Source organism: Pontibacterium granulatum (assembly GCF_029961155.1).
In the GTDB taxonomy this organism is placed as follows: Bacteria; Pseudomonadota; Gammaproteobacteria; order Pseudomonadales; family Balneatricaceae; genus Pontibacterium; species Pontibacterium granulatum.
The window spans coordinates 1-57,671 of sequence record NZ_JASBRH010000015.1 but is presented as its reverse complement, the minus strand read 5'-3'; the positions used below and the strand labels follow the sequence as shown (position 1 = coordinate 57,671).

The window sequence follows — 57,671 nt, the reverse complement described above, 5'->3', positions numbered from 1 at the left end:
ACCCGGGTGAGTTTTTCAATGTTGCGGGAGGTGGTAAAGATACAAACCGCATTGGAAGAGAAATACGCGGATGTCAGTGCAATGCAGGTTTCGTTGCACAGTTTACCGCTTGAAGAACAGAAGCTTTTTCGTGGGCTTTTGCTGATCCCGGTCGGCGTTGTGGTGGTGATGATTATGCGTGTGCTGGTGGGCCTGCGAACTTCGGGTACGTTCATGCCTGTGTTGATGGCGTTGGCATTGATGCAAACAACCCTTGGCGCAGGTCTGGCGGGGTTTGTGTTGGTTGTGATGACCGGTTTGGTGGTACGAGGATACCTGTCACGGCTTAATCTGCTATTGGTCGGCCGTATCAGTGCGGTGATTATCGTTGTCATCCTGCTTACGGCGACCTTCTCGGTGATCGCCTACAACCTAAGGATTGTCGAAGGCCTCAATATTATCTTTTTCCCGATGATCATTATCGCCTGGACCATCGAACGACTGTCGTTACTGTGGGAAGAGGAAGGCCCTAAAGAGGTACTCAAGCAAGGTGGGGGCTCACTGATCGTAGCGCTGCTTGCGTATACCTTGATGTCCAATCACTACATACAGCACCTGACCTTCAACTTCCCCGGATTACAGTTTGTGCTCCTGGCGATAGTGCTGATTCTGGGTAGCTATACGGGCTATCGCTGTATTGAGCTGATCCGGTTCAGTCCATTTAACAGCGCTGACCAGGAGAAGGGTAAATGAAATGGCTGATCTCACCACGGCGACTACGCGAGCTCGGTGTGCTGGGAATGAATAGGCGTAATATTGAGTATATCGGCGGTCACAATGAACGCAGGCTTTTCCCTTTAGTGGATGACAAACTCAAAACTAAAGAGTTGGCGATTAACGCTGGTTTAAACGTACCTAGGCTGGTGGGGGTTATTAGATACCAGCACGAGATTCATGACATTGAGACGCTTTTGCATAATCAGGCCGCGTTTTGCATCAAACCGTCCAAAGGCAGCGGTGGCAAAGGGATCTTGGTGATCCATGATCACGATGATCAGCAGTATTATAAACCGAACAATCAGGCGCTCTCCCTGGCTGATATCCAGCGCCATACCTCTAATATCCTCGCGGGACTGTTCTCCTTGGGTGGGCAGCCGGACAAGGCTATCATCGAAGATCTGATCCACTTCGATGACCGGTTTATCCGTTACAGTTATGAAGGCGTGCCGGACATTCGAATAATCGTATTTCGTGGTTTTCCGGTCATGGCAATGACGCGTTTATCCACGGCGGCTTCCGACGGCAAGGCAAACTTGCATCAGGGAGCCGTAGGCGTGGGGATTGATATCGCCACAGGGTGCGCATCGCATGCAGTTCAGTTTGACCGACCTGTAACCCACCATCCCGACACCGGTACAGCCTTGGAAGAGGTTGCAATTCCGGATTGGCATCACCTGCTGTATATGGCCGCTCGTTGTTTCGAAATGACAGGGCTAGGCTATCTTGGCGTCGATGTGGTCCTGGACGCTTACAAAGGGCCGATGCTGCTGGAGTTGAATGCTCGTCCGGGGCTGGCGATTCAGATTGCGAATCATCAGGGATTGAGGCTCAGACTAAAGACCATTTCTAAGATGGAGTCGCTCGCTCTGACACCGGATGATCGAGTGGCGTTTGTGCAGAGCCGGTTTGGTGTGCCTGTTAACTAGTTGGCTTTAATGTACAAGATTGCGGGGGCGTGCACTCTAGTCAGTGCAGTGCACCGTTAGTAGCCCCCTCCCGAATTGTATCGCACAGTCTGAGAGTGGCTTCATTTGCGTGATCCGCAACGAAGAGCGTGGTGTTGGTTTTGGGGAGGGCTGGTAAGCCTGACTCAATGATCGAGATGCCCTGTTCGACGGTTGAACGAGGGAGGACCCCCACACCAATACCCGCCCGGACAGCGGTCAAAATACCCGCCCGGCTCTGGGTGCTAAATGCGATGCGATAGTTTATTTTCGCTTGCTTGAGTGTGCTCTGCGCGCATTCCCTGTGGTAGCAGCCTTCAGGGAATACGGCCAGAGGCAGTGGCTCACGCTGCTCCACTTGATGAGTCTGTGACCGTACCCAAACCAGCTCGTCCAGCGTCAATCGTTCTCCACCTTCTGAGAGCAGTGGCATCTCTACCAGCGCGATATCCAGTTTGCCGTCGTCCAGCATTTTTTTGAGTTGCTGAGGGCGATGGTCGCTAAAGACTTCCAGGTTGGCTTCCGGGTAGGAGTGGACAAAAGCTTCAAGTATTGGTGTCAGCACACGCGTTGCGTACTGATCGTGGGTGCCAAGGCGCACCGTGCCGTTGATAGTGCCATGCTGGTAGTTGCCAACGATCTGGTCATGTAGGTTGATCAACTGGCGGGCGTCGCTTTCAAGTTGCCGGCCGGCTGCCGTCAGTTTTACACCGTACTGCCCGCGTTCCATTAAGGTTGCGTCCAACAGTTGCTCCAGCCGGTTCAACTGCATGCTGACAGTTGAAGGGGCTTTGTGGAGTAGCTGAGCGGCATTTGTCAGATTAAGCGTGCGCGCCACGGTGACAAATGTTCTGAGCAGTGTGATTGGCAGGTCTTTCATTAGGATTCAATTTTGTTGAAGGTAGGGGTCAATATAATTAGATATATTGAATGCGGTCAAGCATTCTAGAATGCGCTTCCTACTTGCCGCAATTGTGTCGCGGTATTTTCTTTGTGGAGGCAGCTGTGATGAAGATGACAGTTATATTGGGTTCGAACCAGGTGCTCAGTCATGGGTTTGGTGTGTTTCTGTTTGCGGCCCTGTTCCCGTTTATGCGCGATACACTCGGTCTGACCCATTGGCACTTGGCTGCAGTTGGAATAGCAACCCAGGCTGCGTACCTGTCGGGCGCCTTGTCTGTTGGCTTTCTGGGGCGCTATTTTACACCTGAAAAGCTTATCCTGATGGCGGGGGGCGGTAGTTCGCTTCTGCTGCTGTCTCTCTCCTTCACATCGAGTCCACTGCTGCTTATCCCAGTTCTGTCACTGCTGGCCTTCAGTGCTGCAGTGTGTTGGAGCGGTATCGTGGGATTGATCAGTCAACATGTAGCAGAGGATAGGGCCGCTTTGTCTTTGGCAGCAGCGGGAAGCGGTACAGCTTGGGGGTATGGTATCAATGGATTGATTCTTATCTGGTGGGTGCCGATCTGGGGATGGCAAAGTGCATGGGTGATGGTGGCCGGTGTGGGTGCTGCGGTGGTGTTGGTGACAATTCAGATGATGCGTTCGCTACCGGCTCATGCATCGCCTTGCCAAAATTACAAACTCGCCGAATCTGAAACTGCGGTGCTTTCGACCCGACAGCTATTCAGAGCATTTCTGACGGAAAGGCGGGCCTTTTTGAGTTGTCTGATCTATTTTCTGATTGGCCTGTGCTGCATCACCTTCAGCAGTTGGCTTAACGCCTATCTGGATGAGCTGGGGCAATCTGAAACGCTGGCGGGGCCGACATGGACCATGTTGGGCGTGAGTGGAATGGTTGCGGGCATCACCGCAGGATGGCTGGCTGATCGTAAGGGCCATGTGACCGCGTTGCTCATAATGTCTTTGGGTTTTGCGTTTGGGTTGGCGGCTTTCAGTTACGATCCGGTTGAGTATGCGCTTGTCGTGGGCGCCGGTTATGGGCTGATGTATTTTCCAGTCTGGGGCATCGTCTCTTCCTGGGTTGCACAGCGTTACTCTCCGATCGCCACGATGCAACTTAGTGGATTGGGGATGGTGGCGTCTGCCTTGGGGGGAAGCGCTGGTAATCTGGCAGCAGGTTATATTCAGAACCTCACCGGCTCTTTGTCTTTTCTCTATCTTGTTCTGGCGGTGGCCGGGGCTGCAATGGTCTGCGTGACTGGGTTTATGGCCTGGCAGCAACAGAGGGGCGCTGATGCCCTGGGGTTATGCCGGAGTTAATTGGCAGGTAAACGAGGCGGTTTAGCGGTTTGTAACAGCTACACTTGAGGTTATGGAATTTTCGCTAACCTTTATGCAGCTGTTCTTTTGGGGCGTCTATCTTGCGTCACCGCTGCTTCTTATGCTCGGCACATTGATCGTGTTGGTGGGGCAGGTCGTCGGCCGCATAGAGGGCTGGGGGCGGTTTGATGCACTCTATTGGTCGTTTATCACCGCGCTAACTGTAGGGTACGGCGACATTCGGCCTATGCGGCGGGTATCGCGTGTTCTGGCCGTGATCATCGCTTTTCTTGGGATTATGCTAACGGGAATATTCGTCGCGATCACCGTCGCGACGGCTCAGTCAGCGTTCAACACAAGTATCGATCCGGAGGTTTTGCGGATGATTCAGGAGCGATTTAATTCACACTAAACGCGCTGTTCATCTTAAACAGTGTCGACCGGAATGGCGGTCTCATACTTCACCTCACGCAGTGCAAAGTTGGATTTCACCTGATTAACGCCCGGTAGGGTAAAGATGTTTTCATTCAGAAACGTATCGTAGGCGGCCATGTTAGGGATGATCACACGCAGTACGTAATCGGCATCCCCTGTCACTGCATAGCACTGCAATACCTCCGGGCACGCTTTCACTGCTGCTTCAAACTCTTTGGTGTGGTCCTGCTGGTGGCGAATGAGTGTCACCATGATCAACACACACAGGTCATAGCCCATCGCTTCCGGGCTGATAAGTGTGGTGTGCTTTTTCAATATCCCACGTTCATCCAGTGCCTTTACGCGACGCCAGCACGCGGCGGTGGAGAGACCTACCTGATCGGCCAGTTGTTGGTTGGAGATGCGACCATCCTCTTGAAGGGTTTTCAGAATAAGGCGGTCATAACGATCGAGTGTTTCAGACATATATTCACTGATTGTTGTTATTGTGAAAGATTGTTTCGTTTAGGCGCCTTTAAAGTTTAGATCTTTTCTTATTTAAAGGGAATTGATATCCATTTCGAAAGCACCTTTCTCCTAAAACCTCATAGACTATTTCTCAAATTGATGGCGATTGATCCAGATCAATAACTCGGACCCCGCCAGATAAGAATAAAAAACACATTGTTGAGGTATATGGCATGGGCCATGACAAGAGCCAGGTGCAGAGCCCGGAGCAAGGCTCTCTGGACAACTACTCCCTTAAAGACCGTTACACCCGTGAAACCGGTCGTGTCTTCCTGACCGGTACGCAAGCGCTGGTGCGATTGCCGATGATGCAGCGCCAGCTGGACCGCAAGAACAATCTCAATACCGCAGGCTTTATCAGTGGCTACCGTGGTTCTCCGCTGGGTGGGTATGACCAGGCTCTGTGGCAGGCAAAAGACCTTCTTAAAGATCACGATATCGACTTCGTACCTGCGATCAACGAAGAGTTGGGCGCGACCATGGTGTTGGGTACCCAGCAGGTGGAAACCGATCAGGACAAAAATGTCGATGGTGTGTTTGGTATCTGGTACGGCAAAGGACCGGGTGTGGACCGTGCCGCAGACGCGCTAAAACACGGCAACACCTACGGCAGCTCGCCAAACGGTGGTGTGCTGGTGGTAGCCGGTGATGACCACGGTTGTGTGTCCTCCAGTATGCCGCACCAGTCCGACGTGGCCTTCATGGCGTGGTTTATGCCAACCATCAACCCCGCGAGCATCTCTGAGTATTTCGAGTTTGGCCTCTGGGGATTTGCCATGTCCCGTTTCAGCGGCATGTGGACTGGTTTCAAGGCGATCTCCGAAACCGTTGAGAGCGCTGCATCCGTGCAGATTGACGAGCTGCCAACGTTCAACATTCCTGAAGACTTCGAGGTGCCGGACGGAGGCTTGCACTACCGCTGGCCGGACCTGCCAGGGCCTCAGCTGGAAACCCGTATCGAGCACAAACTGGCGGCAGTCGCTGCCTTTGCCCGCGCCAACCCGATCGATAAGCGTATTTACGACAACGACAATGCCCGCTTTGGTATCGTCACCACTGGTAAAGCGCACCTGGACCTGATGGCAGCGCTTGAGCTGCTGGGCCTGGACGAAGAAAAATGTCGCGCGCTGGGCTTGGATATTTACAAAGTCGGTATGGTGTGGCCGCTGGAGCGCAGTGGTGTGATGGACTTTGTCCGCGGCAAGCAGGAAGTGCTGGTTGTCGAGGAAAAGCGTGGCATCATCGAAAGCCAGATCAAGGAGTACATGTCAGCGCCGGATGAGACCATCAATGTCACAGTGGTCGGTAAGCGCGACGAAAACGGCGAACCACTGATCCCATACGTGGGAGAGCTGGGGCCGAACATGTTGGCGCGCTATGTGGCTGATCGCATCACCAAACTCTTGGGCGATGATTTCCGAGAGCAACTGGCTGAGATCGGCGTGCGCGGCAGTTCCGTGTGTGATCCGGGTGGTGTGCGCCGTCTGCCGTACTTCTGTTCCGGCTGTCCGCACAACTCCTCCACCAAGGTACCTGAAGGCAGTCGCGCTCAGGCGGGCATCGGCTGTCACTTTATGGCCTCCTGGATGAACCGCAAGACTGAATCCCTGATTCAGATGGGCGGAGAGGGTGTGAACTGGATCTCCAAGTCCCGTTATCTCGAAAACAAACACGTATTCCAGAACCTGGGTGAAGGTACTTATTTCCACTCGGGTTCCCTGGCGATCCGTCAGTCACTGGCGGCGGGCACCAACATCACCTACAAGATCCTGTTTAACGACGCGGTGGCGATGACCGGTGGCCAGCCGGTTGACGGTGTGATCACTGTACCCGCGATTGCCAACCAGGTATTCGCAGAAGGAGTTAAACGGATCGCGATTTTGAGCGACGAACCGGAGAAGTTCAGCGATAAGAGTATCTTCCCGTCCGTTGCGACCTTTCATCACCGTGATGAGCTGGACACAATCCAGCGAGAGCTGCGGGAGATCCCGGGTGTGACCGTACTGATCTACGACCAGACCTGTGCCGCAGAAAAACGTCGCCGCCGTAAGCGCGGCCAGTTCCCGGACCCTCAGCGCCGTGCCTTCATCAACCACAATGTGTGTGAAGGTTGTGGTGACTGCTCGCAGCAATCCAACTGTCTGTCGGTGATCCCGCGTGAGACAGAGCAGGGGCGTAAGCGTCGTATCGACCAGTCCTCCTGTAATAAGGATTTCTCCTGCGTGACCGGGTTCTGCCCAAGCTTCGTCACCATCGAAGGTGGTCAGCTGCGCAAGGGCGGCGGTGTCTCTATCGGTGAAGCGTTCCATCAGAAACTGACGGCACTGCCTAAGCCTCAAGTCGGTGAACTGAACAAGGTCTACAACCTGCTGGTGGGTGGTGTTGGTGGTACCGGTGTCGTAACCGTCGGTGCGCTGATCACCATGGCGGCGCATCTGGAATCCAAAGGTGCGACTGTGCTGGACTTCATGGGGTTTGCACAGAAGGGCGGTACCGTACTGAGTTATGTGCGCTTGGCGCCACAGCCGGACGCTATCCATCAGGTGCGGATTGAAACCGGTCAGGCCGATGCGATGATCGCCTGTGACATGGTTGTTGCCACTTCTGATAAGGCGTTGAGTGTGCTGCGCAAGGATCATAGCCGTGCGGTGTTGAATCTGGCCGAGATCGCCACTGCGGACAACGTGCTTTATCGCGATGCCGATATGCAGTCCACCCGCCGTGTGCGTATTCTGGGCGAAGCAGTGGGCGACGACCGTCTGTCTCAGATCGATGCCAACCGTCTGGCGGAGGCGCTGTTGGGCGACACCGTGTTCTCCAACGTGATGATGCTGGGCTTCGCATGGCAGTCTGGTCTGGTACCGGTATCGCTGGAGGCACTGCTGAAGGCGATCGAACTGAACGGCGTTGCGATCGATAAGAACAAGACCGCGTTCAACTGGGGCCGTATCGCGGCGGTTGAGCCGGCGTTTGTCAAGCAGTCAGCCGGTTGCCACAAGCCTGCACCGGAACTGACGCTGGATGAGCAGATCAGCCGGAATACCGCATTCCTGACCAAATACCAGGATGAAGCATACGCGGCACGTTACCGTGAACTGGTGAACAACGTTGCAGGTGCAGAAAGCGCGCTGGGTGTAGATTCCCAAGCGCTGACCGAGGCTGTAAGCAAACAGCTGTTCCGTCTGATGGCGTACAAAGATGAATACGAAGTAGCGCGTCTGTACACCGACTCCGACTTCCTGAACGAAGTGAGCGATACCTTTGAAGGCGATTACCGAATCACCTTCCACATGGCGCCGCCGTTGCTGGCACGCAAGCAGGATGCACAGGGGCGTCCGAAGAAGATGACCTTTGGCCCGTGGATGCTTAAAGCGCTGGGTACCGTCGCGAAGATGCGTAAGTTGCGTGGTACCAAGCTGGATATCTTTGGTTATCACCCGGATCGTAAGCTGGAGCGTCAGTTGCGTGACGAGTACATCTCACAGGTCGAAACGCTGGTTACCCGTCTGAACACGCAGAACTACCAGACCTCCATCAAGCTGGCTCAGGTCCCGGATGAGATTCGTGGCTTTGGTCCGGTTAAAGAGCAGGCAGCGAAGCAGGCGCGTCAGCAATCCGAGGAACTGCTGGCTGCATTGAACGGACTGGGCGTATAAGCGGATAGGAATAAAGTTATGTTTGAAGCACTGAAAGCGATTCCACAAGACCCGATTCTGGCGATGATGCTCAGCTACCGGGAAGACACCAATCCCAACAAGATCGATTTGGGAATTGGTGTATACAAAAATAATCAGGGACACACGCCGATCATGCAGGCTGTTCAGTGGGCGGAGTCCCGCCTGCTGGAGCGTGAAACTACTAAAAGCTACACCGCACCAGCAGGATCTCCACTGTTTAATGAACTGGTGAGCAAGTTGGTGTTTGGTGCCGATCATCCTGCGCTGAGCGACGGTCGTATTGTCTCTGCCCAGACCCCGGGTGGTTGTGGTGCGTTGCGTATGGGGGCTGAGTTCCTGCGTGGCTGCAACAGTGAAAGTCGGGTGTGGGTGAGTACACCAACCTGGGCCAACCATGTGCCATTGTTGGGTGGCGCGGGCCTCGAAATTGTTGAGTACCCGTACTACGACTATGAAAACAAATCGATCCAGTTTGATGCCATGCTGGATTCACTGGAAGGTGCCAAGGCTGGTGATTTCGTGTTGATTCACGGATGTTGCCATAACCCAAGTGGTGCCGACCTGAGCCGTGAGCAGTGGGATGCTGTGGCTGACGTGCTAGAGCGCAAAGGGCTGATCCCGTTTGTGGATATGGCTTACCAGGGGCTGGGCTCCGGTATCGATGAGGATGCGTACGGCGTACGGATGCTGGCTGCGCGAATGCCGGAGATGCTGGTGGCTACCTCATGCTCCAAAAACTTCGGTCTTTACCGCGAGCGAACAGGAACACTGTTTATCGTAGGGGCGAATGCAGAACAGACCCGTAATGCAGGCAGTCAGTTGTTCAGTAAAATCCGTAGCCACTATTCGATGCCGCCGTCACACGGTGCAGCAATCGTGGAAACCATTCTGGCGGATGAAAAGCTGGAAACGCTGTGGCTGGATGAACTGGAAGGGATGCGCAATCGCATTCAGGAATTGCGTCAGGGGTTGGTAGCAAAGATTGCCGCTTCTGATATCGAGGGGGACTTCAGTTTTATCCAGCAGCAGTTTGGTATGTTTTCCTTCTTGGGTATCACGCCAGAGCAGGTTGAAGCGCTGCGGACCCAGCACAGTATCTACATGATCGACTCCAGTCGCATGAACGTTGCCGGGCTTAACGATCAGTGTATGGATTACTTCGTGGATGCACTGAACAAGGTGTTGAAGGGCCGCTGAGCGCGTTCGTTTTTTGAAGGACCCTGGAATCCCGTCACATAAAGCATAGGGGCTGTGACGGGATCTCCTCCTCAGGCGTCATCCGTTTCTCTTGGCTGATGACGTCCTCACTCCGTGGTTAATCCTGTCGGAACCGCGTTTTAGCGGAGGTTCGGGCCTCCGCTTTTTTTGACTTTAAAGTGCCGTCTCTATTTCCGTCTGTTCGTCACAGCGGCGAACACAATTCCTGCCTTCTCGCTTGGCAATGTACAGCGCTTCGTCTGCTTTACGCAGTTGTTCCGTAAAGTCATCTTTGCCTACGCGAATATCAGACACTCCGATGCTGCATGTAATCGACAGTGTGTTGTCGTGGCAGGCGAAAGGGGTCGATGCGATTGCTGTGCGAATACGGTTCGCTAATGTAATTGCGCCATCTGAATACGTTCGTTTTGAAACAACGAGGAATTCCTCGCCTCCGAGCCGGAATAGTTTGTCGTGAAAGCGCAGTGTGCTTTTAATCCGCACGACAAAACTTTGTAGAAGTTTGTCTCCTACTGCATGGCCGTAGGTGTCGTTTACGCGTTTGAAGTAGTCAATATCGACCACCAGGAGGGACATCAGCTGTCCGGACCGCTCTTGCTGAAGGCTGTCGATGTATGCGTCCAGTCCGTGTCGGTTGGCTATATCAGTTAAGTAATCTTTTTCTGCTTGGGTCTTGAAGCGCGTTAGTTGATCTGAAATACCGGTCGCATCCATTATGACGGCGCCAAACATCATTTCACCGTCGATCAACTGTTTGTTAATGCTCACCAGAATCGGTATTTCTTTTCCTGACTTGTGATAGCCCACCATGTTTAACAAGTTATCGTTGACCTGCTTTTGTTTTTCCCCCTGCCTGAAAGACTTGACGTGACCGGCATGAGCATCACGTAATCGGGGAGGGATAAAGTGCTGAAGGTTCATGTCCTTCATTTCGTTTATTTCCCAGCCGAAAATACGACTGGCGCCACTATTTGCAGCGACGACATCACCTCGAGAGGAGAAGAGCAATACAGCGCCCATTGATGTTTCCAGGGCAAACGCAAGTTCTGTTTGAGCCAGCAACTTAGCTTTCTGCTCAGCGGCAAACTGACCCTGCCACTTGGATTCTTTGAATGAGTTCCATAGCAAGCCGATGACGGCCACAATGCTGCATATTGCGGCCATTGATGCGATCCCCAGTTCAGGTGCTACGTTTTGTTCACGAATGAAGTATAGGGCGATCCAACCCACTGCAATTGGGAAAATGATCACAGGGAAAGATAGCCTGCGAAGTTCACGAAACGTCAGGGAGCTATTGTTGAAGTAACTGTGAAGTAGGCTTTCCCGCTGAGTGAGTGAAAAACCGATAAAAAAAACCGACAGGCTCAAGGCGGTGGGCAAAGACATTGATTCAATAAAAGTAAAGGTCGCTATGCTTTCATAACCATATATGTAGCTCGACACGCCTAAAAGCGGAATAAATAGACCGACTAAAATAGGAAGGTCACAGTGCAGAGCTTTGGTACAAATACGGAAAGAGTATAGGGTGATGCAAAGACCCGCAAACAGCAGAGTGACTGCTGTTGCTTCGGATGGCCTCCCTGGCAGCTTAGTTGAAAAGCTATCTTCGATGAATATGTTGTCAATATGGAGATCCAAATTTAAATAGTATTGGCACAAGGTCAGTGTGGAAATGGCGATAAGGGAGAGAGCTGGAAAAAGCTCTGCTCTAATGCCGAAGACTCTTGTGTTAAACACTAAAAGCGCTGAGCCACACAATGCAACGCCAAGTGCTGTATTCATCTTCATAGTGGGCGCGTGTGGCAGAAAGAGTGAGGGTGGCGTATCCGTAAGCCATCCGAAAACGGCATACAGCGACACGCAGATGAGGAGTGTTCCAATCAATCTAAATAAAAATGACGGCGAATAGAAATTAGAAAGTGATTTCCTTGTCATTTGGAATCCATTCAGCATTGAGCTTTAGATGAACAGTAAGTATAGCCTATAAACATTACATGCTAGGCGAGGAAGTAACTAAAAATTATAACCACAATTTGTATGGTTTTATGAGACGTTGGCGTTTTTTAAGGGGGGATCGCGGACATTGGAGTGGCCAAGAAACAAATAAACTGCCTGGTTTTAATGGGATTGCTATTTAGGTGGAGGCCGTTCTAAATTTGTTGAATTTCGCCTAACCTGACTATCAAATCTTTACAGATCGCTTTCATGCCGGTTGTGGGGAAGGCGATACAATATTGGTGTTGATTTGCGGTTGTTTCCATAATCCCAGCACGGGCTATCTGGAGCAGTGAGTGGCTGGGGCGTTATTAAATCGAGAGAGATCCCGAGCGTTTATCATGGGTGGGGCTACTAACCTCCCCAGGCGTTTTCAGTTTATCTTGGCTGAAGGTGCCTTCAGTTAATGGTGTCCCGTTCCGAGCCGTGCGTATACATAGGTTCGGGGTTCTGCCCTTTTTCTGCGCTTCCCGACGTTGTCGTTTCCTTCCGCTATGCTCATTGTAGGGGGGTATTTGGTTACCCATCTTTCCTAAGCCAACTTGAGGGGGAAGCATCATGCTGAGCTCCACCATCCGTCCCGCTGTTAAGTCTGATTGTGCGGCCATTGCCCGTTTATACAGTATTTCATCTGACGGCGTTGCCGATTATATTTGGACCCAACTTGCAGAACCTGGCGAAGATATCCTGGCTGTAGGGCAGCACCGTTATGAGCGGGAAGACACAAACTTCAGTTACCGCAATTGCTCGGTTGTTGTCAGCGATAGTGAGGTTGTTGGGATGTTGGTGGCATTTCCGATGCAGGTTGATCCCGCCTATGTGGAAGAGGATCCAGTGCTCGCCCCGTACTCGAAGCTTGAGGTCGATAACAGTTATTACATCTGCGGTATGGCGTTGCTTCCAGAGTACCGTGGGCTAGGAATAGGAACACGGCTGCTGGCGTTAGCGGAAAGGCATGCGCGAGAGAAAGGGTTCTCTGTGCTTAGCCTGATCGTTTTTGAAGAGAATAGCGGTGCAAAGGCGCTGTATGAGCGCTACGGATACAAGGAAGTGGATCGGGCACCAGTACATCCCCATCCGCTGATTCATTACGCTGGGGATGCAGTCTTGATGGTTAAGCAGATCTAGTTGCAGAGGGCGCTAGCAACTGGAATGTTGCGTGTACCGCTGAGCTTATTTCCCTTGCTGTTCTTTTGCCGCGGCTTCGCGCAGTTTGTCTTTCTTACTCTTACGTTTACCTTTAACCGGTCCTTTGGGTTTATCCAGCAGCTCAACCGGTGCGTATGGCGAGCGCTCGAAGCCTTTGACTTCCTCACGTGGAAGTTGTTGACGGGTGCGTTTTTCGATCAGTTTAAAGTGGGCATCGTTTTCGTGATCGATAAACGACAGCGCGACACCGGATTCACCGGCACGACCGGTACGCCCGATGCGATGCACATAGTCCGCAGGTGAGCGTGGCAGGTCATAGTTCACCACGCAAGGCAGGTTCGCGATATCGATACCCCTGGCAGCCAGGTCCGTCGCAACCAGTACCTTAAATTTTTTGGCTTTAAAGTTGGCCAGCGCTTCTTTACGTGCGGTTTGAGTCAGGTCACCGTGCAGTGCTTCCGCTTTGATGCCCGCACGAGAAAGCTTCATGGTAACGTTGTTTACCCCGCGTTTGCTGGCAACAAAAACGATTACGCGTGACCAGCCCTCTTCCTTGATCAGGTGCTTCAGCAGGGAGGTGCGTTTATCTCGATCCACTTCGATCGCTCGCTGTTGAACCTGCTCCGGAATGCTGGATTCAACCTTTACTTCGATCTCGGTTGGATTGTGCAGCAAGTTTCGGGTTAGCTCTTTTACCCCTTCGGGGAAGGTTGCCGAGAAAAGAAGGTTTTGACGTTTGTTTGGCAGCAGCTTTAATACTGCCTCAAGCTCATCGGCGAAACCCAGGTCCAGCATGCGGTCGGCTTCGTCCAGTACCAGTGTTTCTAACGATGTCAGGCTTACCGCGTTCTTATCCGCCAGGTCCAGTAACCGCCCGGGTGTTGCCACGAGGATATCCGCACTGCCCCGTAGCGACAGCATTTGTGGATTAATCGATACACCACCAAATACAGTCACGACTTTTACTGCTTCTGGCAGATTCTGCGCATAGGCACGGATTGCATCACCCACCTGCATCGCCAGCTCGCGGGTTGGTACCAGGACCAGAGCGCGAACCGCACGCCTAGACGATGTCGGATTCGTGCTGATTGTCTGCAGTAGCGGCAGAGAGAACGCCGCCGTCTTGCCAGAGCCGGTCTGTGCCGCTGCTACGACGTCACCGCCTCTGAGTACCACAGGAATCGCTTGTGTTTGCACGGGGGTTGGTTGCTCGTATCCCAGTTCAGTGAGGGTAGATAGTAAAAACTCGGACAGACCCAAAGATGTGAACGAAGCAGGTGATGCGGCAGACATAGATAAACTCAAAAGAATGGGAACGATACACGCGGCGTAAGCTGCGGGTTTAAGAGCAGGTTAGTGTACCAGAGCGCGGCGCGTAAATATCGTGGATTGTCAGTTTGCGCTGAAGGTGGGGATACTTTCAGCGCACAGGGGAGGGCTTATCAATCGCCTTTGTATCGAGCTGCACTGATAATGCTGATCAAGTGGAATACCGCAGCGATAACCGCAGGGAAAATCAGGAAATAGGTTGCATAGCCTACAGCTGTTACGGCGAAGAACAGAAGTGCCAGCAGGATGCGGCCCTGCACAAGATGGCCCAATCCGGGGATAAATACGTTACATAGCGCTGCGATGACGTTGCCTGCGCTTCCTTTTTCGCTCATTGAGAGTCCTCCATCGATGTTGGTTCCATCATCCAATATTTCTAGTGCTTACAGCAAGTTTATATTCGAAGCAGGAATGCGCCGGTAGCAATATAAAAAATAACCAGCAGTATAATGCTGAGTTTCATTCCGCGAAGCAGTAGCAAACCCGCCAACACCAGGGCAAAGTCGGTACCGTTGTTTATGGCGCTACTGAACACAGGTTGATAAAGGGCGGCTAGCAACAGGCCGACAACGGCTGCGTTAATGCCCTGTATACCCGCTGCGATACGCGGACGGTTGCTAAGGCTCTGCCAGCTATCATGAAACGCGATAAGCAGCAGAAAGCCGGGTAGGAAGACGGCAAGTGTGGCCAGTAGAGCTCCTATCAGCGGCATATCGGCATATAGTTCGGCACCCAGAAAACTGGCTAGGGTAAACATCGGGCCAGGAACTGCCTGTGCCGCGGCATATCCGAGCAGGAAACGGTCAGTGCTCATGCTGTCGCCCACCAGGTCCTGCAGAAGTGGAAGGACTACATGGCCACCACCAAACACCAGACTGCCCGCTGCGAAGAAATCATGGAACAGCGCGATCAGTGGTTGATCAATCAATAGGAGTGGCAGCAGTGCCAGGGCCGCGAACAGGCCTCCCGATATAAGACCCGGCTTCTTCAGCGTCAGCGATGCCTGGGTGTTGGTCTTGCCGAGCAAGGAACCGATCGCGGCAGCGCTCAGCAGAACGATCAACTGGGTGCCAATGCCCGGGAAAATCAGCAGTGACATGGCGGTGGCGATTGCCACACAGAGGCTCCAGCGCTGTTTACAGAAGTTGCTGAACATCCCGTAAGTCGCATCGGCGACCACCACAACCGCCAGCAATTTAAGGCCGTGGATAACGCCCTGCATGATGTTGTTGTCCGCGAACTGGGCCGTACTGGTTGCAATTAGGTAGAGCAGCAAAAACGAGGGAAGAGTAAAGCCCAAAAACGCGGCGACACCACCAGGGATGCCTGCCCGATTCATACCAATGGCGAATCCTACCTGGCTGGAACCCGGCCCTGGCAGGAACTGGCTCAGTGCGACCAGACCGGTATAGTGCTGTTCGTCCAGCCAACGATGTTTTTCCACAAAGTAGTTGCGGAAGTATCCTATATGCGCGGCGGGACCGCCGAAGCAGATACAACCCAGCCCTAAAAAGCGCAGAAATATTTCCAATAGCACCGACGGTTTCATCCGTTCTTCCTGATCAATTGGTGTTGTCACGGTAGATAGCAGACAAATGTTGCAGCAGATAGTTCGTGGCTGGGGGCAAGTAGTTGGTAGAACTGGTTTTTTCAGGGTAGAGCGACTAGGTTCAAAGTACCGAAAGGCATACAGGTATAGATCGATGAATGATCGTATCGAGCAACTGGTGCAGCAAATTGAGAGCCTGCGCCAGGAATTGCAGGCCGTGCTGAAAGAGCAGGAGCAGGAATTTCTCTATAAGGTGGAAGGCACTCGGGTTGAATTTGAAGAGCGGTTACGGCGCACGCATAAAGAGTTAAGGCAAAACGTGTTTGCCTGGCTCAGGGCCAGCCAGTTACGCAATGTGCTGTCCGCGCCCTTTATCTATGGCATGATCGTGCCGATTGCACTGTTTGATCTGGGCCTTACGGTATACCAGCAGATCTGTTTTCGTTTGTACCGCATCCCCCGTGTGGATCGCTCCGAGTACTTTGTCTTTGATCGTCATCATCTGGGGTATCTCAATTCTATCCAAAAGCTGAACTGTATTTACTGTGCTTATGCCAATGGGGTGATCAGTTATGCGCGGGAGATCTCTTCACGCACGGAGCAGTATTGGTGCCCGATCAAACATGCCCGCAAGCTTGCTGATCCCCATGAACGTTACTTGTATTTCGTGCCTTATGGTGCGGCTCAGGAGTTTCAGCAGAAGCAGCATCGCTTTCGTACAGCATTAAGACGTGGCGGTGCTCCACGCGCCTGTGAAACAGATGATTCGGCTGACATCTCAAGCGTTGTACCGCCTAATGATAAGGCTGACTAACGTATTATTGAGCGCTGTCAGACAGGCTGTGGAACTGAATCCAAAAAACGGTTTCTGATGATTACCCTTTATCTTTGAGGGTGATATAAATGGGGAAGGGGAGCGAGGGAGCGACGGTATTCACATTTTGTTTCGGCTTCATTTTCTATTCAGCGCCTGACTTTACGATGTTGTCAGGTTAAATTGTGCCCCCTCTTTTTGAATGATTTTAAGCGTGCAGCGGTGTCGTCTTGGCCTCACAAGGAGGCCATATCGCTGCCAGTGGTTTACTGGTATCTGTTTTGAGTTTGATAAACACAGCCTTCGAGGGTCTGAAGAGACTGTATGGGCACCTTTCGCGTGTCCAGCGTACTGTAATTGTTGTCACCCTGGCGATGATGCTGATGGCTCTGGTGTTGCCGTCCGGTAACCAAGCCCCGCCTGGCATGACCCGTGTCTCCCTTCCTTTGTCGTTAGATGATCCGGAGTTTCCCGGCTTTTCGGCAGAGAAAAGCGATGATGACGAACCGAAAGGACATCTTTACTACGTCGTGGAAAAAGGCGATACCCTCAGCAAGATCTTTGAGAATCTGGGGGTCCCTCAGACTACGCTCTACCAGCTGTTGGAAGCGGATGTGAACGTATTGGCGCTTGATACGATTCAGCCGGGCCATAAACTCGAATTTCAGTTTGATGAGAAAGAACGCCTGACGCGTTTTACTTTTCGTTCGGGCCTGACCTACATGGTGGATTTTACGCGCGGTAAGAAGGATGACTTCGAATTCGTCGAGCATATCGAGAAAGGGCAACATCGCAGTGAAGTGTTCGTGGGTACGGTGCAGGGGAATCTGCACCTCTCGATGCAGACTGCGGGGACCAGCCTGGCCGAGGCGTATACCGTGTCAAATGTGCTGAAAACCCGGATGAACTTTCGCAAGGATCTTCGTGCCGGAGACCAATTTCAGCTAATCATCTCGCGTCAGTACGTGAAGGGGCAGTACACCGGCGAAAGTAAAATTGAGGGTTTCCGTTATCTGGGTAAACGCCGTACGTTGGAGATCTACAACTTCGACGGTAACTTCTTCGATGAAAAGGGGCGCAGCCTCGAAAAAGCGTTCCAGCGTATACCACTCCAAAAACGTTATCGTATAAGTTCAAACTACAATCCACGTCGTCGACACCCGGTGACTAAAGCGATTCGCCCACACAACGGGACCGACTTTGCAACGCCAATGGGTACGCCGGTATTGGCTGCGGGAGACGGCGTGGTGACCCGTGTGATCCAACACCGTTACGCAGGGCTCTATATTCAGATTCAACATGGAGCAAAATACCGAACTCGCTATCTGCATCTTAAAAAAGCCTATGTTCGTAAAGGACAGAAGGTGTCTCGTGGTCAGAAAATTGCGCTGAGTGGCAACAGTGGACGTTCTACCGGACCGCATCTGCACTATGAATTCCATATCAATAACCGCCCGGTGAATGCCATGAAGGCAAAAATTCCGGAGGTGAAAACCATTGCCTCGAAACATCGCAAGAAGTTTAAGTCCATGGTGAAATCTTTATCCGCAAGGATGGAATCCTATGCAAAGGCGCAACAGGGCGAGCGGCAGCAGGCGCAGCGTGACGCCGGTTGACCAGTAATAAGCGTGAGCAGGGATTTTGTAGAGTAAAAGGTGAGGGTGGCGCAGCAGGAGGCGGAGCCATCCTGCTGCGAGATATGTAGGGTCAGTCTTTTTTCTGCGTTTCTAGCTTTTCGAGTTGTTGCTCGAGTTCGCAAATCTCCGTTTCATGCAGCCATTTGTTGATCCAAGCTTCGACTTCAGATCGCTTGTGGCTGGTATTGTTCCAGGCTTTATACGCCTTCAAGTGCTCTTTTGAGACAGAGTTCTTATTATTTTTATCACCGTCAACGCAGCTAATCGGGAACGTTGGATTCTTCTTGAACTGTCGCTCAATCCAGCCGATCACGAATTCCTTATCCTGCTTTTTGAACTTCATCATTAACCTCAGATGATCTTATATTGGGTGATACTTTGTTATGCGGCGGTATTCTATCGAAGCGCGAACAGGATTCTGTTACAGAATTATTGTATCTGTGGCTAATCCCGCAATTAATTGACACTGTGCCAAAGCCGTGCGTGATCTGAGTCATGGTAGCGCTAGAAATATCCATAATCTCTATATAAATCAATGATGTTTATGGGGTTAATGTAGCTGATGCGAATGGTGGTCAGGATGACCAAATTGAATCGAGAGGGAGCTTGAAGATGCGTATATTTGCACTGTTATTGTGTTGTTTATGGCACTCCACGTTGCATGCGGAAATCAACGAAAGGGTTGTGCTTCGCGGAGCAGTGAAAATCCACATGCCAGATGATCTGCGGCCCATGTCTGAATGGCAGATGGATCAAAAGTATCCGGGATGGCAGCGTGGCATTGAGGCTTTCAGTTTAACGAACGGAACCGTCAGCATCGCTTTTCACCATACCCAGAATGCAATCCAGGAAAAACAGATCGATGACGCTCACGCGGTTGTATCACGCCTGCTTAGGCGTCGCTATGGGGATGCGCATTGGTTACAAAGCCGTGTTGCTCCCAAGTTTGGCACCCGGGTGATGGTATTGGAGTTTGTGACTAAGGCGGAAGATACGTCGATCCATAACCTGATGTACGGCATCCCACTCAACGGGCGTTTGCTATTAGTGACCTTTAACACAACGTCACAACAGGTGCCCGATTGGCTGGATAGAGGGCGTTTGATGATTAACTCAATCGAGTTGGTTGCAGATCTCAATTGATCGCTGAATTCCACGTTACCCAAGGGGCTTGCTGATTTTGGATGAACATATACGGCTGAAGGAGTACCTGTCATAGCGTCAGCGTCAAGATCTACACAGCATTCATCCTCAGCGTCTTCGCTAATGTTGAAGACCTTAGCGTTGAGGATTCCAGTGCAGATCTTCTGGTACAATATGGGCCTCTCTCCAAGGCCAGAACAGGAAGCAGTTTCTTGACTCAGTTTCGTCCGTGTATCGACCTGCACCAGGGGCAGGTAAAGCAGATTGTTGGTGGTAGCCTGAATGATCAGGGGGCCGATACGAACTACGTGAGTCCGTACGACGCCACCCACTACGCGACCCTTTACCGTCAGCACAACCTGACCGGTGGCCATGTGATCGCGTTGGGACCAGGCAACAAGGAGCAGGCGTTGAAGGCACTGGCTGCCTGGCCTCAAGGTTTGCAGTTTGGCGGTGGTGTGAATGCCGACAATGCCGAGGAGTTTCTGGAAGCGGGCGCATCCCACGTGATCGTAACCTCTTACTTGTTCGAGGGTGGGCAGTTTAGTTGGGAACGTCTGGAGAAAATCAAAGCCGCCGCTGGTGCTGATCGTCTGGTGCTGGATCTGAGCTGCCGCCGCACCGAAAATGGCTGGCATATCGCGACCGACCGTTGGCAGACTGTGACCGAGACTGCGGTGGACGCTAACACCCTGGCCGCATTGAGTGAGCACTGTGCGGAATTCCTGATCCATGCGGCGGATGTTGAAGGCCTGCAGGCAGGGATCGATCAGGACCTGGTGCGTGCACTGGGTGAAGCATGTCCGATCCCGGTGACCTATGCGGGCGGTGCGCGTTCGCTGGAAGATCTGAAGCTGGTAGACCAGTTGTCTGGTGGCAAAGTTGATCTGACTATTGGGAGTGCACTGGATATCTTTGGTGGTTCTGGCGTCACGCTGGAGGAGTGCATTCACTGGAACAACCGCTAAGGTTCGTTACTTCCACCTGCATTTCAATCTGCAGGTCGATCCAGACCGGTCGACCTGCACTCTGCTCGCAATAGCTCATCTTTTCTTTCCAGACCAAGGCGCAAGCCCGCGTCCGTTAACGCTGCACTGCTATACTTGATCACTGTATAAAGGTACAAGAGCGTGTACTGATGTTTGGCTCGCTTACCATTTTTATCGTGATCTGCCTGTATATGGTGCTGCTGTTTGCGCTGGCACTGCGGGTGGAACGCAGTCAGGAGCGCCTGAGCCGATCCTACGTTTGGGTATACGGCCTCTCCTTGGGCGTATTCCATACCTTCTGGGCTTTTTATGGCAACGTAGGGGACGCCGCGTCCCACGGGATTCGTTTCTTCATCATGGATCTTGGCAGTTACCTCTGTCTGGCTTTGTGGGGAATCCTGGTATACCGCATGGTGCAGGCCAAGGAGGTGTTCAGGGTTACCAGCATTGCCGACTTCATTGCTGCCCGCTACAACCGTTCCCAGACCATTGCTGCATTGGTGGCTCTTACCGCGCTCTTCGGCAGCGTGCCTTATGTGGGCCTGCAGATCAAAGCGATCATCACCTCCATCGGCGTAATTACCGCAGACGACACTTCCCGCGTGATGGACGCAGACAGTGCCGACACCTTAACCGGATTAGCTGCCTGTATGGTTCTGGTTCTGTTTACCATCCTGTTTGGTATCCGCCGTCTTGATCCAACTGAGCATCACTACGGCATGGTTGTCGTGTTGGCGCTGGAGAGTGCAATCAAGGTGATTGCATTATTGGCCGTGGGGGCGTTTATCACCTTTGGGGTGTACGACGGGTTCGGCGATCTTTGGCAGCGGATGGAACAGCGGGACTTAATCCACCTGACAAGCGCAGGGATCGATGAGATCGGTATAGGTGGATTAGCCACCCATATGATCATCGGTTTTTTCAGTATCATGCTGCTGCCCCGGCAGTTTCACCTCGCTGTCATCGAGAACAACAGCAAGCGGCACATCAAGCCCGCCGCGTTGATCCTGGCGCTGTACCTGTTGTTGATGTCGGTTTTTATCATTCCTTTGGCTGCTGCGGGCTTGATGCAAGGGCTGCCTCCTGAGCGTTCGGATATGTTTGTGCTGTTGCTACCACTTCAGCAGGAGAACGGGCTGTTGTCGCTGGTAACCTTTCTCGGCGGTTTTGCGGCGGCATCGGGTATGGTTATCATCACAACCACTACCATTGCTACTATGGTGGCAAACCATCTTATTCTGCCGCTGGCTGAATCCTGGCAGCCGTTGCGTGCGCTGCGTGGGTATCTTTTATTGGTGCGTTGGGCGGTTGCCGTACTGCTGATCTTTTCCGCTTATATTTTTATTGCTGCCTTCAGTGGTGCATACTTTTTGGTGGGGATCGGGACACTCGCGATCACGGCGTTACTGCAAATTACCCCCGCGCTACTCGGCGGTATGTTCTGGCGCAAAGCGACCACCAATGCGGCCATATTGGGTATTTGTGCCGGGCTGCTGGTGTGGTTCTATACCCTATTGCTGCCTGTTATAGGTCAGGATGTGCAGTGGGTTCAGCACTGGTTGCAGGAGGGGCCCGCCGGCATTGACATGCTCAGGCCGCAAGCGTTGTTTGGCATGGAATGGAAGGATGAAACCGCACACGGCGTGATCATATCCCTCGGGCTTAACGCTCTTCTCTTTGTTGCGTACTCACTCCTGTTTGAGCCCAATAAAGAGGAGCGGAATCTCACCGAAGAATATATGGCAATCTTTGCCGCACCGACTGTGGCTGGCGCTGCACAGGCCCGCCCGACTGGCCTGGATGATTACATCAGCTTTGGTGAAAAGCGTCAGGAAGTTTATCGTCTGCTGACTCAATATCTGCGCTCCGATAAAGCCGAGCGTTTACTGGAGCAGGTTGTTCATGATCTTCATGTCGCCAATCGTGAGTACGTCAATATTATCGAACTGGTTGAGTTTCACCGCATGATCGAGCATGAGCTGGCGGGCTCGATCGGTGCGGCCAGCTCCCACAGTGCGGTCCGCAGTCATATCAGGTACAGCGAGCGCGAGTCCAACGAGCTCAAGGCGATTTACCACCATATCGCCACCGGTATTAAGGGTGGTGACGAGCAGGCAATGATGCATCAGGATCGTGATCAGGCGCTTGATCTCTTGCAAAGCCGAATTACGGTGCTGGAGCAGGACGTATCCGAGCGTGATGCAGCGATTGAGGTGCTGCGTGATAAGCTGGATGAGCGCTATGAGGAGGTCTTTCAGTACCGAATGGAGGCGCAGAGGCTACAGAATACACTGAACCAACTCGCGGATGTGAACAGTGAGATTGATACGGAGCAGAACCTGGAAGAGGAGAACCGCCAGTTGAAGCAGATGTACGCTGATCTGAGCCTAAAACTTAAGACGTTGCATAGTCAGGACGATGATAAAAATGACTGACAAAATACCCGCATAAGCCAGGCGCTTTTGTGGGCAAATTTATGCATCCGATGTATATCGCTCAAACTGATCCGTTTCATCGACGTGCTCTTTTCGCAGTAGGTGACGTAGCTCTGCTGGCAGACCGATCTCCATCGTCACGGGGCGGTGGTCAGAGATCGTGCAGTCCAGCACTTCCGCGTGGCGTACTTGCAGGTCAGGTGTTACCAAAATGTGGTCCAGGGTTTGCTGCGGTTGCCAGCTCGGGTAGGTGTGTTGGCTGGTAGCGGTTTGCAGCTTTAGATCGCGCAAAGGGCTGCGGGTATGCAGGTGCTCCAGTGGATTGTTCATATCGCCCATCAATACCACATGTTTATGGTTACCGATTACCTTCCGAATATATCGCAGTTGCCGATCCTGTGTGCGGCTTCCCAGTGCGAGATGCAGCACTACAATCAGAAGACTGCGATCCCCATGCCCAAAGCGTGCAATGACGGCACCCCGGCCGGGTAGGCGACCAGGCAGGCTGTGATCTTCGACATAGCTTGGCGGAATCCGACTCAGAATACCGTTGCTGTGCTGGGCGAGCTTGCCCAGATTACGGTTGAGCTGCTGATAGTAAAAGGGGAACCGCCCCGTCTCGGCCAGAAACCTGACCTGATTCACAAAGCCACTTCGTAAGCTGCCACCGTCCGCCTCCTGCAATGCTGCGATGTCGTAGTCACGCAGCAGATAGCCGATCTCTTCAAGTGTGTGGTTGCGTTTATGGTGGGGCAGAACATGCTGCCAGCCACGGGTGAAATAGTGGTGGAAGGCATGGGTGCGAATACCAACCTGGATATTAAAACTGATCAGTCGCAGGCTGTCCTTTTGCGGTGTGTTGTAGGGGATATGCGAGGTTTCCTGATAGGGAGCTTGTAACACGGACTGTCTGAACATGGTCGGCACAATTTTCGGCAGCTCTTTATGCTTTAGCATAGAGGAAAAATGTTACCGGGACGTTGGTTAAGTGCTTGAAGTCCAAAACGCCACGACCCAAGTCCAATATCGTTGCCCCTCTAATTCCGATAATATAAGTAGGATATTACACAGAGGTTTGAATAGATGAGTACGACGACGCAACGGCCGCAGCCGCCCGGTGATAATGAATGTTGTGAGGGTGGATGTTCCCCCTGCGTTTGGGACCGCTACTACGATGAACTGCGCGACTGGCAGGCCCAACAGGCGGTTATAAAGGCAAAGGAAGCTGCAGAGAAGGATGAGGATGAAACAGCTAAATGAACTGCTGGATATAGAATTTCCGCTCATTCAGGCCCCCATGGCTGGCGTGCAGGGCAGTGACCTTGCGATCGCAGTATCAAATGCAGGTGGCCTTGGTTCGCTGCCTTGCGGCATGTTGGGACCGGATGCGATTCGCACTGAGCTTGAGAAGATTACTGCGGCGACCGATCGTCCCTACAATGTTAACTTCTTCTGCCATACGCATCCCGAAGATGATCCTATCGCCGAGCAGCGTTGGCGCTCGTTGTTGTTGCCCTATTATCAGGAATTAGGGCTCGATCCCCACAATGTGCCTGCTGGCGCCGCGAGGGTGCCGTTTAGCGCACAGGCCGCCGAGATTCTCGCTGACTTTAAACCGGCTGTGGTGAGTTTTCACTTTGGCTTGCCCGTGCCTGAGTTGCTGGAGCGTGTCAAATCCTGGGGCTCGCTGGTGATCTCCAGTGCCACAACGGTGGATGAAGCTCGCTGGTTGGAGCGCAACGGCGCTGATTGTGTGATTGCTCAAGGGCTGGAAGCCGGTGGGCATCGTGGCATGTTCCTGACCGATGATCTGACCACCCAGGTGGGCACATTCAGTCTGTTGCCCCAGATCGTTGAGGTCGTCGATCTACCGGTTATTGCGGCCGGTGGTATTGCCGATGCACGTTGTGTGTCGGCTGCAATGGCATTGGGCGCGTCCGCTGTTCAGGTAGGTACGGCGTTCATGTTGTGCCCGGAAACGTCAACAAGTCAGGTGCATCGAAAAATTTTAACCAGTGGTGCGGCGCAGCATACGGCTGTGACCAATGTGTTCTCCGGCAGACCTGCACGGGGCATTATGAACCGGGCGATATTTGAGCTCGGTCCACTGAGTGATCAGGTTCCGGCGTTTCCCAATGCCAGTACTGCCATAGGGCCGCTGCGTAAGGTCTGTGAGGAAAATGGTCGAGGTGATTTTACGCCGCTTTGGGCCGGGCAAAATGTGAGTGGCTGTTGTGAAATGAGTGCTGCAGAAATTGTGCGTAGACTGGCTGCTGAATGCTGACAAGGGTAGTGGCCGCAACTGCAGCAAAAAATGATAGAAATCAGTTTTTATTTCAGTGGGTTAGAAAAAGCTATTGTAAAGCGCCCACACAGTGGTATTAGTAATAAGTGTCAACCGTGACTCTCTTGTAGTAAGGATTCGTTATGAACGTGAATATCACTAATCGCAAAGACCACAAAGTATCCGACGCCGTACGTGACCGTGTTAACGACTGGCTGGCTAACAGCGCAGAGCGTTATGAAACTATCACCAGTGCGCAGGTTACTATTGAAAAGTCTGATGAGCGTTCTGCAGTAGTTGAAGCAAGTATCCATGTTGCTGGCAACGATGTTTTTGCCAAAGCTGAAGCTGACAACCTATATGCGGCGCTGGATGCGCTGGAAGACAAGATTGATCGTCAGTTGGATAAGATCCATCAGAAGCATGTTAACAAGAAAGGTGTCCAGAAGCCGGAAGAGATGGATACCGATGGTGATATCGACGGAGATGCAGTACCGGCTTAATAGGCCTGTTCCGGAAATCGCTACGCGCCACAGTATCGTTGTACAACACCTGGCGTAGTGAAGTGAAAACCCCAGTGAGCTTAGCAGGTCACTGGGGTTTTTCGTTATAGGGTATGAATCTCTAGGATTTGGAAGGCTGAAGGGCCGGTATATTGCGATACAGCTCCAGTGCTTCCGGATTGGCCAGCGCATCTGTATTGGGAACTGGTTCCCCCATCACCATATTGCGTACCGCCAATTCAGTGATTTTTCCGCTCAGGGTGCGTGGGATGTCCGCAACCTGCAGAATGATATCCGGAACATGACGTGGTGTGGTGCCTTGGCGGATTACCCATTTGATTCTGTCTACCAGCTCCTCACTTAAGCTCATCCCCGCCTGCAGTCGAACGAACAATACAATGCGTTCATCTTCATGCCAGGGTTGGCCAATACAGATACTTTCTATCACTTCATCCAATTGCTCGACCTGACGATAAATCTCTGCCGTACCGATGCGAATCCCCCCTGGATTGAGTACTGCGTCTGAGCGCCCGTAGATGATCATGCCGTCATTTTCGGTAATCTCGGCATAATCGCCGTGGGACCAGACGTTGGTAAACCGATCGAAATAGGCTTGGTGGTAGCGCTGGTCTTCCGGGTCGTTCCAGAATCCGATCGGCATGGAAGGGAAGGGTGAGAGGCATACCAGTTCGCCTTTGCGGTCATACACGGTCTGACCATGTTCATCGAATACCGACACGTCCATGCCCAGTCCGCGGCACTGTATCTCACCGGCGTACACGGGTCGTATCGGGCAGCCCAGTGCAAAGCAGGAGATGATATCGGTGCCGCCGGAGATTGAGGCCAGCATCAGGTTGGACTTGATGCTTCGGTACACAAAATGGAAGCCTTCGTGCGGCAAGGGAGAGCCGGTGGATAAAACAGCACGGAGTGCGGGCAGTGAGAAATGCTTGATGGGTTCAATCCCGGTTTTCTCTAGCGCTGAAAGGTATTTTGCGCTGACGCCCATCACGCTGATCGACTCTTCTGCGGCAATACGCCAAAAGATATCCACTTCCGGCGCAAAAGGTGCGCCGTCATACAGCACCAGCTTCGCGCCTGAGGCCAGCCCGCTGACCAGCCAGTTCCACATCATCCAGCCGCAGGTGGTGAAGTAAAACAAGCAGTCGTTGCGGCTCAGATCCACATGCAGGCGGTGCTCTTTGAGGTGCTGTAGCAAGGTGCCCCCCACACCATGAATGATGCACTTCGGCGTGCCTGTGGTGCCGGAGGAGTAGAGGATATAGAGTGGTGCATTAAAGTTCAGTTGTTCAAATTCGATCTCCTGTGCCGATTCTTCCGCTATAAAGTCCTGCAGCAACAATGCGTTATCCATAGACTGCAGATCCGGTGTCTTGCTGAGATAAGGTACGATCACCAGATGTTCGACCGAATCAATCCGTCGGCTGACCTCGAAAATGGTATTCAGACTGCTTAATTCCTTTCCGTTGTAGTGATATCCATCGGCGGCAAAGATCATTCGGGGTTGAATCTGCCCAAAGCGATCCAGTGTTCCCGCAACGCCGAAGTCCGGCGAGCAGGAAGTCCAGACTGCACCCAGTGAGGTGGTTGCCAGCATTGCGATAACCGCTTCGGGAATGTTGGGAAGGTATCCGGCGATACGGTCACCCGGTTGTATCCCGTGTGCTTTCATTGCGTTGGCGAGTTGTGCCACCTGTCTGTACAGTTCGGCGTAAGTGAGACTTTTCTGTTTGCCGGTTTCGTTCCAGCTGACAAGAGCGGTTTGGTTGTCACGGTAACGCAGCAGGTTTTCGGCAAAGTTGAGCTTGGCACCGGGGAACCAGCGGCTTTTGTAAAATGGTCTCTCCTGCTCCAGTACATGCTCACTCTCGGCGGACGCGACAACCCCGGTAAAGGCCCACAACAGTTTCCAGAACACCTGAGGGTGCTTGATCGACCAGCGATGAAGCTCCCCATAGGTGGTCAGATGCTGGTGATGTTGTGAGTTGATTGACCGCATGAACTGCCCCATCTGGCAGCTACGTATCTGCTCAGCGGTAGGTTGCCAAAGTGGATCGCTCATTGAGCACCTCAGTGCCGATACGGCTTGTTCTGGATTGATCATTCCTTACCTTAAAGCTCGTTTAAGATCTGCCATTCGTCAAGCTGTGCTTTGGCGTATACTATGTCGCAATAATTCGCCATCTTGCGATCAGGTAAGTAGATGACCACACAGAAAAATAACCCGCTTCACGGCATTACGCTTGAGCGTATCGTGACGGAACTTGAAGCCCACTACGGCTGGCAGCGATTGGGCGAGCTGATCAACATTCGCTGCTTTAAAAGTGATCCGAGTGTGAAGTCGAGCCTGAAGTTTCTGCGCAAGACGCCTTGGGCGCGTGCCAAGGTGGAAGAGCTGTATATCAAGACCCAGGTGTCGCCCTGGGGGCAGAACTGAGAGAAAAGAAATGGAAATTACTAAAGATACTGTTGTGACATTCCACTACGTGCTAACCGAAGTTGACGGTGATCAGGTAGAGTCTTCCTACGATGTGGATCCAATGGCCTTCCTGGTGGGACACCAGAATATCTTCCCGAAGCTGGAAGAAGCACTCATGGGCAAGTCGGTCGGTGATAAAGTCAGCGCTACCCTAACACCGGTTGATAGTTACGGTGAACGTCAGGAAGGCAACACACAGCGTGTGCCGATCAAGCACCTGCTGACCAAGGGCCGTCTGAAGCCGGGTCAGTCTGTTAAGGTAAATACCGAACATGGCGCTCGTGATGCGACGGTGGTTAAAGTGGGTCTGAAGAACGTGGATCTGGATACCAACCACCCGCTGGCAGGTAAGCACCTGCAGTTTGATATGGAAGTGATGGATGTGCGCGAAGCCACTCAGGAAGAGCTGGATCACGGTCACGCCCATGGCGTTGGTGGTCACCAGCATTAAGCTGTTCATCATCGTTAGATGAATCAGTTGCATGATAAGCCCGGTGTTGCGGAGTAATCCGCCGCCGGGCTTTTGGGTTCTACGCTATCTTTTTTACTGGAGTCCCTGTCAAATCTGCCCGTAAGAGGAGTTGGCCATGCCAAGTTTCAGTAAACAAAGCCAGCAACAGCTGAGTACTTGTCATCATGATCTTCAGGCAATCTTTACTGCTGTAGAACGTACGATTGATTGTGAAGTACGTTGTGGTCATCGTTCCAAGGATGAGCAGGAGAAGGCATATGAGGAGGGGCGTTCAGGTTTCCACTGGCCTGAAAGTCATCACAACGATAAGCCGGCGATGGCCGTTGATGTTATGCCGACGGATATCGATCCGGAAGATCTGCGCCGTTGGCACTGGTTTGGTGGCTACGTACGCGGTCTGGCAGACCGGTTATTCGATGAAGGCGTGGTTACCCACCGCCTGCACTGGTCTGGAGAGCAGGGAGACCCTGAGCTTAGCAAGTACCCACACTTCGAGATCTATCTGCCGCACTAGATTTTATCGCTGTAAATGCAGACTGTCGTGAAAGCGCATTTGCAGTACACTAGCGTCCTTATTCATGGTTGTAATAGTAAGGTTTAAGGTGCACGCACAGCAGATTATTGAGGCCGGACGCTGGATCGACCAACAGGGTTGGTGCCCGGCAACCGGTGGTAACTTTTCGATCCGACTGGATGCCAGCAGTGCCTTGGTCACTGCGTCAGGTTGCCATAAAGGGCATCTAACCGATGACGATTTCCTGGTCGTTAATCTTGATGGCGAACCGCTAGAGGGACACGCAGGTCGCAAACCTTCCGCTGAGACATTGTTGCATACCCGACTGTACGCATTGGATACGCGGATTGGTGCGGTATTGCATACCCACTCTGTAGCGTCCACCGTTTTGTCTCGTCTGGAGAGCAGTGATTGGTTTGAGCTGTCCGGCTATGAGATGCAGAAATCTCTTTCGGGTAACGCCACCCACGATGAAACGATCCGTCTGGCGGTATTCGACAATACCCAGGATATGACGTCGCTGGCAGATCAGCTCAGTGCGCGCTGGACTGATCAGCCGTTGCAATGGGGGTTTCTGGTGAGTGGGCATGGGCTTTATGCCTGGGGGCGCGATATGCAAGAGGCCCGTCGTCACCTGGAAGGGCTGGAATTTCTATTTGCCTGTGCGCTGGAGATGCGCCGACTTGGAGCAAACTGATGGCAATTCGAGCTATTTTGACTGATATCGAAGGTACAACCACCGATATCTATTTCGTTCACAAAACCCTGTTTCCTTATGCAGCTAAACATCTGCCTGACTATGTACGCGCAAACCTGCAAGAGCCCGCCGTTCAGCAGATTCTGGATGATGCCCGGCAGGAAATCGGTCAGCCGGATGCAGATGCGGATACGCTGATTGACGCATTTCTGGGTTGGATTGAGGCGGATAAAAAAGTCACCGCGCTGAAGGCATTGCAGGGGCTGATCTGGGCAAACGGATATCAGCAGGGAGACTTCACCGGTCACCTCTACCATGACGCGATTACCTACCTGCAGGGCTGGCATGAACAGGGTTTTAAGCTTTATGTGTTCTCCTCCGGCTCGGTGAAGGCGCAGAAGCTGCTCTTTGGTTACAGTGATGCCGGTGATATTACAGGGTTGTTCAGTGGTTATTTCGACACCACAACCGGACACAAGCGTGAGCAGGCGTCCTACGAAGCGATTGCAGACGCGATCGCTTTACCCGCAGCAGAGGTGCTGTTTCTGTCTGATGTGGAAGAAGAGCTGGACGCAGCGCGGGCAGCAGGTATGCAAACCACCTTGTTGGCGCGGGATGATGAGCCGGAAAGCAGTGCCCATCCTGTGGTAAGTAGTTTTGATGAGATCGAACTGTAAGGAGTCACACGTGAGCGCGTTAACGATCTATCCGGAAAATAATTCTCAGACAGTATTGCAACAAACCGAAGACGCTGAAGCTATTACGCAGGCTCTGGCTGACGTGGGTGTACGTTTTGAGCGTTGGGACGCTTCGGCATCGCTAACAGCTGAGACCTCTCCAGACGATATCCTGGCGGCTTACCGCACACAGATCGAAGCCCTACAGGAAGCCGAAGGGTACGTGACCGTTGATACTATCAGCCTGGCATCAGACAATCCGATGAAGGATGAGTTGCGTCAGAAGTTCCTCAGCGAGCACACGCACAGTGAAGACGAAGTGCGGTTCTTTGTGCGTGGAGAGGGGATGTTCTACCTGCATCTGGAAGACAAGGTGTACAAAGTTCACTGCTGCAAGGATGACCTGATCTCGGTACCAGCCAACGCCAAACACTGGTTTGATATGGGGCCGAATCCGGACTTTACGGCTATCCGCCTCTTCAACAATCCCGATGGTTGGGTCGCAAACTATACCGGTGATGAGATCGCCGAGGTTTTTCCAAAGTTTGATGGCTGATCAGTTTTTGCCACAGGAATAAAGTGGGACAGCTAAAACTAAAAAGCCCGATTCGGTAGTTCGAATCGGGCTTTTTTATAGTTGGTGTCCCGTCCTGAATAACGTTATCTTGCATATATATTCGAAGGTTTCAGGGGATTACCGGTTAGCTAAGGCGCCGGCTGCGATCTGAACCTGATCAAACACGCCGTTATCCAGAATCCAGCCTGTCACAAGTTTGGCCGGTGTTACATCAAAGGCCGGATTGAATACGTGCGCTTCAGTCGGGCTCCAGCATACATCGCCAAAGCTACCGCTCACACCGCGTACCTCTGCGGCACCGCGTTGTTCAATCGGGATGGCGTCGCCATTCGGGCATTCCAGATCGACGGTGGTGTAGGGCGCTACAACGTAAAACGGCACATTGTGGTAGTGGGCGTTGACCGCCAAGGAGTAAGTGCCCACCTTGTTGGCAAAATCGCCGTTGGCGGCAATACGGTCCGATCCGACTAAAATCGCGTCTACCTTGCCTTGGGCCATCAGCATCGCAGCCATATTGTCGCAGATCAGGGTGTAATCCACGCCGAGCTGCTGCATCTCCCAGGCGGTCAAACGTCCGCCTTGCAATAGCGGGCGGGTCTCATCGACGAACACATGAGGCGCCTTACCCTGTTTTTGCAGCTCGGTAATTACGCCGATGGCGGTGCCTGCCCCCGCGGTCGCCAGGCTGCCGGTGTTGCAGTGGGTCAGGATGCTGGCGCCTGCGCTGATCAGTGCCGCACCGTTGGCAGACATCTTCTGACACAGTTCGATATCCTCATCAAACAGGCGCTCTGCCTGTGCGGGCAGGGCTGCGGGACCGCCAACGTTAAGTGCTTCGAGCATGGTGTCGAGGTTGTTCATCAGATTAACCGCCGTCGGTCGAGCTGCGCGCAGCTGCTCGGCCGCTTCACGAAGCTCCGGTTCTGGCATGCCTTCTTCGGCCAGGCGTGCAAGTAGCAGGCTGGCACCAATGCCAATCAGTGGCGCACCACGAATCTGCAGTTTTTTGATCATAGCGATCATCTCTGCAGCGCTGTTGCAGGGAAGCCAGCGCTCGCAGTGAGGCAGTTGATGTTGATCGAGGACTTCCAGCTGATCGTTGATGCAACGGATGCTGGTGGCGATAAGGTCTTTCATCGGTACAGGCGCTCGTAACGGACAATATGCGCCGTACCTTAGCAGAGCTTGTTTAGTGGTTAAACTGCCATGTTTATTCCTGTGGAGTTAACAGGTATCTTGAGGGGCTTCGGTAGTGTCTGGTAACTAAGGTCCCCTTATGAGCTTCAGAAAGTTCGAACAAGATGAAGAGTTGATCCGGTTTGTGCGTGAGCACACGGATCTGTTTACCGCAGATGATGAGCTGACGGTGTCAGAGATCGGTGATGGCAATATTAACTTTGTGTATCGCATTGCTGCTGTGAATGGCTCTAGCGTGATTGTTAAGCAGGCGCTGCCGTATGTTCGTATTATCGGTGAAGGCTGGCCGCTCTCTCAGGACCGCGTTCGCATAGAAGCGGAGTCCCTAATCATTGCCGGTAAGTATTGCCCGGATCTGGTGCCGCATGTGTACCACTTTGATGCTGAACTCTGCGCCATTGTGATGGAGGATATCGGTGCGCAGGAAAACCTGCGTCATCTGCTGGTCGAGCGTCGTCGCCTACCTCTGTTGGGGGAGCATCTGGGGCGCTTCTTGGCATCCACACTGTTCTTCACCTCGGATTTCTATCTGGATGCCTACCAGAAAAAAGAGCAGGTGCGCGGCTTTATCAACCCTGATCTGTGCAAAATCACCGAAGATCTCTTCTTTCTGGATCCGTACTGCGATCATGAGCGCAACAGCATCAATGACTTTGTGCGTGAGCAAGCCGAAGTGCTATGGGATGATGAAGTCCTGAAATGTGAAGTGGCTAAACTCAAAGCCCGGTTCCTGAGTCAGCCGGAAGTGTTGCTGCATGGCGACCTGCACTCCGGGTCTGTGTTTGCTAGCGAAACTGGCACCAAGGTGATCGATCCTGAGTTTGCGTTTTGTGGTCCGGCCGCCTTTGATGTGGGCTCCATTATCGGCAATCTGTTCCTGAATTTTGCGGGGCAGAGTCAGCAAGCCGGTGAGCTGGATGAGCGGGTAGCGTATCAGCGTTGGTTGCTGGAGACTGCTGAGACCGTTTGGACAACATTTGCAGAGCAGTTCCGTGCGTTGGTAGCTGAACACGGAAGTGAACCGACGCTTTGTCAGACAGCCTACCTGGATTGGTATTTGGATCAGGTGTTTCAGGACACCCTGGGGTATGCTGGCACCGAGATGATCCGCCGTACCATTGGGCTTGCGCATGTAGCAGACATCGAAACGATAGAAAATGCCGAAGTCCGTGCCGAAGCCGAGAAGCTGTCGCTTGAAATGGGCCGCGCGCTGATCGTTCAAAGAGGGGAGTTCGAGGCGATTTCTGCACTAAAAGAATTTGTAGAAAATCGCTATTTCTGCGACTGAATTCGGCCAAAAATTTAAGTAAATCCGCTGTCTATCCTTGGTCTTGCTAGATAACCTAGTGCTTTTCTAATCTGGGATATGAAAAGTTCTAAAGTTATGACTTTCTAAGCCGAACAATTCAAGAAGAATTCTAGGGATCCTCCGCTAGTAAAGGATAGACCGGGTTTACCTATGCAAGAGTTTAACCTGCCTGAAAGCTCCATCATTGTTGGTGTGCGAGCTTTACACCGGCAGCTGACCGAGTTAGCTGCGTCCCGTTCTGATGTTTCTATCAGTGCCTCAGAAGTTGCCGCCATCGATGCATCTTCACTGCAAACACTTACCGCTTTTGTAATTGCTCAGAAGCAAAACGGTCTCAGGGTCGAGTGGAAAACATGCTCTGCCCCGTTTCTTGAAGCCGCAGCCTCACTTGGCTTGAAGGATCATCTTGGCTTGTTATGAAGAACCAAAAACAATGATTAGCATTGGCTGCTTAAAAGAGAGCAAGCGCTATGAGTATTGATACCAGCGAATTTCTAGACGTACTGACGGAAGACAGCATCGAAGCGCTTTCTAATATAGAAGCGTCGTTGCTGGAGATTGGTAATGGCAATGATAGTGCTGAGTTGATTAATACGATTTTCCGTGATGCCCACTCCATCAAAGGTGGCTGTGGGATGCTGGGTTTGGAGGAGATTGCTGGCTTTGCTCACTTGGTCGAGGCATTGCTTGATCAGGTACGAGAGGGGGAGCGCGCGTTAAATATGCCGCTTGTCGGCCTAATGCTGGAGTGTGTGAGTGCTCTTCGCGGTATGTTTGATGTGCTGAAAGATGGACGCGATAACGATGCCACTTTAATCGCCGCTCTGAAGGAGCGCCTGTTGGCCACACTGGAAAATAGGGAGGCCATCGTCACCGCTTCTAAATCCCCGGTTCGGGAAGTGCTTGGTGTGCCTGGGCCTGCAGCAGGGTTGCCTTTGGCTGAGAGGCCTAAGGTTGCGGCTGAAGGCGCCGACCTTTTGCTGGGGGATCTGGTCAGGGGGAGTGAGTTAGTCGACCAGGTCGAATCGGTTGTCACAGAGTTACTTTTCCCGTCAGGTGATTGTGAAATGTCTGGATGGGCCGTGCAGTTTGTGCCGGACCATGATCTCTTTCTTAGCGACTATGACCCCCTGAGGTGTGTAGCTCAGTTGGCTGAGCTGGGTGATGTTGAAGTTACATGCGATGTTAACGTGATGCCTGAGATTGCTCGTATCAATCCGGAGTTGTGTTACCTTGCCTGGGATATCAAGGTGGTTACCGATGCGGGAATTGATGCCGTACGCGCTATATTTGCGCCGGTGGTGAATCAGTGTGAGTTGATTGTCGAGCCGCTACAAGAGGCGCATGCTAAACAGTTGCGCGCCATTATCGCCGAGCAGGAAGCCTCTCGTAAGGATAAGCCGGGGCAAGATGCGCTTACGTTCTTGCGAGAAACCGTAGTGGGTGAATTTAATCAGGTCGATGCTCAGGTGGCAGAGAGTGCAAAGGAGCAGAGCTTTTCGGAAGGGGCGCGATTTACAGGGCCTTCTCAAGCGGAAGGCGCGACGGTTCTTGAGGTTGGGGGAGGGGGATCGAGGGGCCGTGGAATGGATTTGGAAATGGCCTCCCAGCCTGAAAAATCTGAAATACAAAAGAATGTTGATAGTGAAAAGGATTGTCCTGACAATCATTCTACAGTGGATCTTGGCGCAGATTCGTCTGGCGCGGAAAATGTTGGGATAGAACCAGAAATGCAGACTGAACGGACGTTGTCTTCCCTGGGGATGCCTAGTACGACATCCATAGCACCAGTTATGCCTGTTGGAGAGGCTGAGCACAAAGAAGATAATGTTTCTTCGGAAGGCAGGGATACCGCCGTTGCTAGCTATGCAGTCAGTGTATGCAATCAAAAAATTGATACATTGATCAATATGGCGGGTGAACTTATTTTTGTGCAAGCGAGGCTGGCAAAGCTTAGCGAAAAGCTTGAGAGAAGTGGCTTGCAGGAGATAAAGCATCTGAGTGATGGCCTTGCTCGACTAGAGAGTAACGCGAGCGAACTTCAGGGAGAGGTGGTAAGTGTTCTTAAAAAATAGTGTTTACTTCTATGGCGTATCTCTGGTGGGGGAGTGGTGCTTACCGATGCTGAAAAGGGGTATGAAGAGGTATCGATACTATAGGTCGATATTAAGCTCATGTTGGAAAGAATAAAAAACCGCTCATTGAGCGGTTTTTTTGTATCAGGCCGAACCGGTTGAAACCGGTTCGGAATCACTAAGAGTGATTACGCTTCAACTGTAGGGATTACAGTTGCCGCTTTGTCCTGGTAGCTCTGGATCTGGTCGAAGTTCAGGTAACGGTAAACGTCATCCGCCATCGTATCCAGCTTCTCAGCGTATTCCATGTACTCAGCTGGAGTAGGCAGTTTACCGATCAGTGCAGCTACAGAAGCCAGTTCTGCAGAAGACAGGTAAACGTTAGCGCCAGTACCCAGACGGTTAGGGAAGTTACGGGTAGAAGTGGAAACTACAGTAGTGTTGTCGCCTACACGTGCCTGGTTACCCATGCACAGGGAGCAACCTGGCATCTCCATGCGTGCGCCCGCACGGCCGAAGATGTTGTAGTAACCTTCTTCTGTCAGTTGAGCCGCATCCATCTTGGTTGGTGGAGCGATCCACATGCGAGTTGGAACTGCTTTACCTGCAGCATCCAGCAGTTTACCTGCTGCACGGAAGTGACCGATGTTGGTCATGCAAGAGCCGATGAATACTTCGTCAACGCTGTCGCCAGCAACTTCAGACAGCAGTTTCACGTCATCTGGGTCGTTCGGGCAAGCAACGATTGGCTCTTTAACGTCTGCCAGGTCGATCTCGATCACTGCAGCGTATTCTGCGTCAGCGTCGCCTTCCAGCAGTTCTGGGTTAGCCAGCCACTCTTCCATGCCAGCGATACGACGCTCGATGGTGCGAGGATCGCCGTAACCTTCCGCAATCATCCACTTCAGCATGGTGATGTTGGAGTTCAGGTATTCGCGGATCGGCGCTTCGTTCAGCTTGATGGAACAAGCAGCTGCGGAACGCTCTGCAGCGGAGTCAGACAGTTCGAATGCCTGCTCTACTTTCAGATCCGGCAGACCTTCGATCTCCAGGATGCGGCCAGAGAAGATGTTCTTCTTACCCGCTTTTTCTACGGTCAGCAGACCCTGCTTGATCGCGTAGTAAGGGATAGCGTTAACCAGGTCACGCAGAGTGATACCAGGCTGCAGCTTGTCGCCTTTGAAGCGAACCAGAACAGACTCAGGCATATCCAGTGGCATTACACCGGTAGCAGCTGCGAATGCAACCAGACCGGAACCTGCCGGGAAGGAGATACCGATTGGGAAACGGGTGTGAGAGTCACCACCGGTACCTACAGTATCAGGCAGCAGCATGCGGTTCAGCCAGGAGTGAATTACACCGTCGCCTGGACGCAGGGATACACCGCCACGGTTCATGATGAAGTCTGGCAGAGTGTGGTGGGTGTTCACATCGATTGGCTTAGGGTAGGCCGCAGTGTGACAGAAAGACTGCATGGTCAGGTCAGCAGAGAAGCCCAGGCAAGCCAGGTCTTTCAGCTCGTCACGGGTCATAGGACCGGTGGTGTCCTGGGAACCTACGGTAGTCATCTTAGGCTCACAGTAAGCGCCCGGACGAACACCTTCTACGCCGCATGCTTTACCAACCATCTTCTGAGCCAGGGAGTACCCCTTGCCAGAGTCAGCTGGCTGCTCTGGAGTACGGAACAAGTCGGTTGCTGGCAGGCCCAGTGCTTCACGAGCCTTAGCAGTCAGGCCGCGACCGATGATCAGTGGAATACGGCCGCCTGCGCGTACTTCGTCCAGAAGAACAGGAGTTTTCAGGCCGAATTCGCACAGAGTTTCGCCGGTTTCAGCGTTAACTGCTTTACCTTCGTATGGGTATACGTCTACAACGTCACCCATGTTCATGCCGGAGGTATCCATTTCGATTGGCAGAGCGCCTGCATCTTCCATGGTGTTGAAGAAGATCGGAGCGATCTTGCCGCCGAAACAGTATCCGCCAGCGCGTTTGTTAGGTACGCAAGGGATGTCTTCACCGAAGAACCACAGTACGGAGTTGGTTGCGGACTTACGGGAAGAACCGGTACCTACTACGTCACCCACGTATGCAACCGGGTGGCCTTTAGCTTTTACAGCTTCGATCTGAGCGATCGGGCCTTTAACGCCAGGAACTTCAGGTTCGATACCTTCGCGTTCCATCTTCAGCATTGCATTGGCGTGCAGCGGGATGTCTGGACGGGTAAATGCGTCTGGAGCTGGGGACAGGTCGTCGGTGTTGGTTTCACCAGGAACCTTGAATACTGTAACAGTGATTTTCTCAGCCAGTTCTGGCTTGGAAGTAAACCACTCAGCTTCTGCCCAGGATTCCACGATCTGCTTAGCAAAAGCGTTGCCAGCATCCATCTTCTCTTTAACGTCGTAGAACGCGTCAAACATCAGCAGGGTGTGGGACAGTGCTTTAACTGCAGTCGGCGCCAGAGCGTCGTTGTCCAGGCAGTCGATCAGCGGCTGGATGTTGTAACCACCCAGCATGGTGCCCAGCAGCTCGGTTGCTTTCACAGCGTCAACCAGAGGAGACTCTGCTTCACCTTTAGTGATAGCAGCCAGGAAAGCAGCTTTTACATAAGCAGCTTCGTCTACGCCTGCTGGTACACGGTTGGTCAGCAGGTCTACCAGGAATTCTTCTTCGCCCGCAGGTGGGTTTTTCAAAAGCTCAACCAGAGCAGCAGTCTGTTCTGCGTCAAGCGCTTTTGGAGGCACGCCTTCTGCGGCGCGTTCTTCTACATGTTTACGATAAGCTTCAAGCACGATTACGCCCTCATCTGTTGTCACCACAAAGCGGCTTCATATCCGCCTGACGTGGTATACCGACAGGTCACGATTGTTGATTGGCGTGACGAATTCTACCTAAAAGCCCCTTTAAAGTTAAGTATTGTCGACAATCTGTGGATCATACTTTTTGCGTATGCGTTATGGTTTTGGGGTAGGGCTTAAATAGTTAATGGGTTGAATTATATGGTTTTTTACTGTCCAGACTGCTCGCGCGCCTGCGGGTGATATTGCTGGGTGAAACAAATTATTTAATAAGTTGAAATGCGCGGTAGAACAGGAAGCCTGCTACGTGCTTTAATAGCGTCAAACAACTGTTTGATATTCGTCAAGATATCGCCGTATAACAGTGGTGAAACGTAGATGAACGATGGTTTTAGATGCCAATGATGAGGTATCTTGTTGTGGCTTTATTTTCTGTATGGAGACTGCGTCTGTGAGTTCACAAATCTGGGCGGCGTTATCCGATTGGGAGTTGGATGCGGAGCTTAACAGTGATAAGACCCACCGTATCCAGGCGGCGTTTGAAGCGCTGAGTCAGGATAACCTCATCTATCGCGGTGCGCAGAGTGAGCGCAACCTCTACCACTACACGCGTTTTGTTGCCGGTAACCCGCATTCTCTGAAAAATCATATCCGTCGAATCTATGCCGCTACGGGGTTAGGTTCGCGTGATGAGCTTGCCGGTGCGATGATGGATCTGCTCTGGATATTGGATTCAAAAGGGCCTACTCTTCGAAAACGGATTTTTGAACAGGTTTCAGCGATGTTAACCCCACGTGTAAGAGCGGTGCTCGCGCGGTCTATCGAACAAGATAATCGTCGTTGCTTGCTTGAATTGCCTGTTGATAAGGCAGTGGTGGTTAATGGACAGTTTTCAGCCAGGCTGTAGCGATGGCAGAGTAAACTACGGACGGATTGTTCCATGAGCATACTCGGAACGGACAGCATTGAGAGAACACAAGTAAGGACGATTGCGCTTAAGGGCTTTGATGGTCCTGCAATGGCTTCTTTGGAGTTGTTTCTAAGCAAGGAAAGCAACCTACGTATTGTCGGCATAGATCAGGCCGATCTCCTTATCGTCAACGGTGATCAGGGTATAAACCCTGACGAGTTGAAAGTTACCTATACGCAAAAACACAACAAGCCGGGCATTTTGATCAGTGTTAGAGATCTATCGTGGCCAGGTTTTGTGTTGCTTAAGAAGCCGTATTCCACCAGTGAACTCATCAAGGCTATCCGGAAACAGTTGGAAACCGGCGATGGTGGCGACAAAGTGTGCGTAAAAGCGGAAGCGCGTGTTGCTGCAGTTATGGGTATCGAGCAGGCGTCTGAAAGCTCAGGAAGTGAGGCGTATAAAACCTATATGGCACGCGCAGGAGTAGGGCAGGAAACTCTCGACTCGATCCAGAGTGAAAAACTGCGTGCGGAACAGCTTAAGCAGCAGATGCGTGAAAGACTGCGTCGGGGTAAGGTGGCGACTCAGCGCGCAGCAGAAAAAGCGGGAGCTTTAAAAAACATTCAGCCTCAGAGCACTGAGCAGGAAGCGTCTGTTGCAATCGCTCCCGAGACGGATGCAGGAAAGCATGATCATGCATCTACGACGCGAAATACGCTGAAGGATGCTGAAAGTGAAGTTCGCGAGTTGTTACGCCAGGCAGAAGAAGCGCAACGCGTAGCCAGGGAAAATGCCAGGCAGCAGCAGCTTGAGGCGCAGCAGAGAGTGGAAGCGGCACGTAAGGAACTCGCGCTGATTGAGGCGAAAAAAAGGGAAGAACAGCGAAAAGAGGCAGAACGCCTTGAGGCTGAGCGTCGGGAAGCTGTGCGCCAGGAAGCGTTAAGGAAAGCTGCAGAGAAAAAAGCGGCGGAAAAACGGGCAGCAGAGAGGAAAGCGCTGGCGGATAAAAAGCTGGCCGAGAAGCGTGTGTTGGAAAAAAGAGCTGCAGAAAAACAAGCAGCTGAGCAAAAGGCACGGGCTGAGAAAGAGGCACTGAAAAAGAAACAGGCGGCAGAGAAGGCTGCTAAAGAACGCACCGAGGCAGACGTTGTTAAGGCGCGCGAGTTGGCCAATGCAGCTGAAACAAAGAACGAGAAAGTCCCTGTTGTTGAAATAGGTGAGCTTAAGCTGATGCCGGAAGAGCCTTCATCGACAAAAGCGAAAGCGGTGGCAAAACCTGCGACTAAACAGGTGCGTAAATCCAGCGTGGCGATCGATGATGACGAGATGATCTATCGCTGCTGCGGTAATCTGGCTGATGTGGATGTGACACGACCCGACGAGCGACGTCGTATTTACTTTAATACCGATGGTGCGCTGCTCTACTGGCTGCCACTAGCGGTAAAAAAAGCGCGCCTCTCTAATACACCGGTTGAGATATCCGGATTGCCACGTTGCTTTGTTTATCTGCCTGAAGAGGATCGCTTTTTTGGCGATTTTGGTGAAGACCTGCTGTTGCAGTATGCGCTGAGTCGCTTTGGATTTGGTGAGCTGGACCTGGGGGAGCGTCTGGATATGGCGGTGTCTCGACCGGAGGTCGCCGGTGACAAGCAGATTATTCAGGATCGTGATGCCATGATCTGGAAAATTGCGCTATGGACGGCCCGCGGTCGCCTGAATCAGCGGATGGATCCAGAAAAGGTTTACAAGCTAAAAGAGCGACCTGATTTTTCGCGCATGATCGAGATGCCGCACGCGTCGGAGATTGCCGAATTATGGTTTGATCATCGTTTATCCGCTCTGGATGTGGTGAGAATTTTGAACGTGCCTCAGCGCTATGTGTTTGCCTTTATGTCTGGTGCCGATGCGTTGGGATGGTTACAGGAATAGCGTGAGTTTGGCGGAGTAGTGAGTGTTGGACGATAGTTTCCGTACAGAATATTTACAGATTACGCCCGCTGGCGCCTTTTATGCGACAGTGAGCTCCGAGCCGGATGATGCGCGTGCGCTTTTATTGCAGTTATTAAGTGCAGAGATCGCGTTGCCTTACAGTGAGGAGTTAATTGAAGAGTTGACCGACCTGGATCAGGATCAGGCGGCGGATCTGTTCAATAAGCTGCGCGATAAAGGATTTGTTGAGCTTAGCGAAAACCCTGTTGTGGTCGTTGATGAAGTTGTCGAGAAGATGTTGCCCGAGTTGCTGCCGTTGTTGTCGAGCACTGGTCGGGTCGCGCTGGCAGATGACCAAGGGTTCTGTCTGGGGTCGAGTGGTTACGAAGATGCGCATGCAGAGTCGTTATCCGCATTGGCTGCAGATGTGATCTCCCTTCATGAACGTCACCTCCCGTTATTGAATCGGGAGCTTTCCTTCAGTGGTGAGTCTTGGGGTATTCTGGACCCGATTGGCCAGAGTCAGGTTGGATTCTGGGTAATTAACATGGGTAGTCAGAAGTTCATGCTCATCGTTGATGAGATGCCAAAACTAAACCAGCAGGCTTTCGTGAATCTGCTGAGTGTGTTGGCGCGTCGCTATCTGGATTATTGATAACGATCAACAAGTTACAATTCATAAAAAGATACTATAAGCCCTAGTAAATAAAGGAGAACGTTTATGCGCTCGGAGATGCTGACCTCCATTTTGAGTGACCTGAACGGGACATCTGCAGAGATCGAAGCTTCTGCAGTTATCTCAACCGATGGTTTGATGATTGCTGCATTGCTGCCTTCAGGTATGGACGAGGATCGCGTAGGCGCAATGAGTGCTGCCATGCTGTCTCTCGGTGAGCGTACGGCGGGAGAACTGGCTCGTGGCGAGCTGGAGCAGGTGCTGGTCAAGGGTGATCAGGGCTACATTCTCATGACTCACGCAAACAACGATTCTGTGCTGACTGTTGTTGCCAAGCCAAATGCACGACTGGGTTTGATTTTCCTTGATGTAAAGCGTGCAGCAGAAGCGATTGGCAAAATCCTGTAATTAAGCAGGGTTACAGATCTCACGGAAAGAATCAGTAACAAGGCTTTTGTAATGTCAGATCAAGATACCGGTGAATGCCGGGAAGTGACAATCAACTACTTTGACGGGACATCACGTGTGGCGACTATTGTGGACCGTGAAGTGCCGTATCCAGATGGCAAGTTGATCGTTTCGCGTACCGATTCAAAGGGGATAATTACTCATGCTAACCAGGCGTTCGTTGATATGTCTGGTTACACCCGTGATGAGTTGATCGGTGTGAATCACTATATCCTGCGCCATCCGGACATGCCGGCGGTTGCTTTTGCTGGCCTTTGGGAAACCATCGAGGCGGGTAAAAAGTGGCATGGGTATGTGAAGAACCTGCGTAAAGATGGTTCTTACTACTGGGTAAAAGCCACGGTGATTCCAAATATCCGCAACGGCAAGCTGGTAGGTTACACGTCTGTGCGCCGTAAGCCGTCTCGAAGCAAAATCAAGGAGAGCGAAGAGCTCTACGCAACCCTGATGTAAAGGAGTACTGAAATGGCATATAACCTGACCGTTAGTCCGGACTTCGCTCCGGATCACATTTCAGGTTGGTACTTTTTCAACACCTGGTTGCAGCGTCAACTTGATGTTGGGGTACACCTGGAGCTTTATGATTGCTTTGAGCAGCAGCGCGAGGATATTCGCAACAATAAAGTCGATCTGATTTACGCTAACCCGTACGATGCGTCTATGCTGGTGCGTGAAATGGGCTTCAGGGCGATTGCGCGTCCGCAAGCGCGTCCGGATGAGACGGTGATTGCTGTGCATGTGGATTCTCCGATAAATACGGTGGAGGAGTTGCAGGCCGGTATTACCGTGGCTACGACAGATGACCCTGATGTTCATACTATGGGTATGATCATGCTTGAGCCGGCCGATCTGGATGGTAGCAATGTTACGACCAAGGAAGTTGATACGTACGTGATAGTTGCAAAGAACCTGCTCAAGGGAGAGGCGGACGTTGGTTTCTTCCTGAAGGATGCATTTGACGAGTTGTCCGATTTGATCAAAAACCAGATGAAGGTATTGGTGAGCAGTCAGATCAGTGTGGTGCATCACTCGTTGCTGGTTGGTCCGACAATGCAGGAGTTTATCCCGCGACTTGAAGAGCGCTTGTTCTCCATGCATAAAGATGAAAAGGGCAAAGGGGTTCTTCAGAGTATGAATCTGGAGGCGTGGGAGCCGATGAGTGAGGAAGAGACGGAGTTTATGATTGATTTGATCGATACTCTGGTTATCGAATAAGTCCCCGTCTGGTTATGTTGGAAAGCCTCGTTCTCAACGGGGCTTTTTTGTTTTTGTACTGAGTCGTCGACATAATCCTGGCTGATTTGTGGTCAGTCAGGAGATAGGTATAATCGTGCGCCTGCTTCATTTGCGTTTCTAGCGTGTGAGTGGGGTGTAAAAGCGAATCGTTAAAGTTCAGAGGTTTTGAGTGGAAGTACTTGAAGAGATCAAAGGGTTTCTTGGCTGTGAAACACCGGATAGCTGGATCAGTGAGGCGGTGAAGCAGCAGGATATTCTGCTGATTGATCATGCGCACTGTGAAAAGAAAGCGGCTTCAACCGCAATGACGCTGATGTTTCGTTATGTAGATCGCCCGGAGCTACTGAACAAGATGTCTCGCTTGGCGCGTGAAGAGTTAATCCACTTCGAGCAGGTGCTGGAGCTGATGGATGCGCGTGATATTCAGTACGGACACCTTTCATCTGCGCGCTACGCAGGCGGTCTGCGTGATCACGTTCGTACTTCCGAACCTGGGCGTCTGATCGATATTCTGATTATCGGTGCCTATATCGAGGCGCGTTCGTGTGAGCGTTTTGCGAAGCTGGCACCGTTTTTGGATGATGAGCTGGCCAAATTCTACCGCTCCCTTCTGAAGTCAGAGGGGCGTCACTATCAGGATTATCTGGGGCTTGCGCGCCAGTATTCAGGTGAGCCGATTGATGAGCGGATTGAGTTTTTCCGCGAGAAAGAGAATGAGTTGATTCTGTCCGAGGATGATGAGTTTCGCTTCCACAGTGGAGCGCCTTCCTGGCATTGATTTGTCAGGCGTGTAAAAGACAAACTCGAGATCGTAAAACTGGCCCGCAAATGCGGGTCAGTTTGTTTCTACCGGTTGGTGCAGAAGTTCGCAGCCATCTTTAGTGCAGCTCAGGTACCAAAAATCGGTATCCCAGTCGCCCAACACAATGCGGCAGCCGCTGTTGCTATCAATCTGTTGGTGATGCACTGCTGGCCGATGGGTGTGGCCATGAATCAGCAGTTGGCTGTTGGCGTTTTGCAAAGCAGTGCGAACGCGCTCTGCATTAACGTCCATAATTTCCAGTGCTTTTCCGGCCGTTTTCTCTTTGCTCGCGGCGCGCAGATTGCGAGCTATCTCAAGGCGTTCTTCAAGAGGCTTGCTGAGGAAGTTTGCTTGCCAAGCCGGATTTCTGACCAGAGCGCGAAACTGCTGGTACTCGGTATCATCGATACAGAGCTGGTCGCCATGCATGATAAGTGCATGCTGACCATCTGGCAGTGTAATGCTGATCTCTTCCGGAAGCAGGGTGGCGTTGATTCGGTCGGCGAAGGTTTGGCCGACTAGAAAATCCCGGTTGCCATGCTGGAAGAAGAGAGCAGTACCGCTTTCGCTGAGCGCGGCTAGGCGATGAATGACGGGTTCCAGATCCGGGTGGACAAAGTCGTCCCCGATCCAGGCGTCAAATATGTCGCCAAGCAGGTAAAGCTGATCGCAATCGCCTGTGATGTCGTCCAGAAAATGCAGCAGCGCCCGGGTTAGGTCCGGGCGCTGATCACTCAGATGGATATCAGAGATGAAGAGGGTGCGCATAGACGCGTGTGCTTACTCGCTTACGGTTGCGGAAGTAATAATTACATCTTCAACCGGCACGTCCTGGTGGCCCGCGCGGATAGTGGTGGAAACACCCTTGATCTTGTCGACCACGTCTTCGCCTTCAACGACCTTACCGAATACCGTGTAACCCCAGCCTTCCATTGTTTTTGCGGAGTGGTCCAGAAAGTTGTTGTCAGCAACGTTGATGAAGAACTGTGCAGACGCACTGTGTGGATCCATGGTGCGTGCCATGGCGATGGTGTACTTCTTATTGGTGAGGCCGTTGTCTGCTTCGTTTTCAATCGGTGCACGGGTGTCTTTCTGTACCATGCCCGGCTCGAAGCCACCGCCCTGAATCATGAAGTTGTTGATTACGCGGTGGAAGATCACACCGTCATAAAAGCCATCGCGAACGTACTGTTCAAAGTTTTCCGCTGTTTTAGGCGCTTTTTCATAATCCAGTTCCAGAGTGATATCACCCAGGTTGGTCTGCAAGATGATCATTATAATTTTTCCCGATTCTGACTGGTTTTTTGCCTCATTATACTCAAGTAGAATGCGAGCGCATCTAGCTTCGACGATGTGAGATGTAATTTTACCCTCCAATCAAGCAATTAGGGTCCGCTTGACGATGCTTTCAAGCGGTGATCTGTTTATAATGGCTCGCAATAAAAGTGCCCGCGTACTGGGCTTCTGAAGTAGCGAATAGTGGCGACAAGACGTTAAATATGAGCAATAACGAAACCATCAAGGCTTCCAACTTTATCCATCAGATGATCGAAGAAGATCTGGCAAATGGCGTTCACACCAAGGTAGTGACCCGTTTCCCACCTGAGCCGAACGGCTATCTGCACATCGGTCATGCCAAATCGATCTGTCTGAACTTCGGTACAGCTGAGAAGTTTAACGGTGTATGTAACCTGCGTTTTGACGACACAAACCCTGAGAAAGAAGAGCAGGAATACGTAGATGCGATCAAATCTGACGTTACCTGGCTCGGCTTTAAGTGGGATGGCGAGGTGCGTTACACCTCCGACTACTTCCAGCAGCTGTTTGACTGGGCGGTGTACCTGATCAAAGAGGGCAAGGCTTACGTTTGTGATCTAAGCCCTGAAGAAGCGCGTGAATACCGCGGCAATTTCACTACACCAGGTAAAAACAGTCCGTACCGCGACCGTTCCGTTGAGGAAAACCTGGAGCTGTTCGAGAAGATGCGCAACGGGGAGTTTGCTGAAGGTGCTTGCGCACTGCGCGCTAAGATCGATATGCAGTCCCCAAGCATGATCCTGCGCGATCCAATGCTGTACCGAATTTTGCACAAGTCTCACCACCAGACCGGTGACAAATGGTGCATCTACCCGATTTACGACTTCGCACACGGTCAGTCTGATGCGATTGAAGGTATTACACACTCTCTGTGTACGCTGGAATTCGAAGAGCACCGTCCACTGTACGACTGGTTTATCGAAAACCTTCCGGTGCCGGCTCAGCCGAAGCAGACGGAATTTGCCCGCCTGAACATCAACTACCTGGTGATGAGCAAGCGTAAGCTGAAGCAGCTGGTAGACGAGGCTATTGTAGGGGGCTGGAACGATCCCCGTATGCCAACTATCTCCGGGCTGCGTCGTCGAGGTTACACACCGATGTCCATTCGTAACTTCTGTGACAGCATCGGTGTAACACGTTCCAACAGCACCGTGGACATGGGCATGCTGGAAGCGTCGATCCGTGACGATCTGGATAAGAACGCGCCGCGTGCGATGGTTGTGACCCAGCCATTGAAAGTGACCATCACCAACTACGAAGAGGGTGAGGAAGAGTGGTTCGAGGTGCCGGTGCACCCTAAAGATGAATCCATGGGCGTACGCAAGGTTCCATTTACCCGTAATCTGCTGATTGAGCAGGAAGACTTTGCTGAAGTGCCGCCACGTAAGTGGAAGCGTTTGACCCAGGGTGTTGCTGTACGTCTGCGTGGCAGCTACGTGATTACTTGTGAAGAGGTGATCAAAGATGCCAGCGGTAATGTGGTTGAGCTGAAGTGCACGTACGATCCGGCGACCAAAGGTGAGAACCCGGTCGACTACAAGCCTAAGGGCGTAATCCACTGGGTGTCTGCAGACAACTCCGTACCGTGTGAAGTGCGCATGTATGATCGTCTGTTCACCGTAGAGAACCCGGATGGTGACAAAGAGCGTGACTTCAAGGAGTTCATCAACCCGGAGTCTCTGGTAACCCTGTCTGACGCACGTGCAGAGATCGGTATGAAGGGGGCTGAAGTTGAGAGCCGCTACCAGTTCGAACGTACCGGTTACTTCTGTGTAGATCCGGACTCCAGCGACGAGAAGCTGGTATTCAACCGTACCGTGGGTCTGCGCGACTCCTGGGCGAAGATGCGGAAGTAAATTTAGACAGAGATATTGGAGAGATCAGTGCTGCAGATTTACAACACGCTGACAAAAGAGAAAGCCCCGTTCACGCCATTGGAAGAGGGCAAGATCAAAATGTACGTATGCGGTATCACCGTATACGATCTCTGTCACATCGGTCATGCACGTGTCATGGTGTGTTTTGACGTGATTACCCGCTACATGCGTGCACGTGGCTGGGATGTTGATTACGTACGTAACATCACCGACGTAGATGACAAGATCATCAAACGCGCTGCTGAGAATGGCGAAACGGTTGACCAGTTGACCGAACGTATGATCGCCGCGATGCACGAAGACGAAGATCGTCTGAGTGTGCTGCGTCCGGACCAGGAACCGCGTGCTACCGCACACATCGGCGATATCGTCGACATGGTGCAAACCCTGATCGATAAGGGTTTTGCCTACGCGGCCAGCAACGGGGACGTGTATTACCGCGTTGAGAAGTTCGAGACCTACGGTCGTCTGACCAATAAAAACGTCGACGAACTGCGCTCCGGTGCACGTGTCGAGGTGGAAGATGCTAAAGAGAGCCCACTGGACTTCGTGCTGTGGAAAGCGGCAAAAGAGGGTGAAGTGAGCTGGGATTCCCCATGGGGTAAAGGTCGTCCGGGCTGGCACATTGAGTGTTCCGCGATGTCCAAATGCTGCCTGGGTAACACCTTCGATATTCATGGTGGTGGTCCGGACCTGCCGTTCCCACATCACGAAAATGAAATCGCGCAGTCTGAAGCTGCGAACGGTGTGAAGTATGTGAACACCTGGATGCATGCCGGGCCTGTGCGGGTGAATTCCGAGAAGATGTCCAAATCCCTGGGTAACTTCTTCACCATCCGTGACGTACTGGAAAAATATAACGCCGAGGTGGTCCGCTACTTCTTGTCCAGCGTACACTACCGCAGCTACATCGATTACAGCGAAGATAGCCTGAAAGAGGCGCGCAGTGCCCTGGAACGTTTTTACCAGGCGTTGCGCGGTGTTGAGCTGAATGACGCTGCACTGGAAAACGACTTTGACGAGCGTTTCTTTGCGGCGATGGATGATGACTTTAATACGCCAAAAGCGATGGCGGTACTGTTCGAGCTGGTAACCGAACTGAATATTGCAAGCCGTGAAGGCAGCGAGGATGCCGGTAAGCTGGCGGCCCAGCTGAAGCGTCTGGCAGGTATTCTGGGGCTGTTGCAGCAGGAACCTGATGCGTTCCTGAAGGGTGAGGACAAAGAAGGTGAGCTGGGTTCCGCTGAAATTGAAACGCTGATCGAGCAGCGTGCTCAGGCGAAGAAAGATCGCAATTTTGCTGAAGCCGATCGCATCCGTGACGAGCTCGCGGAGCAGGGCGTCATCCTGAAAGACTCCCGCGAAGGTACAACCTGGTTTAGGGAAGGTTGATCCGATACGCTTATAAAAGGCAGTCTTTTTAGACTGCCTTTTTTATTTCGGCGACAAACATAGTCCATGCAAGAAGTAGAGCATAGATGATCGAAACAACACTGATTCTGTTTTGTAAGAGGCCGGCGCCGGGGTTTGGTAAGCAGCGACTTGCGGCAGAGATTGGCACTGATGCTGCCTTTAAGATCGCCAAGGCGTTACTGGGGTGTGCTCTGGAGGATCTGCAGCGTTGGCCGGGTCCGGTGGTTGTAGCACCGAGCTGCGCTGGGGAGATCGGCTGGGCGGAGACGCTTTTGTCTCGGGAATATGAGGTGATACCGCAAACCGCTGGAAACCTTGGTAAGCGTATAGAGTCTATTGACTGTATGTTGCGCCAGCGGGGCCAGTATCGGCAGATCGTGATTGGATCGGATGCGCCGGAGCTGTCTCTTGACTTGCTGGCCGCGGCAGACGGCTTATTGGATCAGGTCGATGTGGTGTTTTCGTCAGCCGAAGACGGCGGTGTTTCCTTGATGGGAACACGCAACGGGTGGTCTGCATTAGAGGTGATGCCATGGAGTACCGAAACTTTGGGTCGGGCATTGGTAGCGGGCTGTGAGCAAAACCAGCAGAGCGTTGCTTGGACCGAGGCCTGCTCGGATGTGGATCGTCTGATGGATCTGGAGCGAATCCATCGCACATTGCAAGCGGATGAGCGAACTGCTCGGCGTGCTTTGTTGCAGGTTGTTGAACGGGTGTTGGGCGAAGTTTGAAGTAAAGGCGCTGTGAAGCGTCTGTTGGGTGAGGTCGAGATGGAGCGTATTCGCAGTAAAGATTGGTATGAAACAGCAGATGGATCCAGACGTGGTTACATTGAACCCGCAGGGTTGAAGGAGTTGTGGTTTCACACCGGTACCGCTTGTAATCTCAGCTGTGATTTTTGTTTGGAGGGATCGGGACCCGGGGACCAGCGTCTTGGGCTTGTGAAGTTCGCTGATGTTGAACCATTTATTCATGAGGCACTGGGGCTAGGTGTAGAGCAGTTCTCTTTTACGGGTGGGGAGCCGTTCCTGGCGAAGGACTTTGTGAAAATCCTCCACTTCGCATCGGCGCATAAGCCTTGTCTGGTGTTAACGAACGGTACCGAAGCGCTTCAGAAGCGTATTGATCAACTGGATCTGCTTCGAGATGCGCCGAATCCGGTGAGCTTTCGTGTCAGTCTGGACTCGCCGGTAGAGGTCGAGCATGATGAGGGCCGTGGCGAGGGTAGCTTTCTAAGTGCGCTGGATGGTATTCGTATGCTGCAGTCACGTGGATTTCAGGTGTCCATCGCGCGACATATGCAGCCGGATGAAGATAAAGGCTCCGTCGAAAGTGCATATTGTGAGCTGTTTCGTGAACAGGGTATCAGTCATGACGTTACCTTTGTTGCCTTTCCCGATTTTCTGCCTCCGGGTAGCAATGGCTCCGGACCCGATATCAGCACCAACTGTATGACCCAATATCATACGGAAGAAAGCCGCGCGTCATTCATGTGTGCCTTCAGCAAAATGGTCGTGAAGCAGGATGGGCGGATGCGGGTGTATGCCTGCACGCTTGTGGATGACGATCGTGAATACGATCTGGGCGGCACCATGCGCGAAGCACTGGGTGCGCGTATCAGCATGAAGCATCATCGCTGTTTCAGCTGTTTTAAATACGGTTCCAGTTGCAGCGAGATGTGATGCGGGTCTCCGTGATCATTCCGGTTGGGCCGGCGGAGTCTCCTGACGCGCCTCTGTTCGCTCGGCTTAACCTGTTGCCTAGTTCCTGGCAGGTAATTATTGCGTTGTGTCCTGAGAGTGAGTCCCTCAAAACCATGTTGGATCTGCCGCGGCATGCTGAAATGATCGTAGCGCCCACCGGGCGAGCACAACAAATGAATGCCGCTGCGGAAAAAGCCCAGGGTCAGTATCTTTGGTTTTTGCATGTCGACTCGGTCCTGACTTGTGCGGTGGTCCAGGCACTCGAGCAGGTGTTGGCGCAAAGCCCGGATACGCTGCTTTGCTATCGATTGCGTTTTGCCGGGGATGGCCAGGGGCCGGTAGGGATGAATGCGTTGGGTGCAAATCTGCGTACCCGAGTACTGGGTGTGCCGTTTGGGGATCAGGGTTTTTGTCTGCCTGTTAAGCGGTTCCGCGAGGTGGGTGGATATCCAGAAGCTATCCCTTACGGGGAGGATCATGTTCTGGTTTGGCTGCTGCGTTTACAAGGTGTGGGGGCGCATATGCTGCCCTGCGATCTGGAGACCAGTGCGCGCAAGTATCGTAGTGCGGGCTGGCTGAGCTTAACGCTGCGTTATCAATGGTACTGGCTGCGACAGGCGGCACCCTATGCGGGGTGCCTGTTAGTGCGAAGGCTAAAACGCCTCATCAGACTTTAGAGTTGCGCCGGGTTATTTGTCGGGCGTTACCTCGTTAGCTGGTTGTGGACTCGTTGCGTCCTGCTTCTCGCCGCGACGCCAGCGGTGGTATTTCTCTACCCACTTCAATAGTTTCTCTGGTGCATGGGCACGTTTCCATTCACCTGCTGCAAATTTATTCGCTTCCGGGAAGGTTGGGTAGGCGTGGATCGTGCCCAGGATTTTGTTCAGGCCCAGTCCATGTCGCATCGCCAGCGCGAACTCTGCCAGCATGTCGGACGCGTGAGCGCCCACCAGGGTTACGCCCAGAATGCTATCCTTGCCGGGAACAGTAAGTACTTTGACCATGCCATAGTCGGTTGCATCGGTAATTGCCCGGTCCAGGTCAGACAGGTCGTAGCGCGTGACTTCATAACGAATACCTTTTGCAGACGCTTCTTTTTCGTTCAGGCCTATGCGCGCGACTTCCGGCGATGTGTAGGTGGTAAATGGTATATAGCGGTGATCGACTGCAAACTTTTTTACCTTGCCGAAGAGCGCGTTGACGGCTGCATACCAGGCCTGATGGCCAGCGGCGTGTGTGAACTGGTGCGGGCCGACCAGATCGCCACAAGCGAGAATGTTTGGGCAGCGCGTTTGCAGGAAACGGTCGACCTCCAGTAGGTCGCGGTCTTGGGTGTCGATGCCGAGTTGTTCCAGTCCAAGGCCTTCGAGGTTGGCGATGCGTCCGGTGGCGACAAGCAGTCGGTCAAACCCTACAACGACTTGATCGCCGTTATGGCTGGCAACCATTTCAAAGCCATGATCAGTTTTCCTGAACTCCTTCGGTTTGTGTGCGTAGCGGATGTCGATCCCTTCATTGCTCAGTCTGTCTGCAACCAGTTGTGCGGCATCGCTGTCTTCACGGGACAGTATCTGTTCGCCGCGTAGTGCAATAGTGACCTGGCTGCCGAACTGGTTGAAGCACTGACCCAGTTCGCAGGCGATGGCGCCAGCGCCAAGAATCAGCAGGCGTGGCGGCAGTTCATCCAGCTCCCACAGGGTATCGGAAGTGAGTGGCTGAACATCATTGATGCCTGGAATATCAGGGATTTTTGGGCGACCGCCGGTGGCCAGTACGATATTGGGAGCCGTCAGGCGCTGACCGTTGATCTCTACTTCCCAGGGGGAGGTCAGTTTGGCGGTGCCGGAGATGCACTCAACGCCGAGTTTTTCATAGCGTTCTACTGAGTCGTGCGGTTCGATCTTTTTGATGGTGTCATGCACGCGCTGCATAATCTGTGGGAAATCAAACTCTACCTCTGTCTTGCGGATACCAAGTTGCTCGGCGTTGCGCGTATCAGACAGAAAGCGGCTGGTTCGAATCAGAGCTTTCGACGGCACGCAGCCGGTATTCAGGCAGTCGCCCCCCATCTTGTTCTTTTCGATCAGTGTGACCTTTGCCTTTACTGCGGCCGCGATATAGGCGGTCACCAGGCCACCGGCACCCGCGCCGATCACAATCAGATTGCGGTCGAATTGGCTAGGCTTGCTGAACTTGCGGTAGATTCGCTCGCGTTGTACGACCTTGACGGCAAAGCGGGCGATCCAGGGAAATATGCCCAGCAAAGCCAGCGAACCCAGGAGTGCGGGTGAGAGAATGTCCTGCGTGCTCTCCAGTGCTGCCAGTTGGGTGCCAGCGTTTACGTAGATAATGGTCGCAGGCAACATCCCCAACTGGCTAACCCAGTAATAGGTGCGTACCGGCATGTTGGTAACGCCCATTACCAGATTGATCGCAAAGAATGGAAATAGCGGGATCAGTCGCAGGGTCAGAAGGTAAAAGATGCCGTCACGCGCGATGCCGTCGTTGATCGGCTCCAGTAGACGGGAGAAGCGGCGGCTGACAAAGCCGCGAGCGATGTAGCGTGCGACCCAAAATGCCAGGGTAGCACCAAAGGTGCTTGCGAATGATACTACGATGGAGCCGGTCAGTGTGCCGAAAAGCGCACCGCCCAGCAGGGTAAGTACCGCCGCCCCTGGCAGTGATAAGCCCGTAGAAACTACGTAGACGGTAAAGTAGATACCAGTGCTCAGCCAGAGGTTGTTCTCTACGAAGGTGCTGAGGCTTGTCTGCTGGGATTTGATATAGGCAAAATCGAAGAAGCGGCTCAGGTCAAAAAGAAAAAAAATCAAAATAAGCACAGCGATCAGGCTAAGCAGTATGCTCTTTTTGCCGGGCTTCATACGGGGTCTCCATGCTGCATGATCCGGTGAGCGTAGCACAATCGGGCCTGCGCGTACTTGTTATCCGTCTATCAGGTTTAATGTGTTCGGATCCGCAGAGGTGATCTGGTTCTTGCCGCGGTTCTTGGCACGATACATCGCCTGGTCGGCTGCATGAATCAGGTCGTCAATGTTGTCTCCCGAGGTTGGATAGAGCGAGATGCCGATGCTGGCGCTGACTCTGAGCTCGATGTCGTCGATCACGACCGGCGCTCCGATCATCTGCATCAGGCGCTTAGCTAACTGGTGAGCCTCTTCCGGTCGCGTCAGTTCGTCGGCCAGTACCAGGAACTCATCGCCCCCAATGCGTGACACCATGTCGGACGGGCGCAGCGCCGCTGAAAGCTTGTCTGCAAGAGCGATAAGCAGTTTGTCGCCCAGCAGGTGTCCGTGAGTGTCGTTGATCGGCTTGAAGTCGTCCAGGTCGATGAAGAGGATCGCGAAGTAACCCCCGGTGAGGCGTGCGCGAGCGAGCACCTTTTCCGCACGTGCCTCGAAGTGGATGCGATTTGGTAGTTTGGTCAGGGTATCGTGTAACGCCTGGAAGCGGATGGTGTCAAATGTACGTTTCTGCTCCGTGATGTCGCTCATTACGCAGACAAAGTGGCTGATATCACCGCCTTTGTCGTATACCGCTGAGATGTTTGTTTTCTGAATATAGACTTCGCCGCTGCGCTTGCGATTGGCGATCTCGCCCACCCACTGGCCGGTATGCTGCAGGTCTTTCCATAGCACAGCGTAGAAGTCCGCATCATGATGGCCAGAGCGTAACAGACTGGTTTTCTGGTTCAGTGCCTGCTTTTCGGTGTAGCCGGTTAATGCGGTAAACGCCGGGTTGGTGAGAATGATGCGGGCGTTGTTGTCTGTCACCATAATCGCTTCAGTCGTGTGCTCAAGGACTTTTTGCGCAATCTTGGCGGCATTGCGGCGCTGCTTCGCATCGGAGATATCGCGAAATATCAGTTGAATGGCAACTGCGCCGTCGTAGGTGGTGCGAGACATGCTCATCTCAGCGTCAAACGTGGTGCCGTCTGCACGAACAAGTGGTACCGCAAGTGGAGGTGCCTTGTCGCCGCCCTGAGAAAGGGATGTCATCAACTCTTGGGCAGAGTTGCGGTTGCTGGCGGTGGCTATGTCCAGCACGTCCTTGCCGATCAGGTCTTCGATTGTGTTCTCGCCCAGCAAAGTGACAGCCGAACTGTTTGCCAGAATGATGCGGTTTTTCACGCTGAGGATAATGGCTTCAGGTGAGCTTTCGAACAGTGTCTGGTAGCGGCTGTTGCTGTCGTGTGAGATGCGGGTCATCGCTTCTGCCTGGCGCAACGCGCTTGCACGACCGCCCAGCAGAAGGAAGCAGGCAAGCGCGCTCAGGATGCTGATTGTGGTGCCTGCAAGCAAGGTTTTGCTATCGTGCCGTCCAGGAATTCCGGTGGATGAAAAGCTGTTTAATGGGGTGTAGTACAGATCAATGCGCTGACGGCTGAGTTCCAACGTATGCTTCAGTTGAAATGGGTTTAAATCTCGGCCGACGGATTCTTCCGGGTGGCTGTCGTAAATTGCGGTGTGGCCTACGCGTTCATCTACGGCGTTCACGTGTAGCATAGGGTCGGCCTGATTCAGCGTTTCTTCCAGTAGCTTGCTCAGGCTGAAGCCTATTGTCACCCAGCCGTGAAACAGCGGGCTGTACATGTCGTTCGGATTGACGCTTTCGACTGGCATCAGAAACAGATAGTCGACTGAGTGTTGCTCCGTAGGTAGCAGTGAAATCGGTTCAGACAGTGCCAAGCTACCCATGTTTTTTGCGCGTTCCGCCGCAAAGCGGCGTTTTTCCTCGGTGCCGATATCGTACCCTCGCACGCGCTGGATAATGCTTGTCGGTACAGCATGCATCAATACAAAGGAGTTGCTGTGGTTGCTCTCTGGGAACAGTTTGAAGTCGGGGTCGTTCAGCAGGCTACGTTGCTGCTTGATAAAGAGATCACGTTGCTCGTTATCGATGTACCGTGTGAACGTTAGGCCAATAATGCCATTGCCGTCGAGATCCAGATTGGCTTCTTTGAAGTAGCTAGACCAATGATCAGAAAGGTTGTCCAAGTGGCTCAGTACCAGTGCTCGGGTGGTTTTCAGGAGCAGTGGGTAGCGATCAAGTTTTTCCTGGATTAGCAGTGTGGTTTGACTGGCAAGTGCGTTAAAGCGGGATTCAAACTGTTCCGTGTTGCGCTTCGCGTTATAGGCGCTTGCATTGTATGTCGCAAGCAGTGCGATTAGCAGGACGGTGGCAGGGATAAGGTAAAGGCTCCACCGGCTATGCTGTTTGCGTCTGGTATCCATATTTAGACTGCAGGCCCCGACTGTCGGCTGATTTTCTAGCTGGTTGTTCTCGGTCTATTGTTCGGCTTTTTGGTGCAAATTTCGGTTGGCGAAGAAGGGTGGTAGGCCTGGACGGGAATGCAATCCAGGCCTGTTTTAACGACTGGGTCAGTCCAGGTTGTTTGCCGCTTCCAATGTGTTTTCCATCAGTGTGGCAACGGTCATTGGGCCAACTCCACCGGGTACGGGTGTTATCCAGCCAGCACGTTCTGCAGCGATATCGTATTCCACGTCGCCGACCAGGCGACCGTCATCCAGGCGGTTGATGCCTACGTCGATGACAATCGCGCCTTCTTTGATCCATTCACCTTTGACCAGGCCTGGAATGCCCACGCCAACAATAACGATATCCGCGCGGCCTACGTGTTCAGGCAGGTTGCGGGTGAAGCGGTGGGTTGTGGTGACCGTGCAGCCCGCCAACAGCAGTTCCAGCGACATCGGACGTCCTACGATGTTTGAGGCCCCTACAACGACTGCTTCCTGGCCGTGCATGCCAACACCGGTGGACTCCAGCAAGGTCATCACACCTTTTGGTGTGCAAGGGCGCAGGGCTGGCATGCGCTGTGCCAGACGCCCCAGATTAAATGCGTGAAAACCGTCTACGTCTTTGTCCGGGCGGATGCGTTCGAGGATTTCGTTTCCGTCCAGGTGTTCTGGTAGTGGCAACTGAAGCAGGATGCCGTGTACGGAAGGGTCGGCGTTCAGTTCGTCTACCAGGTCTAGAAGTTGATTCTGGGTGGTGTCTTCAGGGAGGTCGTAGGAGCGGGAGTCGATGCCTACTTCTTTACAGGCGTTCTTTTTGTTTCGTACGTACACCTGTGAGGCGGGGTCAGCGCCGACCAGGATCACTGCCAGGCAGGGGGCAGCTTTGCCTGATGCGATTCGCTGTTGGATGCCTTCTGCGACCTTGCGACGTACATCAGCGGCAATTTTTTTGCCGTCTATTATCTTTGCGCTCATAGTGAGGATGCTGTCCTATAAAACGATTTTTCACTGGCGCAAATTCTCTCATGGTTGACAGTCAGGGCCAAGGGCCTTTGGTTTGGCTAAAAGGATAAACCGTGGGATACGCGCCTTCGTTGGTTGAATTTTGCGCATCGAATCTGGGCTAACCTGTTTATTTCATTAAAAAAAATAAAAAAAGTGTTGACGCCCGAAAATCGGCTCTATAATATTCGCACCACCTTGAACGACGGCACTGATACAGACCGCATGGGAAGTGGATTTGCAGGCGTTAAGGGCGGGCAACAAGGCGCCCGTAGCTCAACTGGATAGAGCAACGGCCTTCTAAGCCGTAGGCTGCAGGTTCGAGCCCTGCCGGGCGTGCCACGAAGATGTTGCCTTAGGAAGTTGAAGTCTTGATTTAGAGATATGGTGGGCGTAGCTCAGTTGGTAGAGCCCCGGATTGTGATTCCGGTGGTCGTGGGTTCGAGCCCCATCGTCCACCCCAATCTCTAAGCTGTGTTGCGGACGTGGTGGAATTGGTAGACACGCCAGATTTAGGTTCTGGTGCCTCACGGTGTGAGAGTTCGAGTCTCTCCGTCCGCACCATTTATTTTACGCTGTGGTGGGCGTAGCTCAGTTGGTAGAGCCCCGGATTGTGATTCCGGTGGTCGTGGGTTCGAGCCCCATCGTCCACCCCA

52 protein-coding genes and 4 tRNA genes (1 of these 56 running past the window's edge) are annotated in these 57,671 nt (G+C 52.5%); 40 read left to right on the top strand and 16 right to left on the bottom strand.

What is annotated here, in order from left to right; translation table 11 throughout:
• Positions 1-732, top strand: partial view of an inactive transglutaminase family protein gene (locus QKW35_RS14355; protein WP_282354126.1) — the 3' portion only. Its footprint begins 789 nt before the window's first position; 732 of the gene's 1,521 nt are visible here — the last part of the coding sequence; its start codon lies beyond the left edge, outside the window; it ends in the stop codon at positions 730-732.
• The gene (locus tag QKW35_RS14350) at positions 729-1,685 is read left to right on the top strand and encodes an alpha-L-glutamate ligase-like protein (RefSeq protein WP_282354124.1); all 957 of its coding nucleotides are present in this window, start codon (positions 729-731) and stop codon (positions 1,683-1,685) included. The genes QKW35_RS14355 and QKW35_RS14350 overlap by 4 nt, the downstream gene beginning before the upstream one ends.
• Before the next feature lie 40 nt (positions 1,686-1,725).
• On the opposite strand, the gene QKW35_RS14345 is transcribed toward QKW35_RS14350, so the two are convergent.
• Positions 1,726-2,583, bottom strand: coding sequence for a LysR family transcriptional regulator (locus QKW35_RS14345; RefSeq protein WP_282354122.1), 858 nt, complete (start codon positions 2,581-2,583; stop codon positions 1,726-1,728).
• A 128-nt stretch (positions 2,584-2,711) separates the two neighbouring features.
• Here QKW35_RS14345 and QKW35_RS14340 point away from each other — a divergent pair, with 128 nt between their 5' ends.
• The gene (locus QKW35_RS14340) at positions 2,712-3,926 is read left to right on the top strand and encodes an MFS transporter (protein WP_282354119.1); all 1,215 of its coding nucleotides are present in this window, start codon (positions 2,712-2,714) and stop codon (positions 3,924-3,926) included.
• Positions 3,927-3,978: 52 nt separating this feature from the next.
• Positions 3,979-4,338 (top strand): potassium channel family protein, encoded by a 360-nt coding sequence (locus tag QKW35_RS14335; protein WP_282354117.1) that lies wholly within the window; start codon positions 3,979-3,981, stop codon positions 4,336-4,338.
• 14 nt (positions 4,339-4,352) lie between these two features.
• Here QKW35_RS14335 and QKW35_RS14330 read toward each other — a convergent pair whose 3' ends face one another.
• A complete protein-coding gene (locus tag QKW35_RS14330) occupies positions 4,353-4,826 on the bottom strand; it encodes an Lrp/AsnC family transcriptional regulator (protein WP_282354115.1) in 474 nt (157 codons plus the stop codon).
• A gap of 215 nt (positions 4,827-5,041) precedes the next feature.
• Here QKW35_RS14330 and QKW35_RS14325 point away from each other — a divergent pair, with 215 nt between their 5' ends.
• Both QKW35_RS14325 and QKW35_RS14320 read left to right on the top strand, forming a co-directional pair.
• A complete protein-coding gene (locus QKW35_RS14325) occupies positions 5,042-8,524 on the top strand; it encodes an indolepyruvate ferredoxin oxidoreductase family protein (protein ID WP_282354114.1) in 3,483 nt (1,160 codons plus the stop codon).
• 18 nt (positions 8,525-8,542) lie between these two features.
• Positions 8,543-9,742, top strand: a complete 1,200-nt coding sequence (locus QKW35_RS14320; RefSeq protein WP_282354113.1) for an amino acid aminotransferase — start codon at positions 8,543-8,545, stop codon at positions 9,740-9,742.
• A 174-nt stretch (positions 9,743-9,916) separates the two neighbouring features.
• Here QKW35_RS14320 and QKW35_RS14315 read toward each other — a convergent pair whose 3' ends face one another.
• On the bottom strand, positions 9,917-11,551 hold the full coding sequence (locus tag QKW35_RS14315) for a sensor domain-containing diguanylate cyclase (RefSeq protein WP_282354111.1): 1,635 nt from the start codon (positions 11,549-11,551) through the stop codon (positions 9,917-9,919).
• 765 nt (positions 11,552-12,316) lie between these two features.
• On the opposite strand from QKW35_RS14315, the gene QKW35_RS14310 reads away from it, so the two are divergent.
• Positions 12,317-12,886, top strand: a complete 570-nt coding sequence (locus tag QKW35_RS14310; RefSeq protein WP_282354108.1) for a GNAT family N-acetyltransferase — start codon at positions 12,317-12,319, stop codon at positions 12,884-12,886.
• Positions 12,887-12,931: 45 nt separating this feature from the next.
• On the opposite strand, the gene QKW35_RS14305 is transcribed toward QKW35_RS14310, so the two are convergent.
• The 3 genes from QKW35_RS14305 to chrA form a co-directional block, all read right to left on the bottom strand.
• A complete protein-coding gene (locus QKW35_RS14305) occupies positions 12,932-14,200 on the bottom strand; it encodes a DEAD/DEAH box helicase (RefSeq protein WP_282354106.1) in 1,269 nt (422 codons plus the stop codon).
• A gap of 149 nt (positions 14,201-14,349) precedes the next feature.
• Positions 14,350-14,571 (bottom strand): hypothetical protein, encoded by a 222-nt coding sequence (locus QKW35_RS14300; RefSeq protein ID WP_282354105.1) that lies wholly within the window; start codon positions 14,569-14,571, stop codon positions 14,350-14,352.
• A 59-nt stretch (positions 14,572-14,630) separates the two neighbouring features.
• Complete coding sequence (gene chrA, locus QKW35_RS14295) at positions 14,631-15,785, bottom strand: chromate efflux transporter (protein ID WP_282354104.1); 1,155 nt, start codon at positions 15,783-15,785, stop codon at positions 14,631-14,633.
• A gap of 154 nt (positions 15,786-15,939) precedes the next feature.
• Between chrA and QKW35_RS14290 the strand changes: the two genes are divergently transcribed.
• Positions 15,940-16,599 (top strand): hypothetical protein, encoded by a 660-nt coding sequence (locus QKW35_RS14290; protein ID WP_282354103.1) that lies wholly within the window; start codon positions 15,940-15,942, stop codon positions 16,597-16,599.
• A 281-nt stretch (positions 16,600-16,880) separates the two neighbouring features.
• On the top strand, positions 16,881-18,215 hold the full coding sequence (locus tag QKW35_RS14285) for a peptidoglycan DD-metalloendopeptidase family protein (protein WP_282354101.1): 1,335 nt from the start codon (positions 16,881-16,883) through the stop codon (positions 18,213-18,215).
• A 91-nt stretch (positions 18,216-18,306) separates the two neighbouring features.
• On the opposite strand, the gene QKW35_RS14280 is transcribed toward QKW35_RS14285, so the two are convergent.
• On the bottom strand, positions 18,307-18,582 hold the full coding sequence (locus tag QKW35_RS14280; RefSeq protein WP_282354100.1) for a hypothetical protein: 276 nt from the start codon (positions 18,580-18,582) through the stop codon (positions 18,307-18,309).
• Positions 18,583-18,968: 386 nt separating this feature from the next.
• On the opposite strand from QKW35_RS14280, the gene QKW35_RS14275 reads away from it, so the two are divergent.
• From QKW35_RS14275 to QKW35_RS14265, 3 genes are all read left to right on the top strand, one after another.
• Complete coding sequence (locus tag QKW35_RS14275) at positions 18,969-19,379, top strand: hypothetical protein (RefSeq protein WP_282354099.1); 411 nt, start codon at positions 18,969-18,971, stop codon at positions 19,377-19,379.
• Between the two features lie 212 nt (positions 19,380-19,591).
• The gene (hisA, locus tag QKW35_RS14270; protein WP_282354097.1) at positions 19,592-20,347 is read left to right on the top strand and encodes a phosphoribosylformimino-5-aminoimidazole carboxamide ribotide isomerase; all 756 of its coding nucleotides are present in this window, start codon (positions 19,592-19,594) and stop codon (positions 20,345-20,347) included.
• Positions 20,348-20,517: 170 nt separating this feature from the next.
• The gene (locus QKW35_RS14265) at positions 20,518-22,803 is read left to right on the top strand and encodes a hypothetical protein (protein WP_282354096.1); all 2,286 of its coding nucleotides are present in this window, start codon (positions 20,518-20,520) and stop codon (positions 22,801-22,803) included.
• 39 nt (positions 22,804-22,842) lie between these two features.
• Here QKW35_RS14265 and QKW35_RS14260 read toward each other — a convergent pair whose 3' ends face one another.
• The gene (locus tag QKW35_RS14260) at positions 22,843-23,760 is read right to left on the bottom strand and encodes an endonuclease/exonuclease/phosphatase family protein (protein ID WP_282354095.1); all 918 of its coding nucleotides are present in this window, start codon (positions 23,758-23,760) and stop codon (positions 22,843-22,845) included.
• 126 nt (positions 23,761-23,886) lie between these two features.
• Between QKW35_RS14260 and QKW35_RS14255 the strand changes: the two genes are divergently transcribed.
• The 3 genes from QKW35_RS14255 (at position 23,887) to hpf (ending at position 25,590) form a co-directional block, all read left to right on the top strand.
• Positions 23,887-24,063 (top strand): oxidoreductase-like domain-containing protein, encoded by a 177-nt coding sequence (locus tag QKW35_RS14255; protein WP_282354094.1) that lies wholly within the window; start codon positions 23,887-23,889, stop codon positions 24,061-24,063.
• Entirely contained in the window at positions 24,047-25,087 is a 1,041-nt protein-coding gene (locus QKW35_RS14250; protein ID WP_282354092.1) for an NAD(P)H-dependent flavin oxidoreductase, read from the top strand. Before QKW35_RS14255 ends, QKW35_RS14250 begins: the two co-directional genes overlap by 17 nt.
• A 143-nt stretch (positions 25,088-25,230) precedes the next feature.
• Positions 25,231-25,590 (top strand): ribosome hibernation-promoting factor, HPF/YfiA family, encoded by a 360-nt coding sequence (gene hpf, locus QKW35_RS14245; RefSeq protein WP_282354090.1) that lies wholly within the window; start codon positions 25,231-25,233, stop codon positions 25,588-25,590.
• Positions 25,591-25,711: 121 nt separating this feature from the next.
• On the opposite strand, the gene QKW35_RS14240 is transcribed toward hpf, so the two are convergent.
• On the bottom strand, positions 25,712-27,673 hold the full coding sequence (locus QKW35_RS14240) for an acetoacetate--CoA ligase (RefSeq protein WP_282354088.1): 1,962 nt from the start codon (positions 27,671-27,673) through the stop codon (positions 25,712-25,714).
• A 141-nt stretch (positions 27,674-27,814) separates the two neighbouring features.
• Between QKW35_RS14240 and QKW35_RS14235 the strand changes: the two genes are divergently transcribed.
• The 6 genes from QKW35_RS14235 (at position 27,815) to QKW35_RS14210 (ending at position 31,006) form a co-directional block, all read left to right on the top strand.
• Positions 27,815-28,048, top strand: coding sequence for a VF530 family protein (locus QKW35_RS14235; RefSeq protein WP_282354086.1), 234 nt, complete (start codon positions 27,815-27,817; stop codon positions 28,046-28,048).
• Positions 28,049-28,058: 10 nt separating this feature from the next.
• A complete protein-coding gene (locus QKW35_RS14230; protein ID WP_282354084.1) occupies positions 28,059-28,541 on the top strand; it encodes an FKBP-type peptidyl-prolyl cis-trans isomerase in 483 nt (160 codons plus the stop codon).
• Between the two features lie 136 nt (positions 28,542-28,677).
• Positions 28,678-29,076 carry a M15 family metallopeptidase domain-containing protein gene (locus QKW35_RS14225; protein ID WP_282354082.1) on the top strand — a complete coding sequence of 133 codons (399 nt, stop codon included), beginning with the start codon at positions 28,678-28,680 and terminating at the stop codon, positions 29,074-29,076.
• A gap of 64 nt (positions 29,077-29,140) precedes the next feature.
• Complete coding sequence (locus tag QKW35_RS14220) at positions 29,141-29,773, top strand: methylthioribulose 1-phosphate dehydratase (RefSeq protein ID WP_282354081.1); 633 nt, start codon at positions 29,141-29,143, stop codon at positions 29,771-29,773.
• Positions 29,773-30,450: an acireductone synthase gene (gene mtnC / locus QKW35_RS14215; protein WP_282354080.1), complete on the top strand. Its 678-nt coding sequence runs from the start codon at positions 29,773-29,775 to the stop codon at positions 30,448-30,450. The genes QKW35_RS14220 and mtnC overlap by 1 nt, the downstream gene beginning before the upstream one ends.
• A gap of 10 nt (positions 30,451-30,460) precedes the next feature.
• Positions 30,461-31,006, top strand: coding sequence for a 1,2-dihydroxy-3-keto-5-methylthiopentene dioxygenase (locus QKW35_RS14210; RefSeq protein ID WP_282354079.1), 546 nt, complete (start codon positions 30,461-30,463; stop codon positions 31,004-31,006).
• A gap of 138 nt (positions 31,007-31,144) precedes the next feature.
• Here the strand turns inward: QKW35_RS14210 and mtnA are convergent, their stop codons facing one another.
• Positions 31,145-32,164, bottom strand: a complete 1,020-nt coding sequence (gene mtnA, locus QKW35_RS14205) for an S-methyl-5-thioribose-1-phosphate isomerase (protein ID WP_282354078.1) — start codon at positions 32,162-32,164, stop codon at positions 31,145-31,147.
• 139 nt (positions 32,165-32,303) lie between these two features.
• On the opposite strand from mtnA, the gene mtnK reads away from it, so the two are divergent.
• From mtnK to QKW35_RS14190, 3 genes are all read left to right on the top strand, one after another.
• A complete protein-coding gene (gene mtnK / locus QKW35_RS14200) occupies positions 32,304-33,512 on the top strand; it encodes an S-methyl-5-thioribose kinase (RefSeq protein ID WP_282354077.1) in 1,209 nt (402 codons plus the stop codon).
• A 171-nt stretch (positions 33,513-33,683) separates the two neighbouring features.
• On the top strand, positions 33,684-33,953 hold the full coding sequence (locus tag QKW35_RS14195) for an STAS domain-containing protein (protein WP_282354076.1): 270 nt from the start codon (positions 33,684-33,686) through the stop codon (positions 33,951-33,953).
• 50 nt (positions 33,954-34,003) lie between these two features.
• A complete protein-coding gene (locus QKW35_RS14190) occupies positions 34,004-35,608 on the top strand; it encodes an Hpt domain-containing protein (protein WP_282354075.1) in 1,605 nt (534 codons plus the stop codon).
• Positions 35,609-35,796: 188 nt separating this feature from the next.
• Here the strand turns inward: QKW35_RS14190 and acnB are convergent, their stop codons facing one another.
• On the bottom strand, positions 35,797-38,397 hold the full coding sequence (gene acnB / locus QKW35_RS14185) for a bifunctional aconitate hydratase 2/2-methylisocitrate dehydratase (protein ID WP_282354073.1): 2,601 nt from the start codon (positions 38,395-38,397) through the stop codon (positions 35,797-35,799).
• A 457-nt stretch (positions 38,398-38,854) separates the two neighbouring features.
• Here acnB and QKW35_RS14180 point away from each other — a divergent pair, with 457 nt between their 5' ends.
• The 7 genes from QKW35_RS14180 to QKW35_RS14150 all read left to right on the top strand — a co-directional run bounded on the left by QKW35_RS14180 (position 38,855) and on the right by QKW35_RS14150 (position 44,403).
• Positions 38,855-39,310, top strand: a complete 456-nt coding sequence (locus QKW35_RS14180) for a hypothetical protein (RefSeq protein ID WP_282354072.1) — start codon at positions 38,855-38,857, stop codon at positions 39,308-39,310.
• Between the two features lie 33 nt (positions 39,311-39,343).
• Positions 39,344-41,245: a coiled-coil domain-containing protein gene (locus QKW35_RS14175; protein ID WP_282354070.1), complete on the top strand. Its 1,902-nt coding sequence runs from the start codon at positions 39,344-39,346 to the stop codon at positions 41,243-41,245.
• 22 nt (positions 41,246-41,267) lie between these two features.
• Positions 41,268-41,900, top strand: a complete 633-nt coding sequence (locus QKW35_RS14170) for a hypothetical protein (RefSeq protein WP_282354068.1) — start codon at positions 41,268-41,270, stop codon at positions 41,898-41,900.
• 66 nt (positions 41,901-41,966) lie between these two features.
• On the top strand, positions 41,967-42,329 hold the full coding sequence (locus QKW35_RS14165) for a roadblock/LC7 domain-containing protein (protein WP_282354066.1): 363 nt from the start codon (positions 41,967-41,969) through the stop codon (positions 42,327-42,329).
• A gap of 51 nt (positions 42,330-42,380) precedes the next feature.
• Positions 42,381-42,842 (top strand): PAS domain-containing protein, encoded by a 462-nt coding sequence (locus tag QKW35_RS14160; RefSeq protein ID WP_282354064.1) that lies wholly within the window; start codon positions 42,381-42,383, stop codon positions 42,840-42,842.
• 12 nt (positions 42,843-42,854) lie between these two features.
• Entirely contained in the window at positions 42,855-43,604 is a 750-nt protein-coding gene (locus QKW35_RS14155; protein ID WP_282354062.1) for a phosphate/phosphite/phosphonate ABC transporter substrate-binding protein, read from the top strand.
• A gap of 190 nt (positions 43,605-43,794) precedes the next feature.
• A complete protein-coding gene (locus QKW35_RS14150; RefSeq protein WP_282354060.1) occupies positions 43,795-44,403 on the top strand; it encodes a MiaE family protein in 609 nt (202 codons plus the stop codon).
• A gap of 57 nt (positions 44,404-44,460) precedes the next feature.
• Here the strand turns inward: QKW35_RS14150 and QKW35_RS14145 are convergent, their stop codons facing one another.
• On the bottom strand, positions 44,461-45,195 hold the full coding sequence (locus QKW35_RS14145) for a UDP-2,3-diacylglucosamine diphosphatase (protein WP_282354059.1): 735 nt from the start codon (positions 45,193-45,195) through the stop codon (positions 44,461-44,463).
• A 12-nt stretch (positions 45,196-45,207) separates the two neighbouring features.
• Positions 45,208-45,702 carry a peptidylprolyl isomerase gene (locus QKW35_RS14140; RefSeq protein ID WP_282354057.1) on the bottom strand — a complete coding sequence of 165 codons (495 nt, stop codon included), beginning with the start codon at positions 45,700-45,702 and terminating at the stop codon, positions 45,208-45,210.
• 224 nt (positions 45,703-45,926) lie between these two features.
• On the opposite strand from QKW35_RS14140, the gene QKW35_RS14135 reads away from it, so the two are divergent.
• The 5 genes from QKW35_RS14135 (at position 45,927) to QKW35_RS14115 (ending at position 51,414) form a co-directional block, all read left to right on the top strand.
• Positions 45,927-47,600, top strand: a complete 1,674-nt coding sequence (locus tag QKW35_RS14135; RefSeq protein WP_282354055.1) for a glutamine--tRNA ligase/YqeY domain fusion protein — start codon at positions 45,927-45,929, stop codon at positions 47,598-47,600.
• A 27-nt stretch (positions 47,601-47,627) separates the two neighbouring features.
• On the top strand, positions 47,628-49,013 hold the full coding sequence (gene cysS, locus QKW35_RS14130) for a cysteine--tRNA ligase (protein ID WP_282354053.1): 1,386 nt from the start codon (positions 47,628-47,630) through the stop codon (positions 49,011-49,013).
• An 86-nt stretch (positions 49,014-49,099) separates the two neighbouring features.
• Positions 49,100-49,765 (top strand): TIGR04282 family arsenosugar biosynthesis glycosyltransferase, encoded by a 666-nt coding sequence (locus QKW35_RS14125; RefSeq protein ID WP_282354052.1) that lies wholly within the window; start codon positions 49,100-49,102, stop codon positions 49,763-49,765.
• Between the two features lie 12 nt (positions 49,766-49,777).
• Positions 49,778-50,716 carry a radical SAM protein gene (locus tag QKW35_RS14120; protein WP_282354050.1) on the top strand — a complete coding sequence of 313 codons (939 nt, stop codon included), beginning with the start codon at positions 49,778-49,780 and terminating at the stop codon, positions 50,714-50,716.
• A complete protein-coding gene (locus QKW35_RS14115) occupies positions 50,716-51,414 on the top strand; it encodes a hypothetical protein (RefSeq protein WP_282354048.1) in 699 nt (232 codons plus the stop codon). The genes QKW35_RS14120 and QKW35_RS14115 overlap by 1 nt, the downstream gene beginning before the upstream one ends.
• 12 nt (positions 51,415-51,426) lie before the next feature.
• Here QKW35_RS14115 and QKW35_RS14110 read toward each other — a convergent pair whose 3' ends face one another.
• From QKW35_RS14110 to folD, 3 genes are all read right to left on the bottom strand, one after another.
• Complete coding sequence (locus tag QKW35_RS14110; protein ID WP_282354046.1) at positions 51,427-53,619, bottom strand: FAD-dependent oxidoreductase; 2,193 nt, start codon at positions 53,617-53,619, stop codon at positions 51,427-51,429.
• Positions 53,620-53,679: 60 nt separating this feature from the next.
• Positions 53,680-55,989 (bottom strand): sensor domain-containing diguanylate cyclase, encoded by a 2,310-nt coding sequence (locus tag QKW35_RS14105; RefSeq protein WP_282354043.1) that lies wholly within the window; start codon positions 55,987-55,989, stop codon positions 53,680-53,682.
• Positions 55,990-56,136: 147 nt separating this feature from the next.
• Positions 56,137-56,988, bottom strand: a complete 852-nt coding sequence (folD, locus tag QKW35_RS14100; protein WP_282354041.1) for a bifunctional methylenetetrahydrofolate dehydrogenase/methenyltetrahydrofolate cyclohydrolase FolD — start codon at positions 56,986-56,988, stop codon at positions 56,137-56,139.
• 292 nt (positions 56,989-57,280) lie between these two features.
• Between folD and QKW35_RS14095 the strand changes: the two genes are divergently transcribed.
• From QKW35_RS14095 to QKW35_RS14080, 4 genes are all read left to right on the top strand, one after another.
• Positions 57,281-57,357, top strand: a tRNA-Arg gene (locus QKW35_RS14095).
• Positions 57,358-57,402: 45 nt separating this feature from the next.
• Positions 57,403-57,478, top strand: a tRNA-His gene (locus QKW35_RS14090).
• A gap of 16 nt (positions 57,479-57,494) precedes the next feature.
• Positions 57,495-57,579, top strand: a tRNA-Leu gene (locus QKW35_RS14085).
• A 16-nt stretch (positions 57,580-57,595) separates the two neighbouring features.
• Positions 57,596-57,671: transfer RNA gene (locus QKW35_RS14080), tRNA-His, on the top strand.

Coding starts and splice junctions, on each gene's coding strand:
- QKW35_RS14350 (WP_282354124.1), top strand. CDS start 729: ATGAAATGGCTGATCTCACCACGGCGACTACGCGAGCTCGGTGTGCTG.
- QKW35_RS14345 (WP_282354122.1), bottom strand. CDS start 2,583: ATGAAAGACCTGCCAATCACACTGCTCAGAACATTTGTCACCGTGGCG.
- QKW35_RS14340 (WP_282354119.1), top strand. CDS start 2,712: ATGAAGATGACAGTTATATTGGGTTCGAACCAGGTGCTCAGTCATGGG.
- QKW35_RS14335 (WP_282354117.1), top strand. CDS start 3,979: ATGGAATTTTCGCTAACCTTTATGCAGCTGTTCTTTTGGGGCGTCTAT.
- QKW35_RS14330 (WP_282354115.1), bottom strand. CDS start 4,826: ATGTCTGAAACACTCGATCGTTATGACCGCCTTATTCTGAAAACCCTT.
- QKW35_RS14325 (WP_282354114.1), top strand. CDS start 5,042: ATGGGCCATGACAAGAGCCAGGTGCAGAGCCCGGAGCAAGGCTCTCTG.
- QKW35_RS14320 (WP_282354113.1), top strand. CDS start 8,543: ATGTTTGAAGCACTGAAAGCGATTCCACAAGACCCGATTCTGGCGATG.
- QKW35_RS14315 (WP_282354111.1), bottom strand. CDS start 11,551: ATGAAGATGAATACAGCACTTGGCGTTGCATTGTGTGGCTCAGCGCTT.
- QKW35_RS14310 (WP_282354108.1), top strand. CDS start 12,317: ATGCTGAGCTCCACCATCCGTCCCGCTGTTAAGTCTGATTGTGCGGCC.
- QKW35_RS14305 (WP_282354106.1), bottom strand. CDS start 14,200: ATGTCTGCCGCATCACCTGCTTCGTTCACATCTTTGGGTCTGTCCGAG.
- QKW35_RS14300 (WP_282354105.1), bottom strand. CDS start 14,571: ATGAGCGAAAAAGGAAGCGCAGGCAACGTCATCGCAGCGCTATGTAAC.
- chrA (WP_282354104.1), bottom strand. CDS start 15,785: ATGAAACCGTCGGTGCTATTGGAAATATTTCTGCGCTTTTTAGGGCTG.
- QKW35_RS14290 (WP_282354103.1), top strand. CDS start 15,940: ATGAATGATCGTATCGAGCAACTGGTGCAGCAAATTGAGAGCCTGCGC.
- QKW35_RS14280 (WP_282354100.1), bottom strand. CDS start 18,582: ATGATGAAGTTCAAAAAGCAGGATAAGGAATTCGTGATCGGCTGGATT.
- QKW35_RS14275 (WP_282354099.1), top strand. CDS start 18,969: ATGTCTGAATGGCAGATGGATCAAAAGTATCCGGGATGGCAGCGTGGC.
- QKW35_RS14265 (WP_282354096.1), top strand. CDS start 20,518: ATGTTTGGCTCGCTTACCATTTTTATCGTGATCTGCCTGTATATGGTG.
- QKW35_RS14260 (WP_282354095.1), bottom strand. CDS start 23,760: ATGCTAAAGCATAAAGAGCTGCCGAAAATTGTGCCGACCATGTTCAGA.
- QKW35_RS14255 (WP_282354094.1), top strand. CDS start 23,887: ATGAGTACGACGACGCAACGGCCGCAGCCGCCCGGTGATAATGAATGT.
- QKW35_RS14250 (WP_282354092.1), top strand. CDS start 24,047: ATGAAACAGCTAAATGAACTGCTGGATATAGAATTTCCGCTCATTCAG.
- hpf (WP_282354090.1), top strand. CDS start 25,231: ATGAACGTGAATATCACTAATCGCAAAGACCACAAAGTATCCGACGCC.
- QKW35_RS14240 (WP_282354088.1), bottom strand. CDS start 27,673: ATGAGCGATCCACTTTGGCAACCTACCGCTGAGCAGATACGTAGCTGC.
- QKW35_RS14235 (WP_282354086.1), top strand. CDS start 27,815: ATGACCACACAGAAAAATAACCCGCTTCACGGCATTACGCTTGAGCGT.
- QKW35_RS14230 (WP_282354084.1), top strand. CDS start 28,059: ATGGAAATTACTAAAGATACTGTTGTGACATTCCACTACGTGCTAACC.
- QKW35_RS14225 (WP_282354082.1), top strand. CDS start 28,678: ATGCCAAGTTTCAGTAAACAAAGCCAGCAACAGCTGAGTACTTGTCAT.
- QKW35_RS14220 (WP_282354081.1), top strand. CDS start 29,141: ATGGTTGTAATAGTAAGGTTTAAGGTGCACGCACAGCAGATTATTGAG.
- mtnC (WP_282354080.1), top strand. CDS start 29,773: ATGGCAATTCGAGCTATTTTGACTGATATCGAAGGTACAACCACCGAT.
- mtnA (WP_282354078.1), bottom strand. CDS start 32,164: ATGAAAGACCTTATCGCCACCAGCATCCGTTGCATCAACGATCAGCTG.
- mtnK (WP_282354077.1), top strand. CDS start 32,304: ATGAGCTTCAGAAAGTTCGAACAAGATGAAGAGTTGATCCGGTTTGTG.
- QKW35_RS14195 (WP_282354076.1), top strand. CDS start 33,684: ATGCAAGAGTTTAACCTGCCTGAAAGCTCCATCATTGTTGGTGTGCGA.
- QKW35_RS14190 (WP_282354075.1), top strand. CDS start 34,004: ATGAGTATTGATACCAGCGAATTTCTAGACGTACTGACGGAAGACAGC.
- QKW35_RS14175 (WP_282354070.1), top strand. CDS start 39,344: ATGAGCATACTCGGAACGGACAGCATTGAGAGAACACAAGTAAGGACG.
- QKW35_RS14165 (WP_282354066.1), top strand. CDS start 41,967: ATGCGCTCGGAGATGCTGACCTCCATTTTGAGTGACCTGAACGGGACA.
- QKW35_RS14160 (WP_282354064.1), top strand. CDS start 42,381: ATGTCAGATCAAGATACCGGTGAATGCCGGGAAGTGACAATCAACTAC.
- QKW35_RS14155 (WP_282354062.1), top strand. CDS start 42,855: ATGGCATATAACCTGACCGTTAGTCCGGACTTCGCTCCGGATCACATT.
- QKW35_RS14145 (WP_282354059.1), bottom strand. CDS start 45,195: ATGCGCACCCTCTTCATCTCTGATATCCATCTGAGTGATCAGCGCCCG.
- QKW35_RS14140 (WP_282354057.1), bottom strand. CDS start 45,702: ATGATCATCTTGCAGACCAACCTGGGTGATATCACTCTGGAACTGGAT.
- QKW35_RS14135 (WP_282354055.1), top strand. CDS start 45,927: ATGAGCAATAACGAAACCATCAAGGCTTCCAACTTTATCCATCAGATG.
- QKW35_RS14125 (WP_282354052.1), top strand. CDS start 49,100: ATGATCGAAACAACACTGATTCTGTTTTGTAAGAGGCCGGCGCCGGGG.
- QKW35_RS14115 (WP_282354048.1), top strand. CDS start 50,716: ATGCGGGTCTCCGTGATCATTCCGGTTGGGCCGGCGGAGTCTCCTGAC.
- QKW35_RS14110 (WP_282354046.1), bottom strand. CDS start 53,619: ATGAAGCCCGGCAAAAAGAGCATACTGCTTAGCCTGATCGCTGTGCTT.
- QKW35_RS14105 (WP_282354043.1), bottom strand. CDS start 55,989: ATGGATACCAGACGCAAACAGCATAGCCGGTGGAGCCTTTACCTTATC.
- folD (WP_282354041.1), bottom strand. CDS start 56,988: ATGAGCGCAAAGATAATAGACGGCAAAAAAATTGCCGCTGATGTACGT.